Source organism: Pandoraea nosoerga, from assembly GCF_902459585.1.
Taxonomy (GTDB): Bacteria; Pseudomonadota; Gammaproteobacteria; order Burkholderiales; family Burkholderiaceae; genus Pandoraea; species Pandoraea nosoerga.
This window is the reverse complement of the sequence record NZ_CABPSC010000001.1, coordinates 1-55916: the sequence shown is the minus strand read 5'-3', so window position 1 is coordinate 55916 and position 55916 is coordinate 1. Positions and strand designations below refer to the sequence as shown.

Sequence of the window (55916 nt, the reverse complement as noted above, 5' to 3'; positions counted from 1 at the left end):
ATACCTGGACAAGCTCGCGGCGGCGGGCGTCGAGCGCGACACGCCGATGCCCTCGCCGGCCAGCGGCCACGGCTGCCACCACCATTGAGGCCCCGGCGGCGCGCTCCCGGTGGGGCGCACCGCACACATGATCTGGGAGATTGCAATGGGTGAACAGACCCACTTCGGTTACGAAACCGTCGACGAGAAGGAAAAGGCCGGCAAGGTCGCCGAGGTGTTCCATTCGGTCGCGAGCAAGTACGACATCATGAACGACCTGATGTCGGGCGGCCTGCACCGTGTGTGGAAAGCCTTCACGATCGGCCGCGCGGCCGTGCGCCCGGGCTTCAAGGTGCTTGACATCGCGGGCGGCACGGGAGATCTGTCCAAGGCGTTTGCGCGCGCGGCCGGCCCGAGCGGCGAAGTCTGGCTCACCGACATCAACGAGTCGATGCTGCGCGTGGGCCGCGACCGCCTGCTCGACGCCGGCATCGTGACGCCGGCGCTGCTGTGCGACGCCGAGAAGCTGCCGTTCCCGTCCGACTATTTCGACGTGGTGACCGTGGCGTTCGGCCTGCGCAACATGACTCACAAGGACGTGGCGCTCGCGGAAATGCGCCGCGTGATCAAGCCGGGCGGCAAGGTCATGGTGCTGGAGTTCTCGAAGGTCTGGCAGCCGTTGGAAAAGGCTTACGACGCCTACTCGTTCAAGGTGCTGCCGTGGCTGGGATCGCGTATTGCCGGCGACGCCGACAGCTACCGCTACCTGGCCGAGTCGATCCGCATGCACCCGGACCAGGAAACGCTCAAGACGATGATGGAAGACGTGGGTCTGGAGCGCGTGGAGTATCACAACATGACGGCGGGCGTGGTCGCCCTGCACATCGGACGCAAGTTCTGAGCCCATAGCGATTCGCCGCGCGGCACCGCCGCGATGGACCGCGCCCCGGCTGGCGGAAGATCTCCGTGCCGGGGCGTTTCTCTAAGTGCAGCCTAATTTTTCTGTGGAAGAATCGCGCACGTCGGTCGCTTGGTTTCGATACGTGAAATTTCACTGAACCAATCGGGTCGACGTCTGTCAGTAGACAGCAACCTACAACTCCACGGAGAGACCAGAACGATGTTCCAGTTCCTGAAAAACAAGCTGTTGTTGGGCGTTGTGGCCGGCGTAGTGGCGGTCGGCATGACGATCGCGGACGCAGACGCCAAACGCGTTGGCGGCGGCCGGAGCATCGGCAAGCAGTCCAACACCGTGACGCAACGCCAGGCCACGCCGCAGCAACCGGCCCAGACGCCGGGCGCCGCGCCGCAACAGGCCGCCCCGGCCGCTGCCGGCGCAGGCGCCGCAGGTGCGGCCGCCGCTGCCAAGCCCGCCAACCGCTGGCTCGGACCGATCGCCGGTCTGGCTGCCGGTCTGGGGATCGCCGCACTGCTGTCGCACTTCGGTCTGGGCGGGGCGTTCGCGAGCATGATGGCCAACATCATCGTGATTGCGCTGATCGCCTTTGCCGTGATGTGGCTCATCCGCCGCCTGCGCGGCAACAAGTCGCAGACCCCGGCCTACGCCGGCGCCGGCAACGACGCGTCGAACGGCTCGCTGCGCCAGTCGTGGGAGAGCCAGCCGTCGGCCCAGCCGTCGCAGACCGCCGCACCGGCGCAACTGTCGTCGCTGCCGCAAGCCGCGGCGGCGGGCGCCGCCGGTGCCGCCGCTACGGGGCCGTTCGGCGTGCCGGCCGACTTCGATACCGAGGGCTTCCTGCGCAGCGCGAAGGTGTACTTCAACCGCCTGCAGGCCGCCTGGGACAAGGGCGATCAGGCCGACATCAACGAGTTCACCACGCCGCAGATGTTCGCGGAAATCAAGATGGATCTCGAAGAGCGCGGCAAGGCGACCAACCGTACCGACGTCGTGCAACTCGACGCCGAACTGCTCGGCATCGAGCAGTCGGCCACCGAATACATGGCGAGCGTTCGCTTCTCGGGGCTGATCCGCGAAGCCGAGGGTGCGCCGGCCGAGCCGTTCAACGAAGTGTGGAACCTGACCAAGCCGGTGACCGGTAACGGTGGCTGGGTGCTCGCCGGGATTCAGCAACTCAGCTAAGCTGGCGACGTTTTTGCCGTAACCTGCCTTACAATGAGAGCCCGCGCCGCAAGCGCGGGCTCTTTTGTTTCTGCCGTCCGCCTGTGCATGCCGGGCGGCGTCTTTCGGTGCGACCGGCGCCCCGCGCCGGCCGGCCGCCAAGCTCATGACCGTAGCCGCCAAAGCCTTTGCCGCCACCGTGAATCATCTGCTTGCCCGCGAACCGTGGGCTCGCGATCGTTTGCGCCAACACATCGGCGCGTCCGCCCGGCTGGCGATGTCCGCGATCGATCTGCGCCTGCGTGTGGGCGAGGACGGTTTTCTTGCCGCCGCCGACGGGGCCGTCCCCTGCGACGTCAGCATCTCGGTGCCGCCGGCAGCGCTGGCCGACTTCGCGAGCGGCGGGCAGGCCGCCGTCATGCGCCACGTCAAGATCGAGGGCGACGCCGAGTTCGCCAACACGGTGTCGTATCTCGCGCAGCATCTGCGCTGGGAAGTCGCCGAAGACCTGAGCCGGATCATCGGCGACGCCGCCGCGCATCGCGTCACCGAGACGGGCAAGGCGGCGGTGGCCGGCGCGCGCCGCACGGGCGAGACAATGGCCCGTTCGCTGGCCGACTACCTCGTGGAAGAGAACCCGATGCTCGTGGCGCGTGCGCGGCTCGACGCGATGCGCGCCGATATCGGCACGCTGCGCGACGACCTCGCCCGACTGGAGAAGCGCATCGAGAAGCTCGAGCGCACGCGTGGCGTGCGCACCGCGCCGCAGCCGGGCGTGGGTCTCGAGCGCGGCAAGGGAGGCCGCTGACCGATGCGCCTCCTGCGTCTGATCAAGATCTTCTTCGTCTGCTATCGATACGGGCTCGACGAGCTAGTGCTCTCGAGCATTCCCCACCCCTTCACGCGGGCGCTATTGCGCGTGCTGTCGTTCGGCCGCAGCGGGCTGCGCGCGCCGCGCGGCGCGCGCCTGCGACTCGCGCTCGAGTCGCTGGGCCCGATCTTCGTCAAGTTCGGCCAGGTGCTCTCGACGCGCCGCGACCTGATGCCGCCCGACATCGCGCTCGAACTGGCACGCCTGCAGGATCAGGTGCCGCCGTTCGACCCCGAGGTGGCGCGCGCGAGCATCGAGAAGTCGCTGGGGCGTCCGCTCGAGGAAGTCTTCGTGGAGTTCGAGCGCACGCCGGTCGCGAGCGCGTCCATCGCGCAGGTGCACTTCGCACGCATTCGCGACGGCGAGCACGCGGGCAAGGAAGTCGCGGTCAAGGTGCTGCGTCCGAACATGCTCGGCGTGATCGACAGCGATCTGGCGCTCATGCGCGATCTCGCCGGTTGGGTGGAGCGTCTGTGGCCGGACGGCAAGCGCCTGAAGCCGCGCGAAGTCGTCGCGGAGTTCGACAAGTACCTGCACGACGAACTCGACCTGATGCGCGAGGCCGCCAACGCGGCACAACTGCGCCGCAACTTCATCGATTCGGGCATGCTGATGGTGCCGGAGATCTATTGGGAATTCAGTTCCAGCTCCGTGCTCGTGATGGAGCGCATGCGCGGCGTGCCGATCAGTCAGATCGACGTGCTGCGCGAGGCGGGCGTCGACCTGAAGAAGCTCGCGCGCGAAGGCGTGGAGATCTTCTTCACGCAGTTCCTGCGCGACGGATTCTTCCACGCCGACATGCATCCGGGCAACATTCTGGTGAGCCTCGATGCCGACACGTTCGGACGCTACATCGCGCTCGACTGCGGTATCGTCGGGGCGCTCTCCGAGTTCGACAAGAACTATCTCGCGCAGAATTTCCTCGCGTTTTTCCGTCGCGACTATCACCGGGTGGCGTCGCTGCACCTGGAGTCCGGCTGGGTGCCGCCCGATACGCGCGTGGAGGAGCTCGAAGGGGCCATTCGTGCGGTGTGCGAGCCGTACTTCGATCGTCCGCTCAAGGAAATCTCGCTGGGACTGGTGCTCATGCGCCTGTTCCAGACGTCGCGCCGCTTCAATGTGGAAATTCAGCCGCAGCTCGTGCTGCTGCAAAAGACGCTGCTCAACATCGAAGGGCTGGGACGCCAGCTCGATCCGGATCTCGATCTGTGGAAGACGGCCAAGCCGTTCCTCGAGCGCTGGATGGCCGAGCAGATCGGGCCGCGCGGCTGGCTGGAGCGCCTCAAGGCCGAAGTGCCGCAATGGAGCAAGACGATGCCGCAGCTGCCGCGGCTCATCCATCAGGCACTGGCCTCGCATGCCCGCCCGCAGGACGACACGTTGCTGCTTGCGCTGCTCCAGGAGCAACGCCGCACCAACCGCCTGCTCACCGGCGCCTTCTGTCTCGTGGGCGGCATCGCCATCGGCGTGCTGATGGCGTTCGTCTGGTTGTACAGCTGAACCCGCCGCTCGCGTGCGGGCGCTGCGGCCCGTCCGGCTTGCCTGCGACCGGACGGCAATCGAATTTGCAATCATGCGTCGGCCGGCTCTGTCGGCCGATTTTTCGTCGGAAGGTGTCGTCGATGGCTGTCTTGCACAAGTTCCGCACGCCGCTTGCGGCTCCCAGGGACGAGGACCGTCCTGCGGGCGGCGCGTCGGGCGTTCCCGCCGGCTCGGCCAATTCCGCCGCCGGGTCCGCTGGGGCTGCTGGGGCCGCCGGATGCCCGCCAGCGGCTGCCCCTGCTTTTGCGACGCGAGATCCGTCGCGCGCGGAGTTCTGGAACGAGCGCTTCGCCAACGCCTTCATGCCCTGGGACGCCGCCGGCGTGCCGCAGGCATTGCGCGACTTCGTGGCGGGCGAGCCCGCGCCGCGCGCGACGCTGATCCCGGGCTGCGGCGCCGCGTATGAAGCCGCCTGGCTCGACGCCCAGGGCTGGCCGGTTCGCGCCATCGACTTCGCCCCGGCAGCCGTGGCCGCCGCCAGGGCGCAGTTGGGTCCGCGTGCGGCGCTGGTCGAACAGGCGGACTTTTTCACCTACACGCCGCCGTTCGCGCTCGACATGGTCTATGAGCGCGCATTTCTGTGCGCATTGCCGCGCACGATGTGGCAGGACTACGCGGTGCGCATGGCCCGGCTGCTGCCGTCGGGTGCTCGCCTTGCCGGCTTCTTTTTCCTGCGCGAGACGCCGAAAGGTCCGCCGTTCGGGATCGCCCCGCAGGCGCTCGAGACCTTGCTCGGCAAGGACTTCGTCTGCGAGGTCGACCGGCTTGTCACCGATTCGGTGCCGGTCTTCGCCGGCGCCGAGCACTGGATGGTGTGGCGGCGGCGGTGACGCCCGCCTGCGCCTTGGGGACGACTGCAAGGGGCGAGCGCGACGGCGCCGCAGCTTTGCGGCCAACTGCGCGCAACCTCATCAAGCGCCTGGGTATTTCCCGATATTTGCCACGATCTGACATCGGAATTGTGATTTTTTCCCCGCGCGCCGCCCACGCCGCTATAATCGGCCGAAAATTTTTTCGCCAGGTGGCAAAAACGGGCGCCCCCGAGCGCTGAATCGCATCAGCCCCGTCATGCACGACCTGATTTTCTGTTGCCCGGAAGGCTGCGGCCCATGGCTCGGTAACGTTGGCTCGGTTAGCTCGCGCGGCGGCCCTCATGCGGCCGGATCACGCCCTCGCCGTTAGCGTTGCCTCGCCGCGCTCGCCGCCCTGGGGCTTGGCTGGGGCCGCGTTATGCTGATCTGGTTTGTCATTCTGTATTGGGTCATTTCGGTGGCCATCGGGCTGCTGGCCGCCCTCAAGGTCCGCAATACCAAGGATTTCACCGTCGCCGGCCGCCGCTTGCCCTACGGCATGGTCATCGCCGTCGTGTTTGCCACGTGGTTCGGCTCGGAAGCCGTGCTCGGCATTCCGGCCACGTTCATCGGCGAAGGTCTGCGCGGCGTGGTCGCCGATCCGTTCGGCTCGTCGATGTGCCTGGTGCTCGTGGGCATGTTCTTCGCGCGCAAGCTGTATCGCATGAACCTCATGACGATCGGCGACTTCTACAAGCTCAAGTACAACCGCACGGTCGAAGTGGTGACGAGTATTGCGATCGTGATCTCGTACCTCGGTTGGGTCGGCGCGCAGATCAAGGCGCTCGGCCTCGTGTTCCACACGGTGTCGGGCGGCGCGATGTCGGAGCCGACCGGCATGATCATCGGCGCCATCTCGGTGCTCGCCTATACGCTGCTCGGCGGCATGATCTCGGTGGCCGTGACCGACTTCATCCAGATGATCATCATCGTCGTGGGGCTGGTGTACATCGCCGTGGAAGTCTCGGGCATGGTGCCGGGCGGCGCGAGCGCCGTGATCGCCCACGCCTCGGAGGCCGGCAAGTTCGTGTTTCTGCCGGAAATGAACCCGGCCGACGTGCTCGCGTTCATCGCCGCGGGCATTACCATGATGTTCGGCTCGATTCCCCAGCAGGACGTGTTCCAGCGCGTCATGTCGTCCAAGTCCGAGAACGTGGCGGTCGCCGGCTCGGTGACGGGCGGTGTGCTGTACTTCTTCTTCACGTTCATTCCGATCTTCCTGGCGTACTCGGCGCTGCTCATTGTGCCGTCGATGGTGCAGAAGTACATCGGCTCCGATCCGCAGCAGATTCTGCCGCAGTTGGTGCTCACCAGCGTGCCGGTGCTCGCGCAGGTGATGTTCTTCGGGGCACTGCTCTCGGCGATCAAGAGCTGCGCCTCGGCCACGCTGCTCGCGCCGTCGGTGACGTTCGCGGAGAACATCATCCGCCCGATGCTGCCCGGTCGCATCGACGACAAGCACCTGCTGCGCCTGATGCGGATCGTGGTCCTGTGCTTTACCGCGCTGGTGCTCGTCTACGCGCTCAATTCGAAGGCGTCGATCTTCCAGATGGTGGAGAGCGCGTACAAGGTCACGCTCGTGTGCTGCTTCGTCCCGCTCGCGTTCGGCCTGTACTGGAAGCGTTCGAGCTCGCTGGGCGGCACGCTGGCCGTGTTCGCCGGCCTGCTCGTGTGGATCGGCTGTGAAATGTTCGCGCCCGACGCGCTGGTGCCGCCGCAACTGGCCGGCCTGCTGGCCTCGATCACGGGGATGGTCGTCGGCTCCCTCGTGCAGCCGGCGTCGCAGCGTGAGCCGGAGCAGCAGATCTCGACGATTTGAGGTCTTCAGGCGGAAAGTGAGTGCCCGCTAATATGACGGGGTTCGCCAGTCGCACGTCGGCCGTCGGCGGGCATGAAGGCGAAAGGGCGGCCGGCGCCGTCCTTCGCCACATCTTGGGCGGGCCGTCGCGCGGCATTCCCGACGATTGCGGCGATCGCCGCACTGACGCCATCTCTTGATCTCGCCCGCCCGCGCCCCCATATTCTCCGGACAAATCCCGAAAGCCTTGTGAAGCGGTTATAATTCAAGGCTTTGCGTGTCTTTTTCCGTCGGAAAGAAGAAAGAATCATGCCTATCTATGCCTATCGTTGCGAAACATGCGGTTTCGCCAAGGATGTGCTGCAAAAAATGAGCGATGACCCGCTCACCCAATGCCCGGAATGCGGCAAGGACTCGTTTCGCAAGCAGGTGACGGCTGCCGGGTTCCAGCTCAAGGGGTCCGGGTGGTATGTGACCGACTTCCGCGGCGGTTCGGGCGGCGCAAGCGCTACGGCGTCCGGCCCGGCGGCGGCATCGGCCGCGGCGCCTTCGGGCGAGAGCGCGTCGTCGGCCGGCGGCGAGTCGTCGAGTGCCTCGGCGGCCTCGTGCGGCGGCGGTTGTGCCTGTCACTGAGCCTGCCGACAATGGATTGGCCGGCGCGTCCGGCCAGTTGACCCGGCGCGCACGTTCGCGCCGAATTCCCTAGCCCCGCCCACATTCGCGAGTCCTGCCATGAGCGTCAAAAAACCCGCGTTGAAGACGATTTTCCTCACCGGCCTGCTGGTGCTGGTGCCCCTCGCGATCACGCTGTGGGTGTTGGGCCTGATCATCGGCACGATGGACCAGACGCTGCTCCTGCTGCCCGACGAATGGCAGCCGTCGCGCCTCATCGGCATGCGCGTGCCGGGCTTCGGCGTGGTGGTCACGCTGGCCTTCGTGTTCGTCGTCGGTCTTCTGGCGCATAATTTCATTGGCCAGAAGCTGGTCGGCTGGTGGGAGGCCGTGCTCACGCGCATTCCCATCGTCGGACCGCTCTATGGCAGCGTCAAGCAGGTCTCCGATACGCTGCTGTCGAGCAGCGGCAACGCGTTTCGCAAGGCGCTGCTCGTGCGGTACCCGCACGCGGATTCCTGGACCATCGCTTTCCTGACCGGCGCGCCGGGCGGCGACGTGGTCAATCACTTGCAGGGCGAGTACGTAAGCGTCTACGTGCCGACGACGCCCAACCCGACCTCGGGCTTCTTCCTGATGATGCGGGCGAGCGACGTCGTCGAGCTTGACATGAGCGTCGACGCCGCCCTCAAGTACATCGTATCGATGGGCGTGGTGGCGCCCGCCCACAACCCGCGCCAGCAACGTCCCGGCCCGCTCCTGTGAGCCACCGGGATTCACCGGCGTCATTTCTTGAAAATCGGAACAGCAAAATGTCCATGCGTACCTCCTACTGCGGTCTGGTGACCGAGCAACAACTGGGCCAAACGGTCAAGCTTTGTGGCTGGGTCAATCGCCGCCGTGATCACGGCGGGGTCATCTTCATCGACCTGCGCGATCGCGAAGGTCTGGTGCAGGTCGTGTGCGATCCGGATCGCGCGGAGATGTTCAAGGCCGCTGAAGGCCTGCGCAATGAATTCTGCGTGCAGGTCACGGGTCTCGTGCGCGCCCGCCCGGCGGGCACCGAGAACGCCAACCTCACGAGCGGCAAGATCGAAGTGCTGTGCCACGAACTCCAGGTGCTCAACGCCTCGGTGACGCCCCCGTTCCAACTCGACGACGAGAACCTGTCGGAGACCACGCGCCTGACGCATCGTGTGCTGGATCTGCGCCGCCCGCAGATGCAATACAACCTGCGCCTGCGCTACAAGGTGGCGATGGAAGTGCGCAAGTATCTCGACGCGCAAGGCTTCATCGACATCGAGACCCCGATGCTCACCAAGAGCACGCCGGAAGGCGCGCGCGACTACCTGGTGCCCTCGCGTGTGAACGCGGGCCAGTTCTTCGCGCTGCCGCAGTCGCCGCAACTCTTCAAGCAACTGCTGATGGTCGCCGGCTTCGACCGCTACTACCAGATCACCAAGTGCTTCCGCGACGAAGACCTGCGTGCCGACCGTCAGCCGGAGTTCACGCAGATCGACTGCGAAACCTCGTTCCTCTCCGAGCAGGAAATTCGCGATCTGTTCGAGAACATGATCCGTCATGTGTTCAAGGAAGCCATCGGCGTCGAGCTCGACGCCAAGGTGCCGGTCATGGAGTACGCCGAAGCCATGCGCCGCTTCGGCTCGGACAAGCCGGACCTGCGCGTGAAGCTCGAATTCACCGAGTTGACCGACGTGATGGCCGACGTGGACTTCAAGGTGTTCTCCGTGCCGGCCACGACCGAAGGCGGCCGCGTGGTCGCGCTGCGCGTGCCGGGCGGCGCCGAGATCTCGCGCAGCGAGATCGACGCGTACACCGAATTCGTGAAGATCTACGGCGCGAAGGGCCTGGCCTGGATCAAGGTCAATGAAGTGGCCAAGGGCCGCGACGGTCTGCAAAGCCCGATCGTGAAGAACCTGCACGACGCCGCCATCGCCTCGATTCTCGAGCGCACCGGCGCGCAGGACGGCGACATCATCTTCTTCGGCGCGGACAAGGCGAAGATCGTCAACGACGGTATCGGCGCACTGCGCCTGAAGATCGGTCACTCGGAGTTCGGCAAGAGCCACGGCCTGTTCGAAGCGGGCTGGCGTCCGCTGTGGGTCGTCGACTTCCCGATGTTCGAGTACGACGAGGAAGACGCCCGCTGGGTGGCGTGCCACCACCCGTTCACGAGCCCGAAGGACGAGCACATCGATTATCTCGAGTCCGATCCGGGCAAGTGCCTGGCGAAGGCCTACGACATGGTGCTCAACGGCTGGGAAATCGGCGGCGGTTCGGTCCGAATCTTCCAGGAAGACGTGCAGAGCAAGGTGTTCCGTGCGCTCAAGCTCGGCGAGGAAGAAGCCCGTGCGAAGTTCGGCTTCCTGCTCGACGCGCTGCAGTATGGCGCGCCGCCGCATGGCGGCATCGCGTTCGGTCTGGACCGCATCATCACGATGATGGCCGGCGCCGATTCGATCCGCGACGTGATCGCCTTCCCGAAGACGCAACGCGCGCAGGATCTGCTCACGCAGGCGCCGTCGCCCGTGGACGAGCGTCAACTGCGCGAGCTGCACATCCGTCTGCGTCAGCCGGAAGCGCCGAAGGCCTGACGAATGCCCTGGCGCCGGTCTTCCCCAAGGCCGACGCACCGCATTCCCGACCCCCTGTGCCGGAAGGCAAGGGGGTTTTTCTTTTGCCGACGATTCGCCGTGATACCTCGCATCACGGCATCGACGCCGCGCATTTGCCCATTACAATGAGGCACCCAAGCCGATTCCGATCGAGTCATCGCTGCCCGCATGAAGCCGTTCAAGATTCCCGAATCCGTACTCGTCGTGATCTATACGCCGTCGCTCGACGTGCTGCTCATCGAGCGCGCGGATGCGCCGGGCTTCTGGCAGTCCGTGACCGGCAGCAAGGATCGCATCGACGAGCCGCTGGCCGAGACGGCGACGCGTGAAGTGTTCGAGGAGACCGGCATTCGCGTCGGCGCCGGCGGGGCCGTCCCCGCCAGTGCGCTCACCGACTGGCGCCACCAGATTCAATACAACATCTACGAGCGATGGGCGCATCGCTATGCGCCGGGCGTCACGCGCAACACCGAGCACTGGTTCGGGCTGTGCGTGCCCGAGAACACGCCCGTCACGCTCGCGCCGCGCGAGCACGTCGCCTATGCGTGGATGCCCTGGGAGGCGGCCGCCGCCCGGTGCTTCTCGCCATCGAACGGCGACGCCATCCTGCAGTTGCCTTCGCGCGTGCGCTAGCCGCCGCATTGCGCGCCGATGAGCAAATACCTGCCGTTCACGCACGACAATCACCTGACGCTGCTCTATCTCGGTCAGGAATACTTCACCGCGCTCATCGACGCCATCGACAACGCCACGCGCGAGGTCGCGCTCGAGACGTACATCTTCGAAGCGGACGATGCCGGCCAGAATGTCTCGGCTGCCCTGCAGCGCGCCGCGCAACGGGGAGTCGCCGTGCGCGTGATCACCGACGGCATCGGCACGAGCCGGCGTCTTGCGTACTTCAACGACTGGCGCGAAGCCGGCGTGATGCATCGCATCTACAACCCGCATCTGTTTGGCAGGTTCGGTTTTTCGCGCACGCACCGCAAGCTCGCGGTCATCGATCATGCGGTGGCGTTCGTGGGCGGCATCAACATCATCGACGACTACAACGGCGGGGGCGGCGTGCGCATGGACGACCCGCGCTGGGACTTCGCCGTGCAATGCCGCGGCCCGATCGTGGCCGAGATCGCCATCGCGTTCCATATTCAGTGGCTGCGTCTCGCGCCGGGCTATCTGGGCACGCCGTTCCGGCATCGGCACCACGGATTGCGCGGGCGCCTGCACGCGCCCTACGCCGGCCAGGCGGCGTTCGTCGCACGGGATAACCTGCACAATCGCCGCGCCGTCGAAAAGGCCTATCTGATGGCGCTGGGGCGCGCGCGCCACGAGGTCTGGCTCGCGAACCCGTATTTCGTGCCGGGCCGGCGCCTGCGGCGTGCGCTCACGCAAGCCGCGCGCCGCGGCGTGGCGGTGCATCTGCTCATCGGCCGCAAGGAATTCCGGCTGCTCGATACGGCGGTGCCCTGGCTCTACGCCAAGCTGCTCGACGCCGGCGTGCGTATCGGCGAGTACGATATGCGCCAACTGCACGGCAAGGTTGCCGTGGTCGACGACGTCTGGGCGACGGTGGGCTCCTCCAATCTCGACGCGCTGTCGCTCTTCCTCAATCACGAGGCCAACGTGGTCGTGCTCGACGACCCCGTGGTCATCCAGTTGCGGGACCACATCCGGCGGGCGTTCGCCGACGCGCGCCTGATCGATCCCGCCCGCTACGGCGAGCGCTCGCGCTGGCGGCGCTTTCACCAATGGCTGGCCTATCGCCTGTATCGGCTGGCGATGAAAGTCCTCACGCGCTGGAAATACGACTGAATCGGCGTGCCTGCGGCCGCTCGGGCGCAGCGTATCGCCCGAAATCGATTAGGTATTCCGATCTAATAAATTCCTTGTTCGCCCATGGGCGTCCCCCAATAATAGGACGGCCGTTCGATTTTTTGGTTAGCATCGGAGAACGGATAACCAAAGCGATGCCATACACATGCGAAAGGGTGAACAGACACGTGCCGCGATCCTCAATGCCGCGCTCGAATTGGCGGGGCGGGACGGACTCGAAGGGCTGACGATCGGCTTGCTGGCCGATCGCATGCAAATGAGCAAGAGCGGCGTCTTCGCGCATTTCGGTTCGCGCGAGGACTTGCAGATCGAGGTGCTGCGCGAATACCAGCGGCGCTTCGAGCAGGAGGTGTTCGCGCCCAGCATGGAGGCGCCGCGCGGGCTGCCGCGACTCAGGGCGCTGGTGGATCGCTGGATGGACAAGCGCATTCGCGAAGTCACGACGGGCTGCATCTACATCAGCGGCGCCGTCGAATACGACGATCGCGCGGCCAGTCCGGTGCGCGAAGCCCTGGTGAAGAGTGTGCGGCTGTGGCGCTCGGCCCTGCTGCGCGCGATCACGCAGGCGAAGGAGGAGGGGCATCTGCGTGCGGACACCGATCCGCGTCTGATGCTCTTCGAGATGTACAGCCTGACGCTCGGCCTGCATCACGATGCGCGCTTCCTGCGGGAGGCGGGCGCCGTGGAGATGACCCGGGTGGCACTGGAAAAACTGATTTCGTCTTATCAGCGCGGGTAAGGCGCGAGCCGTCCGCGATTCGATTCGATTTGTTCGGAGGAGTAGGTCATGGGACAGTACAACGCGCCGCTGCGCGACATGCAATTCGTTCTGCACGAACTGCTGGGCGTGGAAAACGAATTGAAGGCATTGCCGAAACACGCGGACATCGATGCCGATACCATCAATCAGGTGCTCGAAGAAGCCGGCAAGTTCTGTAGCGAAGTGATCTTCCCGCTCAATCAGGTGGGCGATCGCGAAGGCTGCAAGTACGAAGGCGACGGCGTGGTGAGCACGCCCACGGGCTTCAAGGCCGCCTACCAGCAATACGTCGAAGCCGGCTGGCCCGCCCTTGCGTGCGATCCGGAGTTCGGCGGTCAGGGTCTGCCGCAGGTCGTGAACAACGCCCTGTACGAAATGCTCAACTCGGCCAATCAGGCCTGGACGATGTATCCGGGCCTCTCGCACGGCGCCTACGAGTGCCTGCACGCGCACGGCACGCCGGAGCAACAGGCGACCTATCTGCCGAAGATCGTCTCGGGCGAATGGACCGGCACGATGTGCCTGACCGAACCGCACTGTGGCACCGACCTGGGCATGCTGCGCACGAAGGCCGAGCCGAACGGCGATGGTTCGTACAGCATCTCGGGCACGAAAATCTTCATCTCGGCCGGCGAGCATGACATGGCCGCGAACATCATTCACCTGGTGCTGGCGCGTCTGCCCGATGCGCCGCCGGGAACGAAGGGCATCTCGCTGTTCGTCGTGCCGAAGTTCATCCCGGACGCGAACGGCGCACCGGGCGAGCGCAACGGCATCAAGTGCGGCTCGATCGAGCACAAGATGGGCATTCACGGCAATGCCACCTGCGTGATGAATCTCGACGGCGCGAAGGGCTGGCTCGTGGGCGAGCCGAACAAGGGCCTGAACGCCATGTTCGTGATGATGAACGCCGCACGCCAGGGCGTGGGCATGCAGGGGCTCGGCCTCACCGAAGTCGCTTATCAGAACTCGCTCGCCTATGCGAAGGAGCGCATCCAGATGCGCTCTCTCACCGGCCCCAAGGCGCCGGACAAGCCTGCAGACCCGATCATCGTGCACCCCGACGTGCGCCGCATGCTGCTCACGCAGAAGGCCTATGTCGAAGGCGGCCGCGCGTTCTCGTACTGGACCGCGCTGCACATCGACAAGGAGCTCTCGCATGCCGACGAAGCGCAGCGCAAGGAGGCCGCCGATCTCGTCGCACTGCTCACGCCCATCATCAAGGCGTTCCTGACCGATAACGCGTTTGAGTGCACGAACCACGCGCTGCAGATCTACGGTGGCCACGGCTTCATTTCCGAGTGGGGCATGGAGCAGTACGTGCGCGACGCGCGCATCAACATGATCTACGAAGGCACCAACTCGATCCAGGCGCTCGACCTGCTCGGCCGCAAGGTGCTCGGCGACATGGGCGCGAAGCTCAAGAAGTTCGGCAAGATCGTGCAGGACTTCGTCGAGGCCGAAGGCGTGAAGGAAGAGATGCAGGAGTTCGTCAACCCGCTCGCGGACATCGGCGACAAGGTCCAGAAGCTGACGATGGAAATCGGCATGAAGGCGATGGCCAATCCGGACGAGGTGGGCGCGGCGAGCGTGCCGTATCAGCGCGTGGTCGGCCATCTCGTGTTCGCGTACTTCTGGGCGCGCATGGCCCGCATTGCGCTCGACAAGCAAGGCAGCGGCGACAAGTTCTACGAATCGAAGCTCGCCACGGCGCGCTTTTACTTCGCCAAGCTGCTGCCGGAGACCGCGTCGCAAATCCGCATGGCCCGTGCCGGCGCGAAGACGCTGATGGATATCGACGTCGACCTGTTCTGAGAGCGGAGGAGATTACCGTGAGCCAAACCAACAAACCCCTGGTCGTCCGCAAGGTCGCCGTGCTCGGCGCCGGCGTGATGGGCGCGCAGATCGCCGCGCATCTGGTCAATGCGAAAGTGCCCGTCGTGCTGTTCGATCTGCCGGCCAAGGAAGGCCCGAAGAACGGCATCGTCACGCGCGCCATCGAAGGCCTCAAGAAGCTGAGCCCGGCGCCGTTCGCCGACAAGGCCGATGCGCAGTACATCGAGGCGGCCAACTATGAGGACGACCTCGCCCGGCTGGGCGAATGCGACGTGGTGATCGAAGCCATCGCCGAGCGCATGGACTGGAAGCACGACCTGTACAAGAAGGTCGCGCCGCACCTGGCCGCGCATGCGATCTTCGCCTCGAACACGTCGGGGCTGTCGATCACCGAACTCTCGGAGGGCTTCGACGCCGACCTGAAGGCGCGCTTTTGCGGCGTGCATTTCTTCAACCCGCCGCGCTACATGCATCTGGTCGAACTGATCCCGACGGCGGCCACCGAGCCGGCGATCCTCGATCAGCTCGAAACGTTCCTCACGTCCACGCTCGGCAAAGGCGTGGTGCGCGCAAAGGATACGCCGAACTTCATCGCGAACCGCGTGGGCATCTTCTCGATCCTGGCGGTGTTCGCCGAGGCGCAGAAGTACGGCATTGCGTTCGACGTCGTCGACGACCTGACCGGCAGCAAGCTCGGCCGCGCCAAGTCGGCCACGTTCCGCACGGCCGACGTGGTCGGTCTCGATACGATGGCCCATGTCATCAAGACGATGCAGGACAACCTCAAGGACGACCCGTTCTACCCGACCTACGCCACCCCGCCGGTGCTCAAGGCGCTCGTGGAGAAGGGCGCGCTGGGGCAGAAAACGGGGGCGGGCTTCTACAAGAAGGAAGGCAAGGTCATCAAGGTCCTTGACCCGCAGTCGGGCGAATACGTCGAGTCGGGCAAGAAGGCCGACGAAATGGTGGTACGCATGTTGAAGAAGGCGCCGGCCGAGCGGCTGCGCCTGCTGCGCGAATCGACCCACCCGCAGGCGCAGTTCCTGTGGGCGGTGTTCCGCGACGTGTTTCACTACATCGGCGTGTATCTCGAGCAGATTGCCGAGAGCGCGCGCGACGTGGACTTTGCGATCCGCTGGGGTTTCGGCTGGAGCACGGGGCCGTTCGAGGACTGGCAGGCCGCCGGCTGGAAGGACGTCGCCCAGTGGGTGCAGGAAGACATCGACGCGGGCAAGGCCCTGTCGAGCGCGCCGCTGCCCAAGTGGGTCACCAGCGGCAAGGTCGCCGAAGCCGGTGGTGTGCATACCGCACAGGGCGCTTATGCGCCGGCGAAAGACGCCTTCGTGCCGCGCAGCACGCTGCCGGTGTACCAGCGCCAGGTGTTCCCGGCTTCGCTCGTGGGCGAAGCGGGCAACGATCCGCGCAAGTTCGGCAAGACCATCGAGGAGAACGACGCCGTGCGCGTGTGGGTCGACGACACGCCGGGCCAGGACGACGTGCTCATCGTCTCGTTCAAGTCGAAAATGAACACGATCGGCCCGGACGTCATCGACGGTCTGACGCGCGCCATCGATCTGGCCGAGCAGCAGTACCGCGCGGTGGTGGTGTGGCAGCCGACGTCGCTGCAGCTCGGCGCGCCGGGCGGTCCGTTCTCGGCCGGCGCCGATTTGGCCGCCGCGATGCCGGCGTTCATGATGGGCGGTGCGAAGGGCATCGAGCCCTTCATCAAGAAATTCCAGGACGGCATGATGCGCGTGAAGTATGCGCAGGTGCCGGTCGTCTCGGCGGTGTCCGGTATTGCGCTGGGCGGCGGCTGCGAGTTGTTGCTCCATAGCGCCAAGCGCGTGGCCGCGCTCGAGAGCTACATCGGTCTGGTGGAGGTCGGCGTGGGCCTCGTGCCGGGCGGCGGCGGCCTGAAGGAAGCCGCCATTCGCGCGGCCGAGGCCGCGCAGGCAGCCGGCAGCGTGCAATACCTCCAGTTCGTGACGAAGTCGTTTACCAATGCGGCCATGGCGAAGGTCTCGAGCTCCGCGCTCGACGCACGCGAGATGGGCTACCTCAAGCCGTCGGACACGATCGTCTACAACGTGCACGAACTGTTGTCGGTCGCCCGCAACGAGGCGCGCGCGCTGGCCATGGCCGGCTATCGGCCGCCGCTCAAGCCAGCCGGCATTCCGGTGGCGGGCCGCTCGGGCATCTCGACGATCAAGGCCCAGCTCGTGAACATGCGCGACGGCAACTTCATCTCGGCGCACGACTTCCTGATCGCCTCGCGCATCGCCGAAGCCGTGTGCGGCGGCGACGTCGAAGCGGGCAGCCTCGTGAACGAAGAATGGCTGCTGGCGCTCGAGCGTCGCGCCTTCATCGACCTGCTGGGCACGTCGAAGACCCAGGAACGCATCATGGGCATGCTGCAAACCGGCAAGCCGGTGCGCAACTAAGCCGATCGGAGACTGACATGAGCAAACAACTGCAAGACGCCTACATCGTTGCCGCCACCCGCGCGCCGATCGGCAAGGCACCGAAGGGCAGCTACAAGAACACGCGTCCGGACGACCTGCTCGCGACCATCCTGAAGAGCACGCTCGCGCAGGTGCCCGATCTCGATCCGAAAGTGATCGAGGACGCGATCATTGGCTGCGCCATTCCCGAAGCGCAGCAGGGCCTGAACGTGGCGCGCATCGGCGCGCTGCTCTCCGGGCTGCCCAACACGGTGGGCGGCGTGACCGTCAACCGCTTCTGCGCCTCGGGCCTTACGGCGCTGGCCATGGCCGCCGACCGCATCCGCGTGGGTGAAGCCGACGCGATGATCGCGGGCGGCGTCGAGAGCATGAGCATGGTGCCGATGATGGGCAACACGCCCTCGCTCTCTCCGTCGATCTTCGAGCGCGACGAGAACGTGGGCATTGCCTATGGCATGGGGCTGACCGCCGAGAAGGTCGCGCAGCAGTGGGGCGTGTCGCGCGAAGCGCAGGACGCCTTTGCGCTGGCCTCGCACCAGAAGGCCATCAAGGCGCAGCAGGCCGGCGAGTTCGCGAACGAGATCACGCCCATCGAGATCGTCGAGCGTTTCCCGAACCTCGCGACGGGCGAGGTTGCGGTCAAGACGCGCACACTCTCGCTCGACGAGGGGCCGCGCCCCGATACGTCGATCGAAGGCCTGGCCAAGCTGCGTCCGGTGTTCGCGAACAAGGGTTCGGTCACGGCGGGCAACAGCTCGCAGACGTCGGACGGCGCCGGCGCGCTGCTCGTCGTGAGCGAGAAGATCCTCAAGCAATTCAACCTTACGCCGCTCGCGCGCTTCGTGTCGTTCGCCGTGCGCGGCGTGCCGCCCGAGATCATGGGCATCGGCCCCAAGGAGGCCATTCCGGCCGCGCTGCGCGCCGCGGGGCTGACGCAGGACCAGATGGACTGGATCGAGCTGAACGAAGCGTTTGCCGCACAGGCGCTGGCCGTCATCAAGGATCTCGACCTGGACACGAGCAAGGTCAACCCGATGGGCGGCGCCATTGCGCTGGGTCACCCGCTTGGCGCCACCGGGGCGATTCGCGCGGCGACCGTGGTGCACGCGCTGCGCCGTCATAACCTGAAGTACGGCATGGTCACGATGTGCGTGGGCACCGGCATGGGCGCGGCGGGGATTCTCGAGCGCATGTAAGCCGGTCACCGCTCGGGAGCAAGCGCGATCATGCATCCCACGATGCCGTGGTGCTGTGCTGGCACCCGGCACTGACGATCCGAGGCGCCGGGGTGTGGCCGTGCGAATGCGCAGCCGCCCCCGGCGTTTTTTCATACCGCAGGCGGCGCATGGGCCGGCGGCGGGGCGTTCCCCCAAGGAGACAAACGAGATGGAAGACGTATTGGTGCAGCGCCAGGGCGCGGTGCAGGTGCTGACCTTCAACCGCGCGCACAAGAAAAACGCAATTACCGCCGCGATGTACCAGGCGCTGGCCGACGGCATCAACGAGGCGGAGGCCGACGCCTCGCTGCGCGTGATCCTGATCCAGGGGCAGCCCGAGGCATTCTCCGCGGGCAACGACCTCGAGGACTTCCTCAAGCATCCGCCGAAGGACGAGGACGCCCCCGTGTTCCAGTTCCTGCGCGCCATCAGCCAGGCGAGCAAGCCGATCGTGGCCGCCGTGGCCGGCAACGCCGTGGGCGTGGGCACGACGCTGCTGCTGCACTGCGACGTCGTCTACGCTGCCGAGACGGCGCGGTTCTCGCTGCCGTTCTCGCAACTGGCGCTGTGTCCCGAAGCAGCGTCGAGCTGGTTGCTGCCGCGCGTGGCGGGGTATCAGCGCGCCGCCGAGAAGCTGCTGTTCGGCGAGCCGTTCGACGTGAGTGAGGCGGTGGCCATGGGTTTCGTCAATCGCATCGTGCCGGCCGCCGAGCTCGCCGACTATGCGGCCGGACGGGCCGCACAGCTGGCCGCCATGCCGGCCGCGTCGCTGCACGCGACCAAGCAGTTGATGAAGGGCGACAGCGCGCGCGACGTGCAGGAGCGCATCCGCGAGGAAGCGCTGGAGTTCGGCAAGCGGCTGATCTCGCCCGAGGCGCGCGAGGCGTTCACGGCCTTCTTCGAGAAGCGAAAACCGGATTTCAGCCAGTTCTCGTGAGCCCGCCCGCCGCTCGGCCGGGCCGGCATGCCAGCGCGCTCACGCCGGTGCGTCGAGCTTGGGCAGCGGGCGCGGGCGGCGGTCCTCGTCGGTGGCCACGTAGGTGACCATCGCCTCGGTGACTTTGACGATCTCGTGCGACAGGCGCATGCGCTGCGCATATGCCTCGACGTAGACGGTGATCGACGTGTTTCCCGTCTTCACGATGGTCGCGTAAAAGCTCAGCAGATCGCCGACGAAGACCGGCTCCTTGAACAGGAACGAGTTGACGGCGATGGTGGCTACCCGGCCGTTGGCGCGCTGGGCCGCCGGAATGGAGCCGGCGATGTCGACTTGCGACATGATCCAGCCGCCGAAGACGTCGCCGTGGGCGTTGGCGTCGGCGGGCATCGGCATCACGCGCAACGCCAGTTGTTTTTCTTCGGGCAGGGCCGTGAGGGCAGGGGTCGGGGTACTCATGAGATTCCTTGCGTGAGCCGGGGGAGCCGGAAAAGTCCGGCGGGCCGGGAAACACGGCGAAGCGCGCGTCATACCCGACGGCCGGACTGGCGCGGGCCTCGGAGGGCCGCTGCGCAGCCCGCCGAGGCGGGAGCTCACCCGGCGCCGGCTCAGCATGAGACGCCGGGTTCTGCGAAAATACGCCATCGACGATTTTAGCGGAAAGCCCTCGCGCGAGCCGGACGCCGCCCCCCCACTTCATCATGAGACGTTTCACTGCGGCCGAACCCGCGCCGGCGGCCTCCGGTTCTCGGAACCATGCCCGGCCGGCCCGCGGCGACTGGCAGGTCATCAAGTCGCTGCTGCCGTATCTGCTGGAATTTCGCGCACGCGTCGCGCTCGCGCTGTCGTGCCTCGTGCTCGCCAAGGTGGCTAACCTGGGCGTGCCCATCCTCATGAAGCACATTGTCGACGCCCTCGGGCCGGTGGCGGCGCTCTCGACCGCCGCGCGGGCGTCGGCCGACCCGAGCCTGATCGTGGTGGGCGGCCTTGGCCTGCTGGTGATCGCCTACGGGCTCGTGCGGCTGTCCACGTCGCTTTTCACCGAGCTGCGCGAAATCCTGTTCTCGAAGGTGACCGAAAGCGCCGTGCGGCAGATCGCGCTCAAGGTGTTCCGGCATCTCCACGCGCTCTCGCTGCGCTTTCATCTCGAGCGGCAGACCGGCGGCATGAGCCGCGACATCGAGCGCGGCACGCGAGGCATCCAGTCGATGATCTCGTACTCGCTCTACAGCATCCTGCCCACGGTGATCGAAGTGGCGCTGGTGCTCGGCTTCTTCGTGGCGCGCTACGACGCGTTCTACGCAATTGTCACGCTCGGCGCGCTGGTGCTCTACATCACGTTCACGGTCAAGGTCACGGAGTGGCGCACGCACTTTCGCCGAACGATGAACGAACTCGATTCGAAGGCCAACGCGCGCGCCATCGATTCGCTCATCAATTACGAGACGGTGAAGTACTTTGGCAACGAGGCGTTCGAGACGCAGCGCTACGACGAGAACCTGAAGCGCTACCGCGCGGCGGCCATCCGTTCGCAGAATTCGCTCTCGGTGCTCAACTTCGGCCAGCAGGCGATCATCGCCGCCGGCCTCATCCTGATTCTGTGGCACGCCACGCAGGGCGTGATGAGCGGACGCATGACGCTGGGCGATCTGGTGCTCGTCAACACGTTCATGCTCCAGCTCTATATTCCGCTGAACTTCCTCGGTGTGATCTACCGCGAACTCAAGCAGGCCATGACGGACATGGACCGCATGTTCACGCTGCTCGACGTCAATCGCGAAGTGGCCGACCCGCCCGGCGCCCGCTCGCTCGCATGCAGCGGCGGGACGGTGCGCTTCGAGCATGTGAACTTCGGCTACGAGCCGACACGCCAGATTCTGCACGACGTCGATTTCACGGTTGCGGCGGGCACGACCACGGCCGTCGTGGGCCACAGCGGCTCGGGCAAGTCCACGCTCTCGCGCCTGCTGTTTCGCTTCTACGACGTGGGCTTTCCCGGCGTGCCCGCTGGTCGCATCACGATCGACGGCCAGGACATCCGCGAGGTCACGCAGGACTCGCTGCGCGCGGCCATCGGCATCGTGCCGCAGGACACGGTGCTGTTCAACGACACGATTTACTACAACATCGCCTACGGCAATCCGTCGGCCTCGCGCGACGAGGTGATCGCGGCCGCGCGCGCCGCGCATATCCACGATTTCATCGAAAGCCTGCCCGCGGGGTACGAGTCGATGGTCGGCGAGCGCGGCCTGAAACTCTCCGGCGGCGAGAAGCAGCGCGTGGCGATTGCGCGGACCATCCTCAAGAATCCGCACATTCTGATTTTCGACGAAGCGACCTCGGCGCTCGATTCGCGCTCGGAGCAGGCGATTCAGGCGGAGTTGCGCAACATCGCGCGCGAGCGCACGACGCTGGTCATCGCACACCGCCTCTCGACGGTGGTGCACGCCGCGCAGATCATCGTGCTCGACAAGGGGCGCATCGTGGAGCGCGGCACGCACGACGAACTGCTGCGCGCCGAGGGCCTGTACGCGCAGATGTGGGCGCTGCAGCAGCAACGGCGTGGCGGCGAGGGAGACGCCGAGGCGTCGCACTTCGCCACGGTCGTGTCCTGAGCGGCCTGGCAGCCCCGTGCGCGGGCATCTCCGGGAGCACGTTTGTCATCCGCGCCGCCGATTGAGTAGACTAGCGCGCTGACATCGCCGACGCGGGAGCACCGCATGGAAATCAAGTGGCTCGAGGACTTCGTGTCGCTCGCCAAGACGAACAGTTTCAGCCGTTCGGCCGAGCTGCGCCATGTGACGCAGCCGGCATTCTCGCGCCGCATCCAGGCACTCGAGGCGTGGCTGGGCAGCGAACTGATCGACCGTTCCAGCTACCCCACGCGCCTGACCCCGGCGGGGGACGTCTTCTACGAGCAGGCGCTCGCACTGCTCGCCCAGGCGCAGGAAGCGCGGGCGCTGCTGCGCGAGCAGCGCTCGGCGGACCACTCGGTGCTGGACTTCGCCGTGCCGCACACGCTCTCGATGACCTTCTTCCCGCGCTGGCTCAAGACGCTGGAAAAGCGTCTGGGCCTCTTGCGCAGCCGCTTGCGCGCGTTGAACGTGCATGACGCGGCCATGTCGCTCACGGATGGCGGCTGCGATCTGCTGATGTGCTACTACCACCCGAGCCAGCCGCTGCAGCTCGACGCCTCGCGCTACGAGATGGTGGTGCTCGGCAGCGAGCGCTTCAGCCCGTACAGCGCACCCACGCCGCAAAAGCGCGCCCGCTTCAGGCTGCCGGGCACGCCCGAAGCGCCGGTGCCCTATCTCGCCTATACGTCCAACGCCTACCTCGGACGCATGGCGGATCTGCTCGTGGGCGACACGGCGAACCCGCCACATCTGGACAAGGTCTACGAGACCGACATGGCCGAGGCCCTCAAGGCGATGGTGCTCGCCGGGCATGGCGTGGCATTCCTGCCGCAGAGCGCCGTGGTCGACTCGATTGCGCGCGGCGAACTGGTGGACCTCGCCCCGCCCGGCAAGGCGGGCGCGCCTTGGCATCTGGACATGGAAATCCGCCTGTACCGCGACCGGCTCGCCTACACCGACGCGAGCCACCGGCGCGAGCGCGCCAAGCGCGATGCCGTCGAGGCGTTCTGGCAGGCGGTGCGCGATCAGGTCAAGGGGTGAAAAGGGGGGTGAAAAGGGGGGTGAAAAGGGGAGAAAAGGGGTAATAGGGGGCGAAAGGGGCGAAAGGGGCGAAAGGGGAAGGGGAGGAAAGCCGGGAAAAAAACCGGGAGCGTAGTAGGGGCTCCTCAGGGAATTCCCATTGGTTGACAGACCCCGGTGCCAGCGTTGGCGCGCGTTCGCCGCCATTCGCGTGACGAACCGGTGAAATGAGGAAACTATGCAGGAATTGCATAGTTGCATGTTTTTTCGGCATTGGATTGTTTTCGACGGTTATTTGTAAAGTGCGAGCCATTCGTGTCGTGCCTGCGTGCGGGCACTGATTGAAGCCGGAGAATCCAGAGATGTCTCAAACGTCACATGCCTTGCCTTCCTACCTTCAGGCCGACGACCTCGGCCCGTGGGGCAACTACCTTCAGCAGGTCGATCGCGTCACGCCCTACCTGGGCTCGCTCTCGCGCTGGGTCGAAACCCTCAAGCGCCCGAAGCGCATCCTGATCGTCGATTGCCCGATCGAGCTCGACAACGGCACCATCGCGCACTTCGAGGGCTACCGCGTGCAGCACAACACCTCGCGCGGCCCCGGCAAGGGCGGCGTGCGCTTTCATCAGGACGTCACGCTCTCCGAAGTGATGGCTCTGTCCGCGTGGATGTCGGTCAAAAACGCAGCCGTGAACGTGCCTTACGGCGGCGCCAAGGGCGGTATCCGTGTGGACCCGCGCAAGCTCTCGCGCGGCGAGCTCGAGCGCCTCACGCGCCGCTACACCAGTGAGATCAACATCATCATCGGCCCGACGAAGGACATTCCGGCGCCGGACGTCAACACCAATGAACAGATCATGGCGTGGATGATGGACACCTACTCGATGAACGAGGGTTCCACCGCCACCGGTGTCGTGACCGGCAAGCCGATCTCGCTGGGCGGCTCGCTCGGTCGGCGCGAGGCCACCGGCCGCGGCGTGTTCGTGGTGAGCTGCGAAGCGGCCCGCCGCCTGGGCATGGACGTGCGCGGCGCGCGCGTGATCGTGCAGGGCTTCGGCAACGTGGGCGGTATCGCCGCACGCCTGTTCCATGAGGCCGGCGCACACGTCATCGGCGTGCAAGACCACACCGGCACGATTTACAAGTCGGACGGCCTGGACGTGCCGAACCTGCTCAAGCATGTGGCCGAGACCGGCGGCGTGGGCGGTTTCGCGGCGGCCGAATCGATCAAGGACGAGGAGTTCTGGTCGCTCGACTGCGAGTTCCTGATTCCGGCGGCGCTGGAAAACCAGATCACCGAGAAGAACGCCGACAAGATCCGCGCAAAGGTCGTGGTCGAAGGCGCGAACGGCCCGACGACGACGGCGGCCGACGACATCCTGCGCAGCAAGAACATCCTCGTGGTGCCGGACGTGGTCGCCAACGCCGGCGGCGTGACCGTGTCGTACTTCGAATGGGTGCAGGACTTCTCGAGCTTCTTCTGGACCGAGGAAGAAATCAACCACCGTCTGGAGCGCATCATGCGCGAAGCGTTCGACGGCGTGTGGCACGTGGCCCAGGAGCACAAGGTGTCGCTGCGCACGGCGGCGTTCATCGTGGCGTGCAGCCGGATTCTTCAGGCCCGTGAAATGCGTGGCCTGTACCCCTGATCGTGGGCGCTGCGGCACTAAGTAGTAATACGCATTAATGCGTAAAACCGAATGTTCGGGGCGATTTACGTCAAAAAAGGCGGACGTTCCGAGCATTCGAGAATAAAAAAATAGGCAATTGCAGTGCTAGAATGCATTCGTTTTGTGCCAAGGAGACCAAGGAATGACCCTCTCGAAAATTGCATTGGCGATGTGCTGTGTGGGCCTGATGGCAGGTGCTGCGCAGGCTCAGGAAAGCGGTACGCTCAAGAAGATCAAGGACAGCGGCGTTATTTCGCTGGGTAACCGCGAATCGTCGATCCCGTTCTCGTTCTACGATAACCAGCACAATGTCGTGGGCTATGCCAACGACGTCGCGATGGCCATCGTGGCGGAAGTCAAGAAAGAGCTGAACCTGCCGAAGCTGGACGTCAAGCAGACCCCGATCACGTCGCAAAACCGTATTCCGCTGGTGCAGAACGGCACCATCGACATCGAGTGCGGTTCGACCACGAACAATGCCGAGCGCCAGAAGCAGGCTGCGTTCTCGAACACGTTCTTCATCATCGGCACGCGCTTGCTGACGAAGAACAGCTCGGGCGTGAAGGATTTTGCCGACCTCAAGGGCAAGAACGTCGTGACCACGGCGGGTACGACCTCGGAGCGTCTGCTGCGCGAGATGAACCAGAAGGAAAACATGGGCATGAACATCATCAGCGCCAAGGATCACGGCGAGGCAGCCATTACGCTGCACTCGGGCCGCGCCGTGGCGTTCATGATGGATGACGCCCTGCTCGCCGGCGAGCGCGCCAAGTTCAAGGATGCCAAGGACTACAGCATCGTCGGCAAGCCGCAATCGTATGAAGCCTACGGCTGCATGATGCGCAAGGACGATCCGGCCTTCAAGAAGCTGGTCGACAAGGCGGTCGCGGACTACCAGAAGTCGGGCAAGGCACAGGCCGACTACAAAAAGTGGTTCCAGTCGCCGATCCCGGCGCTGGGCGGCACGAACATGGACTTCCCGCCGTCGGCCGAAATGGCAGCCCTCTGGAAGTCGCCGAACGACAATGCCGACGTTCAGGGCGCCAAGTAAGCCGACATCGGCTTGACGGATCGCTGAACATTATCGGTGCGTAATGCTGAAGCGGAAGGAGTCGATCCTTCCGCTTCTTTTTAAGCAAGACAAGTAGAAAAAGGGGAGATCATGGCTCTCGGTCTCGATTTCAGTTTCTTCTTCCAGCCGGTGGCCACCGGCGAGGACACCACCTACTTCGGGTGGCTGGTCTCGGGCTTCAAGCTCACGCTTGAGGTGGGCCTCGGCGGCTGGATCATCGCGCTCATCGTCGGCTCCGTGCTCGGCGTGATGCGCACCGTCCCCAACAAGTGGATCTCCGGCTTCGCGACGGCTTACGTCGAGCTGTTCCGGAACATCCCGTTGCTGGTGCAGTTGTTCTTCTGGTACTACGTAGCCCCCGACTTTCTGCCCGAAGGCGTGCGCCAGTGGCTGTTCTCGCTCAATCCCTCGAACGTCTCGCTGCTCACCGGTGTGGTCGGCCTGGGGCTCTTCACGGCCGCCCGGGTGTGTGAACAGGTGCGTTCCGGTATCAATTCGCTGCCCAGGGGCCAGAAGAATGCCGGTCTGGCCATGGGACTCACGCTGCCGCAGACGTATCGCTTCGTGCTGCTGCCGGTGGCGTTTCGCGTGGTGATTCCGCCGATCACCTCGGAGTTCGTCAACATCTTCAAGAATTCGGCCGTGATCTCGACGGTGAACCTGCTCGAGCTGACCGGTCAGGGCAAGCAGCTCATCGACTACACGGCGCATAGCTACGAATCGTTCATCGCTGTGACGATCGCGTACATGCTCATCAACATCGTCGTGCTCATGCTCATGCGTTGGCTCGAATCGAAGACCCGCCTGCCGGGCTACATCGGGGGCAAATAATGGGTGAGATTTTCGCTTGGGGCGGCGCGATCGACGCGATGCCGCTGCTCGTCAAGGGCATGGTCACCACGCTGCAGATCACGGTGCTCGCCGTGATCGTCGGCATCATCTGGGGCACGCTGCTCGCAATGATGCGCCTGTCGGGGGTGACGGTCCTGAAGTGGTTCGCGGACCTGTACGTGAACGTATTCCGCTCGATCCCGCTGCTGATGGTGCTGCTGTGGTTCTTCCTGATCGTGCCGCAGGTGCTGCGCTCGCTGCTCGACGTGCCGCCGACCTGGGATATCCGGATGGTCTCGGCACTGGTGGCCTTTTCGCTGTTCGAAGCGGCGTATTATTCGGAGATCATCCGCGCCGGTATCCAGAGCGTGTCGCGCGGCCAGATGTCCGCCGCCTTCGCGCTGGGCATGTCGTACTGGCAGGCGATGGGCCTCGTGGTGCTGCCGCAGGCGTTCCGCAACATGGTGCCGTTGCTGCTCACGCAGGGCATCATTCTGTTCCAGGATACGTCGCTCGTGTACGCGATCGCCTTGGCCGACTTCTTCGGCATGGCGTACCAGGTGGGCCAGCGTGACGGCACTCTGCCTGCGATGATTGTGTTTGCCGGAGCGGTCTACTTCGTGATCTGCTTCACGGTTTCGATGTTGGTTAAACGTCTTCAAAAGAGGTTGGCGAAATGATTACCCTGAAAAACGTCTCCAAGTGGTACGGCCAGTTCCAGGTGCTCACGGACTGCTCCACTGAAGTCAAGAAGGGTGAAGTCGTGGTGGTGTGCGGCCCGTCGGGTTCGGGCAAGTCCACGCTCATCAAGACCGTCAACGGTCTGGAGCCGATCCAGCAAGGCGAGATCATCGTCGACGGCACCTCGGTCGCCGACCCGAAGACGAACCTGGCCAAGCTCCGCTCGCGCGTGGGCATGGTGTTCCAGCACTTCGAGCTGTTCCCGCACCTGTCGATTACCGAGAACCTGACGCTCGCGCAGGTCAAGGTGCTCGGCCGGCGCAAGGACGAGGCCACCGAGAAGGGCCTCAAGCTGCTCGAGCGCGTGGGCCTCAAGGCGCATGCGCACAAGTTCCCGGGACAGCTCTCGGGCGGTCAGCAGCAGCGCGTGGCCATCGCCCGCGCCCTGTGCATGGACCCGATCGCCATGTTGTTCGACGAGCCGACGTCGGCCCTCGATCCGGAAATGATCAACGAAGTGCTCGACGTGATGGTCGAACTGGCTCAGGAAGGCATGACCATGATGGTGGTCACGCACGAAATGGGCTTCGCCAAGAAGGTCGCGAACCGCGTGATCTTCATGGACCAGGGCCTGATCGTCGAAGACGACAAGAAGGAAGAGTTCTTCGCGAACCCGAAGTCGGATCGCGCCAAGGATTTCCTGGCCAAGATCCTGCACTGATCGATGCCGGCGGGCGTGACATCGAACACATCACGCCGCACATCACGCCGCACATCGCGCCGGAACGAAAAAGCGTGCCCTCGGGCACGCTTTTTTTGTGGGCGCCTGCCGGCGCCGCCAGCGCCATCGGTCGCGCGCGGCGGCAGGCGCTTCCTGGCCCTTACTGACAGGCCGTGTTCTGCGCGTTGCGAAGGCGCACGGCCTCAGGGATCGGCACGACGGTGCGCAGCGACGGCGCGCCCTTTTCGAACAGGATCAGCTCGCCCGGCTCGAAGGTCGTCCAGGTTTCGTTGTCGGTAAGCGGCACGGTCGCAATGACGGCCACGCGATCGGCCGGCGTCGTGAACTTCGCGAAATCGATTTCCCAGTCGGCGTCGATCAGATGCGCCTTCGTAAACGGCCACTGCCGCGCGATGAAATGCAGTCGCGTGGAGCAATGGGCGATGAGCGCCTGTCCGTTGGACAGCACGAAATTGAACACGCCGTGGCGCGTGATCGTGCGGGTGATGTCTTCCACCGCGTGGAAAAGCTCGTCGAGCGGCGGCTGTGAACCAGGGAAGCGCTTGCGCAGGCCCTGCATGATGTCGCAGAACGCGCGCTCGCTGTCGGTCGTACCGACCGGTTGGTAGACGCCGGAGAGAAACGGGTCGTAATCGTGCAGATCGCCGTTGTGGGCGAAGATCCAGTGGCGGCCCCACAGTTCGCGCTGGAACGGGTGGCAGTTCTCCAGCTCGACGACGCCCTGCGTCGCCTTGCGGATGTGGGCGATGACGTTCTTCGACTTGATCGGGTACTTCTTCACCAACTCGGCAATGGGCGAGTTCGCCGCCGCCTGGTGATCGATGAAAAGCCGGCAGGCCTTGTCCTCGAAGAACGCGATACCCCAGCCGTCGGCATGGTGATCCGTGCCGCCCCCGCGCGCCGCAAAACCGGTAAATGAAAACGTGATGTCGGTCGGTTCCGCGCAATTCATTCCGAGCAGTTGGCACATGGGACGGGCAAATCGATGATGGGCTGCGCACGTCGTGTCGGAGCGCCGCAACCGTTACAATATGGGGTTGCACAAGCATAGCATCGGCCCCTGTGTACGTACATTCCCGCCCAAAAAGTCCGTCGCGCGCACGCGTCATCTCGCGCCGCCGCGGCCTTCATGGGCCAGCCGTCCCCCAAGCCCCGGAAAACGCCCATGACGACCCAACTGACCATCACCCGCCCCGATGACTGGCATCTGCACGTACGCGATGGCGACGTGCTCAGGAGTGTGCTGCCCGACAGCGCCCGCCAGTTCGGCCGCGCGATCATCATGCCGAACCTCAAGCCGCCGGTCACCACGACCGAGCAGGCCGCCGCCTATCGCGAGCGCATCCTCGCCGCGCGCCCGGCCGGCAACACGTTCGAGCCGTTGATGACGCTATACCTGACCGACAACACGCCGGGCGACGAGATCCGCCGCGCCAAGGCGTCGGGCTTCGTGCACGGCGTGAAGCTCTACCCGGCCGGGGCCACGACGAACTCCGACGCGGGTGTGACCGACCTCGCGAAGTGCCGCGGCGCGCTCGAAGCGATGCAGGAAGTCGGCATGCCGCTGCTGGTGCACGGTGAGGTGACGAGCGCGGACATCGATATCTTCGATCGCGAAAAGGTCTTCATCGACCGCGTCATGACGCCACTGCGCCGCGATTACCCGGCTCTGAAGGTCGTTTTCGAGCACATCACCACGAAGGACGCGGCCGAGTACGTCGCTCAGGCCGACGGTCCGATCGCCGCCACCATCACCGCGCATCACCTGCTGTACAACCGCAACGCGATCTTCACCGGCGGCATTCGCCCGCACTATTACTGCCTGCCCGTGCTCAAGCGCGAGACGCATCGCGAGGCGCTGGTCAAGGCGGCCACCTCGGGCAGCCGCCGGTTCTTCCTGGGCACGGACAGCGCGCCGCACGCCCGTGGCGTGAAGGAAGCCGCCTGCGGCTGCGCCGGTTGCTACACGGCGCTGCACGCGATCGAGCTGTATGCGGAAGCGTTCGACAAGGCCGGCGCGCTCGACAAGCTGGAAGGCTTCGCGAGCTTCCACGGCCCGGACTTCTACGCGCTGCCACGCAACACCGACAAGATCACGCTCGTGCGCGAGGCGTGGGAGTTGCCGGCTGAACTGCCGATGGGTGACGCAACGGTCGTGCCGCTGCGCGGCGGCGAAGTCATCGGCTGGAAGCTCAAGGGCTGAGTGGCGCGCACCAGATTGCCGTATGTCGCGGCAGGCCGCTCAGGCGGCAGGGCAACGAGGCGCCGAGCGCCGGTGGTGTTGCCATGACGGCGGGGTTGCCACAGATCGACTGGGCCGCACCGTGGTTCGCCGCGGTGTCGGCGCTCGGGCAGCACGCGCTCGCCGCGTCCGACTGGCGCGAGGCACTGGCCGCGCAGGCCGCCGCTGCCGGACTCACGAGCGGGCAGGGGTGCCCGCTTCGTTTCGTCGCGCAAGAGGCACTGCCGGCCGGCACCGCCTACGAGGCGTTCATTGCCGCGACGGGAGGCGTGCCGACGCGCCGCAATTTGCACGATTTCTTCAACGCACTCATCTGGCTGACGTATCCGCGCGGCAAAGCGGCGCTCAATGCGCGCCAGGCGGCGGCCCTCGCTGCGCGAGGCGTACAGCCGACTCGCGGGGCCACGCGCGACGCCGCTACGCTTTTCGATGAAAACGCCGTCATCTTCGCATGCAGCGACTCGTCGCTCGGGGCGGCGCTGCGCGCTTTCGACTGGCACACGTTGTTCGTCGAACGCCGCGCCCACTGGGGCCTCGCCTGCGAAGTCCAGCCGTTCGGGCACGCCTTGCTGGAGAAGCTGGTCGCACCGTACAAGTCGATCACCGCGCACGCGTGGATCGTCGACGTGCCAGCCGACTATTTCGGCTGGGCCCCGCCGCAGCGGCGCCGCTGGCTCGACGACCGGATCGCCCCGACGCTCGCGGTCGCGCCGCTCGCCACACGCGACTTCGCGCCGCTGCCGGTGTTGGGCATTCCCGGATGGTGGGCTGCCAACGCCGATCCGGGCTTTTATCTCGATACGACGGTGTTTCGCACCGGGAGGCGCCGGAAGCCGTAGCGGCGGCGGGCGCCGCCGGAGGGCGGGGCGTCAGTGGGGGCGTCAGTGGGGGCGTGAGCGTTGCGGCGTCGACGCCGGCACGCGTGATACACTTCGGCCCGCAGAGTCGGCCAGACAATCGCCGCCTTCCCTCGGGAAGGGGGAGGAAAGTCCGGACTCCACAGGGCAGGGTGATGGCTAACGGCCATCCGTCGTGAGACGCGGAACAGGGCAACAGAGAGCAGACCGCCGATGGCCCCTGGCGCAAGCCAGGCGGATCAGGTAAGGGTGAAACGGTGCGGTAAGAGCGCACCGCGGCGTGCGGCAACGCACACGGCACGGTAACCTCCACCCGGAGCAATTCCAAATAGGCAGGTGAGCGGCATGCGCCTCGTGTGCATGCCGGCAACGGGGCCCCCGGGAGCCTGCGGGTAGGAAGCTTGAGCGGCGCAGTGATGCGTCGCCTAGAGGAATGATTGTCAGGCGCGGCGCAAGTCGCGCTCACAGAATCCGGCTTATCGGCCGGCTCTGCATCCCGATGAATGCAAAAGGCTCCCGCGAGGGAGCCTTTTGCGCATCTGCGGCGCGAGCCGCGATCAGCCTTCGACGATTTCCACGCTGTGCGTGAGCTCCGCCGTCTTCGCGAGCATGATCGACGCCGAGCAGTACTTGTCATGCGACAGGGTCACCGCGCGCTCGACCGTGGCGGGGTTCAGGTTGCGCCCCGTGACGGTGAAATGGAAATGGATCTTGGTGAACACCTTCGGATCTTCGCTGGCGCGCTCGGCCTTGAGCGTCACGCTGCACCCCTTTACCTCGGCACGGCTCTTCTTCAGGATCAGTACCACGTCGTATGCCGTGCAGCCGCCGGTGCCGACCAGCAGCATTTCCATCGGACGTGGCGCCTGATTGTGCCCACCGCCCTCCGGCGCCCCGTCCATCGCGACGATGTGACCGCTGCCCGTCTGCGCGACGAAAGCCATGCCGTCCTGGCCCATCCAGCTAACCTTGCATTCCATATCTCGAAACCCCGATTTCTCGTTCAAGCAAAAATTGTAGCGGCTTCCGCAATCGTGCGTACCGTCCCGCAACCGAGGGCGCCGACGTTTTCGGTGCGGGTTGCTGCGTCGCAATATTGGCGCTTTTTTGATCGGGTTTTCAGGGGGAGAAACCCTAAATTCAGGTCGATCCCGCTAGTTGGAGATCGATGCCGAGACGTTGAATGCTATTAAGTCGTTGAATTTTAACGATTTTTCTGTTCTGGTGATTTTCGTTTTGAATTTCATATTATGGTGTTGTATTTCGCACTATAAATTTTCTTGCATTGCACCATGACGTTTGCTACACTTCAGTCATTGGTTGTTGTGCTTCACAGCAACGCTGCAAGTGTCTCCTCCACCCTCCTCCTTTGGTGGATTTAACCCGGACCCTCGAGGTTCGGGTTTTTTTTTTGTGTTGCCGGAAACGGCGTTTACCGAGCGACAGCTTTTTTCTGTATAATCAACGGCTTTTCCGGAAATGCCCACGGAAAATGCATCAGGGAGAGCCTGCAAGCACAGGACTGCGCCATGCGACCGAAGTGTTGCCAGGACGCGGCCGGCAGACAAGCAGGAAGTTGGTGTCTATGGGGCAAACAGTATTTTTTTTGGATCGATCATGAAGACGTTTTCCGCTAAGCCGGCAGAGGTGACGCGCGAATGGTTTGTGATTGACGCGACGGACAAAGTCCTCGGCCGTGTCGCCAGCGAAGTGGCACGCCGTCTGCGCGGCAAGCACAAGCCTGAATTCACGCCGCACGTTGATACTGGTGACTACATCATCATCGTCAACGCTGCCAAGCTGAAAGTCACGGGCGCAAAGCAAACTGACAAGAAGTACTACCGCCACACCGGTTATCCGGGCGGTATCTACGAAACCACGTTTGGCAAGATGCAGGAGCGTTTCCCGGGCCGTGCGCTCGAGAAGGCCGTGAAGGGCATGCTGCCGAAGGGTCCGCTGGGCTATGCGATGATCAAGAAGCTGAAGGTTTACGCCGACGGCAACCATCCGCACGAAGCGCAGCAACCGAAGTCGCTCGAGATCTAAGGGCCACGCCATGTTCAAAAACGATTGGAATTACGGCACCGGCCGTCGCAAGAGCGCCGTCGCTCGTGTGTTCATCAAGGCTGGCAAGGGCGACATCGTCGTCAATGGCAAGCCGATCAAAGAGTACTTTGCTCGTGAAACGTCGCTGATGATCGTCCGTCAGCCGCTCGAGCTGACCAACCACGCCGAAACGTTCGACATCAAGGTCAACGTCTCGGGCGGCGGTGAAACGGGTCAGGCCGGTGCGGTTCGTCACGGCATCACCCGCGCACTGATCGACTACGACGCGACGCTCAAGCCGACGCTGTCGACCGCTGGCTTCGTCACGCGCGATGCCCGTGAAGTCGAACGTAAGAAGGTTGGTCTGCACAAGGCCCGCCGACGCAAGCAATTCTCGAAGCGTTAATCGCACGAGTGCTTGTTCGCATCTGCCGCAAGCAGATGCAGGAAAGGCCGCCTCGCGCGGCCTTTTTTCATTTACGGCGCCACGCTCACGCGCGCGGCGCCGCCCGACGGCCGGCGTGGCGCCGCGTCACACGTGTCGTGGAAGCTTGATAGAATCGCGGTTCCGATTCAAAGGGGTGGGACATGGTCAAGGTAGGTATCGTAGGCGGCACCGGCTATACGGGTGTGGAGCTCCTCCGTCTGCTCGCGCAGCATCCGGAAGTGAAGTTGACGGCGATTACCTCGCGCAAGGAAGCGGGTACGCCGGTCGCCGACATGTATCCGAACCTGCGAGGCCGTGTCGATCTGGCGTTCGTCACGCCCGACGATGCCCGTCTGACCGACTGCGACGTGGTGTTCTTCGCCACGCCCCACGGCGTGGCCATGTCGCAGGCGCGCGAGCTGCTCGCCGCCGGTGTGCGCGTGATCGATCTGGCGGCCGACTTCCGCCTGAAGGACACGGCCACGTTCGAGAAGTGGTACGGCATGCCGCACGCCTGCCCGGACATTCTCGAAGAAGCCGTCTACGGCCTGCCCGAAATCAATCGCGAGCAGATCAAGAGCGCGCGCGTGATCGGCCTGCCGGGTTGCTATCCGACGTCCGTTCAGCTCGGCTATGCACCGCTGTTCGCGGGGGGGCGCAAGCTCGTCGACCCGAAGCATCTGATCGCCGACGCGAAGTCGGGCGCGAGCGGCGCCGGCCGCAAGGGCGAGACGTCGCTGATCCTCGCGGAGACGGCCGACAACTTCAAGGCATACGGCGTGAAGGGGCACCGTCACCATCCGGAAATCAAGCAGGGGCTCGAGGCGATCGCCGGCTACGAGGTGGGCCTGACGTTCGTGCCGCACCTGTTGCCGACCATCCGCGGCATTCATTCGACGCTCTACGCGACGATCCTTCCCGAGGCCCGCGACACCGACTTCCAGGCGCTGTTCGAGACGTACTACGCCGGCGAGCCGTTCGTGGACGTGCTGCCGGCCGGTTCGATGCCCGAGACGCGCTGGGTGCGCGCCTCGAACTACGTGCGCGTGGCAGTGCATCGTCCGGGCAATGAAGACACGCTGGTCATCCTCGTGGTCGAGGACAACCTGGTCAAGGGCGCGTCCGGTCAGGGCGTGCAGTGTATGAACCTGATGTTCGGCTTGCCGGAGAATACGGGCCTCACCCATATTCCCGTACTGCCGTAACGGTATTTATCGTTTCTAAGCCCTTGATTTTTCGGCACCCGGCACGATTTGGGATTAGGGACTAGAATGGTACCGAAACGATTTTTGGAGATTTGCGATGAACGCACCGCTTGAGGCCGCCGTCACGGAAATGCCCGCGTTCCTGGTCTTTACCGACAGCGCCGCGGACAAGGTCAAGCAACTGATCGACGAGGAAGGCAACCCCGAGCTCAAACTGCGCGTTTTCGTGCAGGGCGGCGGGTGCTCCGGCTTTCAGTACGGTTTCACCTTCGATGAAGACGTCAACGAAGACGACACCGTGCTCGACAAGAACGGCGTGTCGCTGCTGATCGACTCGATGAGCTATCAATACCTCGTCGGCGCCGAGATCGACTACAAGGAAGATATCAACGGCGCCCAGTTCGTGATCAAGAACCCGAACGCGACCACGACGTGTGGCTGCGGCTCGTCGTTCTCGGTCTGAGCGAACAGGACTGACGGGAGGCAATGCCGGGGGCGCATCGGCGACGAGGCGCGCGGGCATGCAGGCAATATCCCGCAATACCCCTCCCCGGAGGGGTATTTTTTTGTCCGTTCAAAAGGTGGCGCGGTGCCGGTCGCGCCACGGTCACGGGATGTCAGCGGGGATAGATGGCGCCCAGAATGCGCGGGCCCTTCGCGCCGGTGACCGACGGAAGATTCCCCGGTTCGCGCGCGAGACAGCGCTCGGCGAGCCAGGCGAACGCCAGTGCCTCGACCTGATGCGGGGGCACGCCAAGCGCTTGCGTCGTCGCGACGCTGACGCCGGGCAGGCGTTCGGCAATCGCCTGCATGAGCGCGGCATTGCGCGTGCCGCCGCCGCAGGCGTAGAAGCTCCTGCAGTCCGAGGCATGACCCAGCACGTCGTTGGCCACGCACTGCGCCGTGAGCGCGACGAGTGTGGCTTGCACGTCAACGGGGGCGACGTTGGGAAATGCGGCTAGCTTGCCGTCGAGCCACGCGGCGTGGAACAGGTCGCGTCCGGTGCTCTTGGGTGGCGTCTGCGTGAAATACGGCTCGCTCAACAGGGCGGCGAGCAGCGCCTCGTCCACGCGTCCGCTTGCGCCCCATGCGCCGCCGTCGTCATAGGGCTTGCCGAGATGGCGCGCGGCCCAGCCGTCGAGCAGGGCATTGCCCGGGCCGCAGTCGAAGCCCGACACCGGTCGGCCCGTGGCGGCTGCCGGCAGGATCGTGACGTTGCTGATGCCGCCGAGGTTGCAGACCACGCGCGTCTCGCCGGCCTCGGCGAAGCGCGCCTGATGGTAGGCCGGCACGAGCGGCGCGCCTTGGCCGCCGGCCGCGACGTCGCGGCTGCGCAAGTCCGCGACAACGTCGATGCCGGTCAGTTCGGCGAGCAGTGCGGGGGCGTTGAGCTGGCGGGTATAGCCCACGCCGTCGAACTCGCCGGGGCGATGACGGATCGTCTGGCCATGCGCGCCGATGGCGGTCACCGCGGACGCCGGCAAGCCAGCCTTGGCGAGCAGCTCGCTCACGCATTCGGCATAGTGTCGAGCCAACGCATTCGCAGCCAGCGCTTCGCGATGAAGCTCATTGTCGGACGGGGCTTGCAGCACCATCAGCGTCTCGCGCAGCGGCTGCGCAAATGCAATGTACGCTTCGGCCAGCACTTGCCCGCCGGGCGAAGCCACGAGCACGCCATCCACGCCATCGAGGCTGGTGCCGGACATCAGGCCGATGTAATGGGACGACGGCGGGGACGGCGGGGAGGGCGCGGTGGCGCCCGAGCGGGCGTCTTGAGCGGAAAGGTCAGTCATGAGCGAAGCGCGGGCGAAGGGATAGCGCGAATAGCGGCGGCGGGGCGACGACACGGCGGCACGGCGACACGGCGGCACGGCGACACGGCGGCACGGCGACACAACAAAACGGCGACACGACGAAGTGCCCCGATCGGCTGCCGCACCGCCCGGGCTCGCGAGCCAATCGCTCGCTGAGCCCGCGCCGTGCGGCCCCTAGCATACCTCAATCGCGCTCGGCGACTTGGACGGTGCGCATCAGGTCGATGCGCTTGAGCAGATTTTCCGCGTACATGTCGAACAGCTTCAGGCGGGCGCCCGAGAGCGGCGCGACGGCGGCGACGTCGGTCGCGAACGGATTGCGCGGCACTCCGTTCAGGCGCAACTCGTAGTGCAGGTGCGGCCCGGTCGCCCAGCCCGTCTGGCCGACGAAGCCGATGACCTGGCCCTGCGTGACGCGCGTGCCCGGCTTCACCCCCGGGCCGAAGCCGGAGAGGTGCGCGTAGCGTGTCTGGTAGTTGCCGGCGTGCTCGATCTCGATCAGGTTGCCGTAGCCGTTCTGCTTGCCAACGAACGTGACGACGCCGTCGCCGGCCGCGAACACGCGCGTGCCGATGGGCGCGGCCAGATCCACGCCCTCGTGCTTCTTCCATTGATGCTGGAACGGATGCTCACGGCCGCCGAACGCCGACGAAATGCGCGAGAACTCGACCGGCGTGCGCAGGAATGCCTGCTTCAGGTTGCGGCCGTCGAAGCCGTAATACGCGCCTTCGGGCGAGCCTTGCGGGTCGGCGTACCAGATGGCCTGATGCGTCTTGCCCTGGTTGATGAACTCGATGGCGAGCACGCGTCCGGTGCGAACCGTGCGGTCCTGCTGCTTGATCACCTCATAGACGAGGCGGAAGCGATCGCCGCGGCGCACGTCGCGCTGGAAGTTGATCACGCCGGAGAAGATGTTGACCATCTGCGCGACGACCGCATCGGGCACGCCGGCGTCGTCCATCGCGGTGAAGAAGTTGCCCGTGATGGCGCCCGAGCGCATGGCCCATTCGGTGTCGTTCGCAAGCTGCTCCATGCGCGCGCGCAGACGCCCGTCGTCGTTGCGGTCGATGACGAGCTGCTGCGCCGTGGCGCTGCCGGTGGACAGGACGGTGGAGAGCGAGACGAGCTTGCCGTCGTCGTCGGTCTCGGCCTGCACGACCTGACCGGCGGGCACGCCGATCAGACGGCGCGCAACGGCATTCTCGCGGATGAAGCGTTCGGCGGTGGGGTCCTGGATCGACAGCCGCGAGAGCATGTCGCCCAGCGTCTCGCCGCGGCGCATTGCCACTTGATGGATATAGGTCTGGGATTGCGCGTCGAGCTGCTGGATCTGTCGGGCCAGGTCGGGAAAGGTGAGCGGCAGCGTCACGCTCGCACCGTTGCGCGCCGATTCCGGCACCATGGGCGCCACGCCGAAAGCGGTCACCATTCCCAACGTCAGCGCCGAGCCGACCGTCGCCACGATTTGCACCTTTCTTCGGCGGTGCTTCGGCTGCGTGGGATCGATCAGGGTCAGCAGTTCACGCGCAAAAAAATCACGGAGTTTGGGCCACATCACGTAAAATTCTGCGCAACTTACAAAAAAGCCCGGGCGGAGCGACACGCTTCGCGATTGCCTGTCGGATTTTCCGGGGCAACCCGGCGTCGCTTCGGCCCGAGCCGAGAATTGAGCGGCGATTATAGCAGACGCATCGCCGTCTCCGCCTTTACTGACTGATTAGGGGGAACCCCCGATCCAGTCCGGACAATGATGTTATGACAAGTGAACACGCACTCACCTCGGATAAGCAGTACCCTGTGACCGACGCCACGCGGGCCGCACTGGCGATCGCCAAGCGCGGTTGCGACGAGTTGCTGGTGGAAGAGGAGTTCCTGCAGAAGCTCGCGCGCAGCGAGGCCACCGGCAAACCGCTTCGCATCAAGCTCGGCCTCGATCCGACCGCGCCCGACATCCACATCGGCCACACCGTGGTGCTCAACAAGATGCGCCAGCTCCAGGACCTGGGCCACACGGTCATTTTCCTGATCGGCGATTTCACCTCGCTGATCGGTGATCCGTCGGGCCGCAACAGCACGCGTCCGCCGCTCACGCGCGAGCAGATCGAAGCAAACGCGAAGACCTATTTCGAGCAGGCCGCGCTGGTGCTCGACCGCAGCAAGACCGAGATCCGCTACAACAGCGAGTGGTCGATGAAGCTTGGCGCGGACGGCATGATCAAGCTCGCCTCGCGCTACACCATGGCGCGCATGCTCGAGCGCGAGGACTTCACCAAGCGCTTCCAGGGCGGTGTGCCCATCGCCATCCACGAGTTTCTGTACCCGCTCATGCAGGGCTACGACTCGGTCGCCCTGGAGTCGGACCTCGAGCTGGGCGGCACCGACCAGAAGTTCAACCTGCTCGTGGGCCGCGAGCTGCAGAAGCAGTACGGTCAGGAGCCGCAGTGCATTCTCACGATGCCGCTGCTCGAAGGGCTCGACGGCGTCGAGAAGATGTCGAAGTCCAAGGGCAACTACGTCGGCATCAGCGAGAAGCCGAGCGAGATGTTCGGCAAGCTCATGAGCATCTCGGACGAGCTGATGTGGCGTTACTACGAGCTGCTGTCGTTCCGCTCGCTCGAACAGATCGCGCAGTTGCGCAAGGACGTCGAGGGCGGGCGCAACCCGCGCGACGTGAAGGTCCTGCTCGCGCAGGAGATCGTGGCGCGCTTCCACTCGCCGGCCGACGCCGAGCGCGCGCTCGAGGACTTCAACGCGCGCGCGCGCGGCGGCGTGCCGGACGACATTCCGGAAGTCTCGCTCGACGGTGCGCCGCTGGGCATTGCCCAGTTGCTCAAGCAAGCCGGTCTGGTGCCGTCGACCTCGGAGGCCAACCGCAACATCGAGCAAGGCGGTGTGCGCGTCGATGGCGAGACGGTGTCCGACAAGGGCGCGAAGATCGAGGCCGGGACTTACGTCGTGCAGGTCGGCAAGCGCCGCTTTGCCCGCGTGACGCTCGCCTGAGCGTGCGCGTCGCGCCGTTCCCGCGCATCACGCCATGATCGCGCTCATTCAACGCGTGCTCGAAGCCGCGGTGACGGTCGATGGCCGCACCGTCGGCGCCATCGGCCCCGGGCTGCTTGCGCTGGTGTGCGCCGAGCGCGGCGACACTGAAGCGAGCGCCGACAAATTGCTCGCGAAACTGCTCGGCTATCGGGTGTTCTCCGACGAGGCGGGCAAGATGAACCGCAGCGTGTCGAACCTCGACGGCAACGGCGCGGCCGGCGGCTTGCTGCTCGTCTCGCAGTTCACACTGGCGGCCGATACCAACAGCGGCACGCGACCGAGCTTTACGCCGGCGGCGAGTCCCGCACACGGCAAGCGTCTTTTCGACCACTTCGTCGCCCAGGCGCGCGAGCGCCACCCGATCGTGGAGACGGGCGAATTCGGCGCGCACATGCGTGTCTCGCTGGTCAACGACGGCCCGGTGACTTTCTGGCTGCAGAGCCGGCCTGAGCACGCCGGGTCCGCCTGAACCCGGGGGATCCGCCTCGAAGCGCCTGAAGGGGCCAGCGGCCTGGAGCGCTCCGGGCCGGCTCAACGCGGCTTCCCCGGAGGATTCGGACGGCTGCGAACTCGCGCGGCGCCACCCATCGTCGCGCATTGCGCCCTCGCCGGTGCACGTCCGGCCGTGCACGCCACGCGCACCCTCTGCGCCATACCCATGCGCTCGTGCGGGACACCGGTCCTGCCGTGCATGGGGCGTCGCGGCGTCGGACCGATGCGATCGATGCGATCGATGCGACCGCGCGGCAGGAGCGGCAGGCGCGGCCCTGGGACGCCCCGGAGGCATCTCGAAAATTGCTCGGAATCGTCTGAAATCGCCGCAATTGGCTGCGGGGCGGCCGCCGGACTGCACGCGATTCGCACCGGTGTGATACCGTCAACGGGTTTCGCAATGACAAGCACGGGAGAAAACGATGAAAGTCTGGAGTGACTCGTTTGCCGACAACGCGGCGATGGATGCACAGTTCGCCTTTGGCAAACCCGATGCGCAGTCGCACGTGGCGCTGTCGCAGAACAAGAACCCGCATCTGGCCTGGTCGGACGTGCCGGCGGGCACGCGCTCGTTCGTCGTGATCTGCACCGACAGCGACGTGCCGAGCCGCGGCGACGACGTCAACAAGGAGGGGCGCGAAGTGCCGGCCGACCTGCCGCGCGTCGACTTCTATCACTGGGTGCTGGTGGACGTGCCGGCGTCGGTCTCGGAAATTCCCGCGGCCAGCCACAGCAATCATGTCACGCCGCGCGGCAAGTTCGGGCCCGACGCGCTCGACGGCATGCGTCACGGCGTGAACGACTACACCGCGTGGTTCGCCGGCGACGAAGCCATGAAGGGCGACTACTACGGCTACGACGGCCCGTGCCCGCCGTGGAACGACACGATCGTCCACCACTATCACTTCACGGTCTATGCGCTCGACATCGCGCGCGTGCCGCTCGAAGGCCGTTTCGGCGGCGACGACGTGCTCGCTGCAATCAAGCCGCACGTGCTGGCCAGCGCCACCGTGACGGGCACCTACACGCTCAATCCAAAGGTGGCCTGACGCCCGGCGCGCCACTCTCAATCGCACACTGCCATTGCATCGATGAACCGCACGACGACCACCTTCACGCTGATTCGCCACGGCGAGACCGACTGGAACCGCGTCAAGCGCATTCAGGGGCATACGGACATTCCGCTGTCGGTCGAAGGGGAGCGTCAGGCGGCGCGGCTGGGCGAGCGCATTGCGCGCGACGTGGCCGCCCATGGGCGCGTGTTCGACCATGTGCTCACGAGCGATCTGCGGCGTGCGGTGCAGACCGCCGAGCCGGTGGCGCGTGCCTGCGGCCTGCCGCTGGTACGCACCGCGAATCTGCGTGAGCGGCATTACGGCGTGTTCGAGACGCGCGTGCCCGACGAGATCGAGGCCGAGTTCCCGCAGGACTACGCGCGCTGGCAGAGCCGCGATCCGGACTTCACGATCCCCGGCGGGGAATCGACGCGCGCCTTCTACACCCGCATCACCGAGTTCGTTTCGCAACTGTTGCGCGACTACGCGGGGCAGCATCTCGCACTCGTTGCGCACGGCGGCGTACTCGACTGCTGCTACCGCTTCGCGACCGGCTTGCCGTTGAGCGAGCCGCGCTCGTATCCGCTGCTCAATGCGAGCGTGAATCGTCTGGCCTGCGACGGCGAGCGCTGGCAAGTTCTGAGCTGGGCAGACGTCTCGCATCTGGATCACGCCGTGCGCGACGAGAGCAACGACAAGCCCCGGGCAGCGGAAGGGGCGGCGCAAGCGAACGCTGCAGCGGTGACGGATCGCGTCGATCCGCGCGTGGTGTAACGCCGGCCGGCTGCGGCGGCAAGCATTGAGCGTTTCACCGCGCGCGGCGCGCCGCCGGTTCAGCGTTCCAGCGACGGCTGCACGTTGGCGGCATCGGGGGTGGCAAGCGCCCGGCGTCGCGCGCGATGCGCCACGCTGTTTCGCATGGCCCAGCGGGCGAGTCGCGCCGTATGCCGCACGGCCGCACGAACCGTCATGCGACGCACGGCCGCACCGTCGGCGAACCCGAGCATGGCCTGCGACCACTCCGGCAGCAGATCGACGCCGGCGCTGAACAACAATCCACTGAACATGCGAGCACCGGCGAACGGCGCGGGCAGATTGCGCAGCACGCGAACGACTTCGTCCGTGCGCTCGCTCGTCTGCAGCGATGAACGCATGGCTGCCAGATACTCGTCGATCTGCGCGACGCTCGTCGGCACGTCGCGCGCGCCGAGCGCGATCGCAATACGCGCGACTTCCGCGTAGTAGCGATCCTGTTCGCCGCGCGCGAACGTCGGGTCCTTGTAGACCAGATAGCTGCGAAGGAAGCTCGACGTCTCGGCGACATGCACCCAGGTGAGCAGGTCGGGGTCATACGCCGCGTATGGACGCCCGTCAGGCGCGGTGCCCTTCACCTGGAGATGGATGCGGCGCACGCGCTCGAGCAGTGCTTCGGCATCGGCGGTGTTGCCGAATGTGGTGCCGCCGATGAACGTGGCGGTGCGGCGCAGCCGGCCGATCACGTCCTGGCGGAAGGTGGAGTGGTCCCAGACGCCGGCCATGGCGAGCGGATGGAGCGACTGCAGCAGCAGGGCGCTGACCCCGCCGATCATCATCGACATGAAGTCGCCATGCACATGCCAGCACGCGGCGCCGGGGCCGAACAGACCGGGGTCGCCCGGCGGCGTGTCGTAGTTCAGGCGCGGGGCGCCTGGACCGGACGTCAGGCTCACGAGCCGCATGGCGATCGCATGGCGTATGCGCCCCGACACGCCCACGACCGGGCCGGCCGGCCGCAGCGGCGTGGCAGGGGGCGGCGTGGGGAGGTCGTCGTGCGAAGACATGCGTCGATCCGTACCGAGTGACGATGGCGAGAGGCGCGAGCGCCGATCCGCGCGGCTTACCCGCCGTTGATGTCGGACGCCCAGAGCGAGCCGCTCTCGGGTGCGTTGCCCGGCGCGGCCAGACCGAAGTGGCGATACGCGGCGAGCGTCGCTACGCGGCCGCGCGGCGTGCGCTGCAGAAAACCTTGCTGAATCAGATACGGCTCGATCACGTCCTCGATGGTGTCGCGCTCCTCGCCGATCGCGGCGGCGAGGTTGTCCACGCCGACCGGGCCGCCGTCGAACTTGTGCAGCACCGCTTCGAGAAGCTTGCGATCCATCACGTCGAAGCCGACCGGGTCGACGTCGAGCATGCGCAGGGCCGCGTCGGCGACCGCCGCCGTGATGCGTCCGTCGGCCTTCACTTCGGCGTAGTCGCGCACGCGCCGCAGCAGGCGGTTGGCGATGCGCGGGGTGCCGCGCGCGCGGCGTGCAATTTCGTGCGCGCCGTCGTCGGCGATCGAGGCATTGAGCAGACCGGCCGAGCGACGCACGATGCCCGCCAGCTCGTCGGCGGAGTAAAACTCCAGGCGTGCCACGATCCCGAAACGGTCGCGCAGCGGATTGGTGAGCATACCCGCGCGCGTGGTCGCGCCAACGAGCGTGAACGGCTGCAGATCGAGCTTGACGCTGCGCGCCGCCGGTCCCTCGCCGATCATGATGTCGATCTGATAGTCCTCGAGCGCCGGGTACAGGATTTCCTCGACGACCGGCGAGAGCCGATGGATTTCGTCGATGAACAGGACGTCGTTGGCTTCAAGATTGGTGAGCAGCGCCGCGAGATCGCCCGGGCGCTCGAGCACCGGGCCCGAGGTCTGGCGCAGGTGCACGCCCATCTCGCGCGCAACGATGTGCGCGAGCGTGGTCTTGCCCAGGCCCGGCGGCCCGAACAGCAGCACGTGGTCGAGCGGCTCCGAGCGCTTGCGGGCCGCCTCGATGAAGATTTCCAGCTGGTCGCGCACCTTGCGCTGGCCGACGTATTCGTCGAGCAGCTTGGGGCGCAGTGCGCGCTCGAAGGCTTCTTCGTTGGGCGAGGCGGGCGTTGGCGCGATAATGCGCTCGGCGGCGAGTTTATCGGTTTCGATCATGGCTGCATTGTAGCGCTTCAGGCGTCGCTTGCCCGGGCGGGCCGGCGGGATTTCGCGGCGCGTCGTGCGGGCCCGCGGCGGCTCGTCAGCCGACCAGGCGTCCGCGCCGCATGCGCAGGCCCTTCGCCGCGAGAGCGGGCGAGCGCACGGGACCGGCCTCGGCCAGCGACACGAGCATCTCGCCGCTGTGCGCGTGGCAAATGGCCACGCCGAGCGCATCGGAGGCGTCCTTGCCGGGCGTGCCGCTCAGCGTGAGCAGGCGGGTGACCATCTCCTGCACCTGCTCCTTGCGGGCGCGTCCGTAGCCGACCACGGCCTGCTTGAGCTGCATCGGCGTGTATTCGAAGACCTCGAGCCCGCCGACCGACAGCGCGGTAATCGCGGCGCCGCGCGCCTGCCCGAGCAGCAGCGTGGACTGCGGGTTGACGTTGACGAACACCTTTTCGATGGCGGCCTGATCGGGACGGTAGGTTTCGACCAGCTCCGCCACGCTCTCGAAGATGATGCGCAGCCGGGCAGGCAGCGTGCCTTCGCCCGTGCGGATGACGCCGCTCGTCACATATTGCAGGCGGCTGCCGTGCTTTTCGAGCACGCCGAAGCCGGTGACGCGCAAGCCGGGGTCGATACCAAGAATTCTCATGCGGAGGCCAGAGGCGCGGCACATGGCGCCGGCGCGGGGCAAGTCAACGGATATGGCCCGTATTCTGGCACAGCCGGACCGGGGCGTCGCTCATGTCGTGTTTTATGCGACGAGACCGGGGCGAGACAGGAGCGGACGGACCGCAAGAGGAGGAATGACGCAGGCAGGGAGGCGCCGCGGCACGCCCCCCGATGGCGGCTCCGGCGCGCCTCGCGTCGATTTGCCGCAGGGGTGCGTCCCGCCGGGGGCGGCGGCGGGCGTCGCGAGGCGGCGGATTGTTGTACATTGTTTGCTGTTCAAAATATTCGACGGTCTGTCGCCGGACCGCCTGCCTGCCGATGCTCTGGATCAAAGCGCTGCACATCGTTTTCGTTGCCTCGTGGTTCGCCGGCCTGTTCTATCTGCCGCGCATCTTCGTCAATCTCGCGATGGAGAGCGACGCCGCCGCCACGCAGCGCCTGCTGCTCATGGCACGCAAGCTGTACCGCTTCATGACGATCCTCGCCGTACCGGCACTCGCTTTCGGACTGATCCTTTGGCTGTATTACGGCATCGGCCGACACGGCGGCTGGCTGCACGCCAAGCTGCTCATCGTCGTGCTGCTGCTCGGCTACCACCATGCGTGCGGCCGCCTGCTGCGCAAGTTCGAAACCGGTCGCAACACCCGTTCGCACCGCTGGTATCGTTACTTCAACGAATTTCCGGTGCTGGGACTACTCGGCGCGGCGATTCTCGCGGTCGTCAAGCCGTTCTGATCGTCCTGAGCCCGTCCTGCGCCTCCCGACCGGGGGCGCCTGCGCGCCTGCGATCGAATGCGTGCCTGAACGGGCGTCATGCCCGTCGTCCAGCATAAGAATCTGCCGCGGCGCGCCGTTGCGCGTCGCGAAACGTCCTGCCCTGAGGAGTATGCCGTGAGTCTGACCTGCGATTACTTTCTGGCGCCGCCGTCGCCCTACGTCTACATGGGGCACGCGCGCTTCGTCGAACTGGCGCGTCGTTTTGACGTACAGATCCAGCTCAAGCCCGTCGATCTCGGGCGCATTTTTTCCAGTTCGGGCGGGCTGCCGCTGGCCAAGCGCGCGCCGCAGCGGCAGGCCTATCGTCTGGTGGAGCTCGCGCGCTGGTCCAGGTATCTGGGCATGCCGCTCAATCTTCAGCCGAAGTTCTTTCCCGTGGCGGGTGACCCGGCCGCGCGCCTGATCATCGCCGCGCAACTCGCGCATGGCACCGGGCGCGCGCTCGATCTGGCCGCCGCGATCTCGAAGGCGCTGTGGGTGGAGGAGCGCAATATTGCCGACGACGCCACCTTGCAGACCATTGCGGACGGCCTGTCGTTCGACGGCAAGTCGCTCGTGGCCGCATCGAGCGGTGCGAGCGTGCAGGCCGCCTACGATGCGAATACCGAAGACGCGATGAACGCCGGCGTGTTCGGCGCGCCGTGGTTCGTGTTCGAGGGCGAGCCGTACTGGGGGCAGGATCGTCTCGACTTTCTCGAACGGGCTTTTGCGCAGGCGCGCGCCGCGCAGCGCTGAGCCCGTTTCTTTCGTTCCCGAAGCGCTCCCGAATCGTTCGTGAAGCGTTCGTGATGCCCGCTGCCGGCGTGGCCGGACGGCGGCAAACCAAGGAGTCTGCAGCAATGAGTCGTCCCCAGGTGGTGTTGTACAAGGGCGTGCCGGCCGAGGTGCGCGCGCGTCTGGCCGAGGCGTTCGAGCTTACCGAGTTCAATGGCGTGAACGACGCCAACCGGGCCGCGTTCTACGCGGCGCTCGGGCGTGCGGACGGGGCCATCGGCGTCGGCGTGAACGTCACGCCCGAGATGCTCGACGCGGCCCCGAAACTGAAGGCATGGGCCACCATCTCGGTCGGCTACGATCAGTTCGACGTGCCCGATCTCACGCGTCGGGGCATCGTGTTGATGAATACGCCCGACGTGCTGACCGAGACCACCGCCGACACCGTGTTCGCGTTGATCCTCGCGAGCGCGCGGCGCGTGGTCGAGCTGGCCGAACTCGTCAAGGCGGGCGGATGGAAGGGCAGCCTCGGTGAGGCGTACTTCGGCACCGACGTGCAAGGCAAGACGCTCGGCATCGTCGGCATGGGGCGCATCGGCGGCGCCGTCGCCCGCCGCGCCGCGCTCGGCTTCGGCATGCAGGTGCTCTACAGCAACCGCACGCGCAACGAGGCGGCCGAGAAGGCCTACGGGGCGCAATACCGCGCGCTGCCGGAGCTGCTCGCGCAGGCCGATTTCGTGGTGACGCTGGTGCCGCTGTCGCCGGCCACCGAGCGCCTGATCGGTGCGAGGGAATTCGCGCAGATGAAGCGCGGGGCGATCTTCATCAACGCGGCGCGCGGCAAGGTGATCGACGAGTCCGCGCTGATCGACGCTCTGGCCTCGGGGCATCTGCGCGCCGCGGGACTCGATGTGTTCGAGCGTGAACCGGTTTCGGTGGATTCGCCGTTGCTGAAGATGCATAACGTGGTGGCGCTGCCGCATATTGGCTCGGCCACCCACGAGACGCGCCATGCGATGGCGGCGTGTGCCGCGGACAATCTGATTGCCGCGCTCACGGGCCAGCCGCTGCGCAACGTGGTGAACCCGCAGGCGCAGCAGCGTTGAGACGCTCAAGCGTGGGGGAAGCGCGCGCGACGGGTTCCCCCGACGTCCAAGGCTTGACGTCTAACGGCCGTCGCTCGCCATACGGCGGCGATTGATGACCTCCTTCGCCCGGGCGAGCTGTTTGGGCAGCCGCTCGCCCAGCCGCAGCGCCATGCCCACGGCCAGCACGTCGCCGATCGCGAGATGCGCGATGCGCGAGGTCAGCGGCGAGTACACGTCGGTGTCCTCGTCGACGTCGGCGAAGAGCGCCACGCTCGCCATGCGCGCGAGCGGGGAGTTGCTGTGTGTAATGGCGATCACGCTCGCGCCCGCGGCGCGCGCGAGCTGCACCGCTTCGAGCAGGTCCTGCGTGCGTCCGGTGTTCGAGATGGCCACGACCACGTCGCCCTCGCGCAGCAGTGCGGACGACATGCCGTAGACGTGCGGATCGTTGTACGCCACGGCTGGAATGCCGAGGCGGAAGAACTTGTGCTGCATATCCTGCGCCGCAATGCCCGACGCCCCCGCGCCATAGAACTCGATGCGCGTGGCGGCGGCAAGCAGTGCGATGGCCTGCCCGATGCTGTCGGGCGACAGATTGTTGCGCACCTGCATGAGGCTGCCGATGGTGCGATCGAGCACCTTGCTCGCGATGCCCGGTACCGGCTCGTCGGGACGCACGTCGCGATGCACGAACGGCACGCCCTGCGCAATGCCTTGCGCGAGCCGGATCTTGAATTCGCGATAGCCGCTGCACCCCACCGCCTGGCAGAACCGGGCGATCGTGGGCTGGCTGACGTTGGCGCGCTCGGCGAGTTCGTTCATCGACAGGTCGACGACTTCGCGCGGGGCGTCCAGCACGTAGGTCGCAAGCTTGCGCTCGGATGGGCGCAATTGGGTCAGCATGGCTTCGATTCGGTTCAGCATGGCAGGCACCAACAAAAACAGGCGCGCGGCCGTCGCTGCCTCGCGCCATTCCCCGTGTTGCCTCGACGCCTTGCCCCATGTTGCCCCGGGGGCGCGGCGAGTCGGCTTGTCAGGCGCCCACTATAGCACCCGGCATCCGCGCCACGGCGCGCTTGGCTTTTCGCCGGGCACGCCTCGGACGACTGGCGAAATGTACAAAAACTACAAAAATACGACATTTCGCATTATGGGCGATTATTTCTCAATGTGGCAAAAATACAGTTAACTGTCGGAAAGTAATCAGTAAAACCCCGGATGCGGCGTACTTCCGATTGATGGGATGTAGAATTTCTACTAAACTCCGCTCCCAATCGTACCCCTCCTGGGTGCGTCGCAATCCGTCTTCCGGCATGACGTCTGACTCCACGAAGCCCCTGCATCCGGCCGTCCGGGCCGTCACCGCGCGCATTGCCGCGCGCAGCCGCGACACGCGCGCCGCCTATCTGGCCCGGATTGCGGCGAGTGCCGGCCGGTTTCCGCAGCGCGGTGCGCTGTCCTGCGCCAATCTGGCGCACGGCTTCGCCGCCATGCCGGCCAACGACAAACTGGTGCTGCGCGAGCAGCGCCGGCCCAACGTCGGCGTGGTGACCGCCTATAACGACATGCTCTCGGCACATCAGCCTTACGAGCAGTACCCCACACGGCTGCGCGAAGCGGCGCGCAAGCTGGGCGCCACGGTGCAGGTGGCCGGCGGCGTGCCGGCCATGTGCGACGGCGTCACGCAAGGCAACGCCGGCATGGAACTGTCGCTGTTCTCGCGCGAGGTCATAGCGATGAGCACGGCCGTGGCGCTCTCGCACAACATGTTCGACGCCGCGCTCATGCTCGGCGTGTGCGACAAGATCGTGCCGGGACTCGTGATCGGCGCGTTGCAGTTCGGCCATCTGCCGACGATCTTCGTCCCCGCGGGCCCCATGTCGAGCGGGCTGTCGAACGACGAAAAGGCGAAGATCCGCCAGCAGTACGCGACCGGCCAGGTCGGGCGCGACGCGCTGCTCGAAGCCGAATCGCAGGCTTACCACGGTGCGGGCACCTGCACGTTCTACGGCACGGCCAACAGCAACCAGCTGCTCATGGAGATCATGGGCCTGCACCTGCCGGGCGCGGCGTTCGTCCATCCGCACATGCCGCTGCGCGACGCCCTCACCGACGCTGCACTCGCGCGAGTGCTCGCCATCGGCGCCGACACGCGCGAATACACCCCTATCGGCCATGTGGTCGACGAGCGCTCGGTGGTCAACGGCATCGTCGGCCTGCTCGCCACGGGCGGCTCGACCAACCACACGCTGCACCTCGTGGCAATGGCCCGCGCGGCGGGCGTGCTCATCGACTGGGACGACTTCGATGCGCTCTCTGCCGTGGTGCCGCTCATGGCGCGCGTCTACCCGAACGGCAAGGCCGACGTGAATCACTTCCACGCCGCCGGCGGCATGGCGTTCCTGATCGGCGAGCTGCTCGACGCCGGCCTGCTGCATGGCGACGTGCAGACCGTGGCCGGCCCGGGACTTGCCCGCTACCGCGAGGAGCCGTGGCTTTCGCCACAGGGGCTGGCGTGGCGCGCCGGGAGCGCCTACAGTGGTGATCGTGACGTCCTGCGCGGCCATGCCGAGCCGTTCGCCCCCGACGGCGGACTGCGGCTCATGCACGGCAATCTGGGACGCGGCGTCATCAAGGTGTCGGCGGTCAAGCCGGAACATCGGCGCGTGGCCGCAACGGCACGCGTATTTACTTCGCAGGAAGCGGTTCAGGCCGCGTTCGATGCAGGCGAGCTGCGTCGCGACGTGGTCGTGGTGCTGCGCGGCCAGGGTCCGCGCGCCAATGGCATGCCCGAGCTGCATCGCCTCACCCCGCTGCTCGGCGTCTTGCAGGACGAAGGCTTTGCCGTGGCGCTCGTGACCGACGGCCGCATGTCGGGCGCATCGGGCAAGGTGCCCGCCGTGATTCACGTGTCGCCCGAGGCGGCCGGCGGCGGCCCGCTCGCCCGCGTGCGCGATGGCGATCTGATCCTGCTCGACGCGAACGCCGGCATGTTGCACGCCGAGGTGGCGCCGCAGGACTGGGCCTCGCGCGAGATCGCGCCGGTGCCGGCCTCCGGCGACGACACCGGGCGGCTGCTCTTCGGCCACATGCGCGCGGCGGTCGGCGCGGCAGAGGCGGGCGCTTCCGTGTTCTTCGGTATCGAGTGACGTGCAGGCCGCATTGGCGCCGCGCTCATGCATTCAAGGAAAACGTAATGGACATCAATGACATCGTTCGTGCCGGCCCCGTGGTCCCGGTGCTTCAGTTCGACAACGTCGAGCAGGGCGAACAAGTCTCGCGCGCCTTGCTCGCCGGCGGCGTGCGGGTGCTCGAGATCACGCTGCGCACGCCGGCGGCCATGGACGTGATCCGTCACGTGGCGGGTCTGTCGGACGAGTTGATCGTCGGCGTGGGCACGCTCACGCGCCCCGAGGAAATGGCGCAGGCCGTGGCCGCCGGCGCGCGCTTCGGCGTCTCGCCCGGCTACACGAGCGCGCTTGGCGCGGCCGCCAGGGCCGCGGGCCTGCCGCTGCTGCCGGGCGTGGTCACGCCCTCGGACATCCTCACGGCGCTGGCCGACGGCTACGACACCGTGAAGTTCTTCCCGGCCGAGCCCTCGGGCGGCGTGCCGATGCTCAAGGCGCTGTACGGACCGTTCCGCCAGGTGCGCTTCTGCCCGACGGGCGGCATCAGCGCAGAGTCGGCGCCGTCGTATCTCGCACAGCCGAACGTGGTCTGCGTGGGCGGTTCGTGGCTCACGCCCAAGGCGCTCGTCGACGCGAAGGACTGGGACGGCATTACGCGTCTGGCGCGCACGGCGAGCGCGTTGCCGCGCGGGTGAGCGAGCGCCGGGAAGCCGTATCGGAGAGGTTCGGGAAAGGTGCAGGCAAGGTGCAGGCAAGGGGCCGCAGAAGCGCGTGCCGCCGACACCACGCAGGATTCATCGAATAACAGGATTTCAATAATCGGGCCCACAAGGCCCATCGGGCATCCGCCCATCTAGCCAAACGAGGAGACCCCCATGGTCGCGGTGCAGGGCAACTTGCTGCTGGTGTACGCGCTTGTCGCGGTAATTGCGCTGATCTTGCTGATCGCGCGCTTCAAACTGAATCCGTTCATCACGCTGATCGTCGTCTCGCTCGTGCTCGGGCTGGCGGTGGGCATGCCGATGGGCGGCATCGTCAAGGCTTTCGAGACGGGCGTGGGCAACACGCTGGGGCACATCGCGCTGGTGGTGGGCCTGGGTACGATGCTCGGCAAGATGATGGCCGAGTCCGGCGGGGCCGAGCGCATCGCGCGAACGCTCATCGGCTTTTTCGGTGAGAAGAACGTGCACTGGGCGATGGTCGTGATTGCGTTCATCGTCGGTCTGCCGGTGTTCTTCGAGGTCGGCTTCGTGCTGCTCATCCCGATCGCGTTCAACGTGGCCAAGCGCACCGGCACGTCGATGGTGCTCGTGGGCATTCCGATGGTCGCCGGCCTGTCGGTCGTGCATGGCCTGATCCCGCCGCACCCGGCGGCGCTGCTGGCCGTGACCGCCTACAACGCCGACATTGGTCACACCATCATGTACGCGCTGATCGTGGGCATTCCCACCGCCGCGATCGCCGGCCCGCTCTTCGCCAAGCTCATGGCGCGCTACGTCGTGCCGAACCCGGACAACCCCCTGCTGGCACAGTTCGTCGAAGCCGATCGCAAGACGGAAGCGCTGCCGGGTTTCGGCATCACGCTGTTCACCATTCTGCTGCCGGTGATCCTGATGCTCGTGGGCAGCTGGGCCGATCTGTTCTTCGCGCCGAAGTCGTTCGCCAACGACTTCCTGCGCCTGATCGGCAACTCGGTGATGGCGCTGCTCATCGCCACGCTCGTGAGCTTCTTCACGTTCGGCAAGCAGCGCGGCTTCAACCGCGATCAGATTCTCAAGTTCACGAACGAATGTCTCGCCCCGATCGCCACGATCACGCTGGTGGTGGGCGCGGGCGGCGGTTTCGGGCGTATCCTGATGGACAGCGGCGTGTCGAAGGCGATCGTCGACGTGGCCACGCATGCGAACCTCTCGCCGCTGCTGCTCGGCTGGCTGGTGGCGGTGCTCATTCGTATCGCGACGGGCTCGGCCACGGTGGCGATGACGACCGCGTGCGGCATCGTCGCGCCGATCGCGGCGGCCGCCGGCGCAACCGTCAAGCCGGAGCTGATGGTGCTCGCCACGGGAGCGGGCTCGCTCATCCTGTCGCACGTGAACGACGGTGGCTTCTGGCTGGTCAAGGAGTACTTCAACATGACCGTGCCGCAGACGTTCAAGACCTGGACGGTTTGCGAGACGATCATTTCCGTGGTGGCGCTGCTGCTGACGCTGGCCCTCGCAACGGTGGTGTGAGGCAGCGATGCAGGGCGTGCAACACCGGCAACACACTGACGCGAGTCAGCAGGTTACAAGGAGACGAGCCATGATCGTCGTGGTAATGGGCGTATCGGGCAGCGGCAAGAGCACGGTCGGGCAGATGCTGGCCGACCGGCTGGGCTGCGGGTTTTCCGACGCGGATTCCTTTCACAGTGCAGCGAACATCGAGAAGATGCGCCGCGGCGAGGCACTCAACGACGAGGACCGCGCCCCGTGGCTGGCCGCCATTCGCGAGGCCATCGTCGCGCGCCGCCTGGCGGGACGTCATCATGTGTTCGCGTGTTCGGCGCTGCGCGCCCGCTATCGCGATGTCCTTGGCGAGCACGACGGCGACGTCGTGTTCGTCTATCTGAAGGGGGCGCCCGAAGTGATCGGCGAGCGCCTTGCCTCGCGCTCGGGTCATTTCTTCGACCCCGCACTGCTGCAGAGCCAGTTCAATACCCTCGAAGAGCCGCAGGACGCGCTGACCATCGACATCCGCGAGACGCCCGAGGCGATCGTGGAGATCCTGCTGCACAAGCTCGCCGCCTGTCCGGGCGGCGCACCCCTGACGTCGGCCACCTCGGCACGCGTACAATAGCGGTTTATTCCCTCTGCCGGCGCGTTGCGCGCCGGCTGTACGCATCGAAATGGCTTCCTTCGAATTCTTCGCGCCGTGCCCCCGTGGGCTGGAAGAGGCGCTCGCCGCCGAGCTGGCAGAGCTGGGCCGCCTTGCCCCGGTGTCGGTCGGCCAGCAGGTTCCGGGCGGCGTGCACTTTGCCGGGCCGTGGGCAGCCGGTATGGCAGCCAACCTGCATTCGCGCATTGCCAGTCGCGTGCTGCTGCGCGTGGCACAGCAGGGCTATCGCACCGAACAGGACATCTACGCCTTCGCGCTCGCCCAGCGCTGGGAAGACTGGTTCTCGTATCAGCAGACGCTGCGCGTGGACGTCACCGGCGTGAAGGCGCCCGTGCGCAGCCTCGAGTTCGTCACGCTGCGCATCAAGGACGCCGTTTGCGATCGTCTGCGCGAGAAGACCGGCGCGCGTCCGAACATCGACACGGCGCAGCCGGACGTGCGCGTGTTCGCTTTCCTGACGGCGACCGACGTCACGCTCTATCTCGACACGTCCGGCGAAGCGCTCTTCAAGCGCGGCTGGCGTCTGGACAAGGGGGCGGCACCGCTGCGCGAGAACCTCGCGGCGGGCGTTCTGCGCCTGGCGGGCTGGCGCGCGGATACGGCCGCCGGCATGGTCCTGTACGACCCGATGTGCGGCAGCGGCACGTTTCTCGCCGAAGCGGCGCAAATCGCGCTGGGCGTGCCCGCCGGCGCCGGGCGGCGCTTCGGTTTCGAAAAGCTCAAGGGCTACGACATCACCGCCTGGCAGAGCCTGAAGGTGCAGGCGATGGACGCCCAGCGCGACGCGCGCGTGCGTGGCGCGCCGCCGACGATCTTCGGCAGCGACATCTCGGGCGACATGCTGGCCAAGGCGCGCGCCAACCTGGAGCGCGCGGGCGTGGGCGACATCGGTCTGAAGCAGGTCGATGCGCGCGATATGTCGCCGCCGGTGGACCGGCCGGGCATCGTCGTGGCGAATCCGCCATACGGCGAGCGCATCGAGGTGCGCGGGCGCCGCGCATCGCGCGATCGTGACGGACGTGACGACGAGCGCGACTCGCCCGACATGCACGGCAACCGCGGCGGCTTCCAGCGCAAGCAGCCGGACGGTGTCGACGCCGAATTCTTCCGCGCCTTCGGCGACGTGCTCAAGCAGCGCTTCACGGGCTGGAGCGCGTATCTGCTCACCGCCGACATGAGCCTGCCGGGGCAGATGCGCCTGCGCGAGTCGCGCCGCACGCCGCTGTACAACGGCGCGCTCGAATGCCGCCTGTTTCGCTTCGATCTGATCGCCGGACCGGTGCGCAGGCGCGCAGACGCCGACGGCAAACCGGCGCACGGCGCGCCTGGGGCATAACGCCTTCGCGAGAAGGGCGCCGCCCGCAGGGCAAGACCGGTCGTTGGCCGGTCCTTGGGGCCTCCGGGGCGCCCTCGTTATCTGGCGTATCTGGTGTATTCGACGTCATCGCCCGCCGTGGCGGGCCATGGCGGCTATCGCGCGCTCAGAAACTGGCGGAGAATGCCGTGCGAGTAGTGGCTCGCGACGTCGCGCAGGAAGCGAGGGAAGTCGACGTGCGCGGTGTCGTCGGCGGCATCCGAGAGCGTGCGCATCACGGCGAACGGCACACCGTACTCGTGGCACACCTGCGCCACCGCCGCGCCTTCCATTTCCACCGCCAGCGCATTCGGCAGGGCCTCGCGCAGACGCGCCACCTCCTGCGCGCTCGACACGAAGCGGTCGCCGCTGGCGATCTGCCCGACATGCACGCGCGCTGCGCCGAGATGCAAGGCGGACAGCCACTCCGGGCGCACCTCGCTCGCCATGTGCTGCGCGAGCCAGTCGCGGGCGGCCTTCGCGAGGGCGTCGCGCAGCGCCACGTCGGCGGAAAACGCGGCGCGTCCGAGCAGCGGGATTTCGTGACGGGGGAAGAGGGGGCTGGCATCCATGTCGTGTTGCACGAGCGAGTCGGCCACGACGACGTCGCCGACATTCAGTCCGTGGGCCAGTCCGCCGGCCACGCCGGTGAAGACGATCTGCTCGACGCCGAAGCGATGAATCAGCGCGGTGGCCGTGGCGGCGGCCGCGACCTTGCCCACGCGCGCGAGCACGATGACGCAGCCCTGGCCGTGCAGCCGGCCCACGTGGTAGTCGCGCATGCCGACATGCTCCACGCGCGCGCCAGGCGCCATCTCGGCGAGCAGGTCGGCAATTTCTTCATGCAGGGCGGCAACGATGCCAAGCGTCATGGCGCGGATTCCGAGGGCAAAGCGAAGCGCGCATTGTAGCGCGCGTGGCAGTGATTGCTGCAGTGAGTGTTGACGTGAGTGTTGGCGTGAGTGTTGGCGTGAGTGTTGCAGTGAGCGCTCGGGCGCGGGGCCCTCGGCGACCCCGCGTCGGCGCGCTCACCGCGAAGACGAACGTCAGTCGACGGCCTTGACCATCTCCTCGACGACCTTCTTCGCGTCGCCGAAGACCATCATCGTCTTGTCGAGATAGAAGAGTTCG

Annotated in this window: 53 protein-coding genes and 1 other RNA gene (1 of these 54 running past the window's edge); 43 read left to right on the top strand and 11 right to left on the bottom strand. The window is 66.0% G+C overall.

Features of this window, described 5'->3' with window-relative positions; genetic code table 11:
• From PNO31109_RS00270 to PNO31109_RS00190, 17 genes are all read left to right on the top strand, one after another.
• Positions 1–88, top strand: the 3' portion of a protein-coding gene (locus PNO31109_RS00270; RefSeq protein WP_150553645.1) for a gamma-butyrobetaine hydroxylase family protein. It extends 329 nt beyond the left edge of the window; 88 of the gene's 417 nt are visible here — the last part of the coding sequence; the start codon falls outside the window, past its left edge; its stop codon occupies positions 86–88.
• A 57-nt stretch (positions 89–145) separates the two neighbouring features.
• Positions 146–880 carry a bifunctional demethylmenaquinone methyltransferase/2-methoxy-6-polyprenyl-1,4-benzoquinol methylase UbiE gene (gene ubiE / locus PNO31109_RS00265; RefSeq protein WP_150553644.1) on the top strand — a complete coding sequence of 245 codons (735 nt, stop codon included), beginning with the start codon at positions 146–148 and terminating at the stop codon, positions 878–880.
• 219 nt (positions 881–1099) lie between these two features.
• Positions 1100–2080, top strand: a complete 981-nt coding sequence (locus PNO31109_RS00260) for a Tim44 domain-containing protein (RefSeq protein WP_150553643.1) — start codon at positions 1100–1102, stop codon at positions 2078–2080.
• 145 nt (positions 2081–2225) lie between these two features.
• Complete coding sequence (locus tag PNO31109_RS00255) at positions 2226–2867, top strand: ubiquinone biosynthesis accessory factor UbiJ (protein ID WP_174966223.1); 642 nt, start codon at positions 2226–2228, stop codon at positions 2865–2867.
• 3 nt (positions 2868–2870) lie between these two features.
• The gene (gene ubiB / locus PNO31109_RS00250) at positions 2871–4430 is read left to right on the top strand and encodes a ubiquinone biosynthesis regulatory protein kinase UbiB (RefSeq protein WP_150553642.1); all 1560 of its coding nucleotides are present in this window, start codon (positions 2871–2873) and stop codon (positions 4428–4430) included.
• Positions 4431–4552: 122 nt separating this feature from the next.
• Positions 4553–5302 carry a methyltransferase domain-containing protein gene (locus PNO31109_RS00245; protein ID WP_150553641.1) on the top strand — a complete coding sequence of 250 codons (750 nt, stop codon included), beginning with the start codon at positions 4553–4555 and terminating at the stop codon, positions 5300–5302.
• Positions 5303–5702: 400 nt separating this feature from the next.
• Positions 5703–7142: a high affinity choline transporter 1 gene (locus tag PNO31109_RS00240; protein WP_150553640.1), complete on the top strand. Its 1440-nt coding sequence runs from the start codon at positions 5703–5705 to the stop codon at positions 7140–7142.
• 288 nt (positions 7143–7430) lie between these two features.
• Positions 7431–7754 (top strand): FmdB family zinc ribbon protein, encoded by a 324-nt coding sequence (locus PNO31109_RS00235; protein ID WP_150553639.1) that lies wholly within the window; start codon positions 7431–7433, stop codon positions 7752–7754.
• A gap of 99 nt (positions 7755–7853) precedes the next feature.
• Positions 7854–8498, top strand: a complete 645-nt coding sequence (locus PNO31109_RS00230) for a DUF502 domain-containing protein (RefSeq protein WP_039408262.1) — start codon at positions 7854–7856, stop codon at positions 8496–8498.
• Positions 8499–8545: 47 nt separating this feature from the next.
• Positions 8546–10348, top strand: a complete 1803-nt coding sequence (aspS, locus tag PNO31109_RS00225; RefSeq protein WP_150553638.1) for an aspartate--tRNA ligase — start codon at positions 8546–8548, stop codon at positions 10346–10348.
• Positions 10349–10537: 189 nt separating this feature from the next.
• The gene (gene nudB, locus PNO31109_RS00220; RefSeq protein ID WP_150553637.1) at positions 10538–11002 is read left to right on the top strand and encodes a dihydroneopterin triphosphate diphosphatase; all 465 of its coding nucleotides are present in this window, start codon (positions 10538–10540) and stop codon (positions 11000–11002) included.
• Between the two features lie 18 nt (positions 11003–11020).
• Complete coding sequence (gene clsB / locus PNO31109_RS00215) at positions 11021–12178, top strand: cardiolipin synthase ClsB (RefSeq protein ID WP_150553636.1); 1158 nt, start codon at positions 11021–11023, stop codon at positions 12176–12178.
• Positions 12179–12344: 166 nt separating this feature from the next.
• Entirely contained in the window at positions 12345–12938 is a 594-nt protein-coding gene (locus PNO31109_RS00210; RefSeq protein ID WP_150553635.1) for a TetR/AcrR family transcriptional regulator, read from the top strand.
• 48 nt (positions 12939–12986) lie between these two features.
• A complete protein-coding gene (locus PNO31109_RS00205; protein ID WP_150553634.1) occupies positions 12987–14774 on the top strand; it encodes an acyl-CoA dehydrogenase C-terminal domain-containing protein in 1788 nt (595 codons plus the stop codon).
• Between the two features lie 17 nt (positions 14775–14791).
• Positions 14792–17236 carry a 3-hydroxyacyl-CoA dehydrogenase/enoyl-CoA hydratase family protein gene (locus PNO31109_RS00200; RefSeq protein WP_150553633.1) on the top strand — a complete coding sequence of 815 codons (2445 nt, stop codon included), beginning with the start codon at positions 14792–14794 and terminating at the stop codon, positions 17234–17236.
• A gap of 17 nt (positions 17237–17253) precedes the next feature.
• Positions 17254–18453 carry an acetyl-CoA C-acyltransferase gene (locus tag PNO31109_RS00195; protein WP_150553632.1) on the top strand — a complete coding sequence of 400 codons (1200 nt, stop codon included), beginning with the start codon at positions 17254–17256 and terminating at the stop codon, positions 18451–18453.
• A gap of 190 nt (positions 18454–18643) precedes the next feature.
• Entirely contained in the window at positions 18644–19411 is a 768-nt protein-coding gene (locus PNO31109_RS00190; RefSeq protein WP_150553631.1) for an enoyl-CoA hydratase, read from the top strand.
• A gap of 39 nt (positions 19412–19450) precedes the next feature.
• On the opposite strand, the gene PNO31109_RS00185 is transcribed toward PNO31109_RS00190, so the two are convergent.
• Positions 19451–19870, bottom strand: a complete 420-nt coding sequence (locus tag PNO31109_RS00185; protein ID WP_150553630.1) for an acyl-CoA thioesterase — start codon at positions 19868–19870, stop codon at positions 19451–19453.
• A 242-nt stretch (positions 19871–20112) separates the two neighbouring features.
• Between PNO31109_RS00185 and PNO31109_RS00180 the strand changes: the two genes are divergently transcribed.
• The 7 genes from PNO31109_RS00180 (at position 20113) to PNO31109_RS00150 (ending at position 28042) form a co-directional block, all read left to right on the top strand.
• Positions 20113–22026, top strand: coding sequence for an ABCB family ABC transporter ATP-binding protein/permease (locus PNO31109_RS00180; RefSeq protein WP_150553629.1), 1914 nt, complete (start codon positions 20113–20115; stop codon positions 22024–22026).
• Positions 22027–22131: 105 nt separating this feature from the next.
• Entirely contained in the window at positions 22132–23088 is a 957-nt protein-coding gene (locus PNO31109_RS00175) for a LysR family transcriptional regulator (protein WP_150553628.1), read from the top strand.
• A 341-nt stretch (positions 23089–23429) separates the two neighbouring features.
• Entirely contained in the window at positions 23430–24716 is a 1287-nt protein-coding gene (locus tag PNO31109_RS00170) for a Glu/Leu/Phe/Val family dehydrogenase (protein ID WP_150553627.1), read from the top strand.
• Between the two features lie 163 nt (positions 24717–24879).
• On the top strand, positions 24880–25788 hold the full coding sequence (locus tag PNO31109_RS00165; protein WP_150553626.1) for a glutamate/aspartate ABC transporter substrate-binding protein: 909 nt from the start codon (positions 24880–24882) through the stop codon (positions 25786–25788).
• A gap of 111 nt (positions 25789–25899) precedes the next feature.
• A complete protein-coding gene (locus PNO31109_RS00160) occupies positions 25900–26640 on the top strand; it encodes an amino acid ABC transporter permease (RefSeq protein ID WP_150553625.1) in 741 nt (246 codons plus the stop codon).
• Positions 26640–27320 carry a glutamate/aspartate ABC transporter permease GltK gene (gltK, locus tag PNO31109_RS00155; RefSeq protein ID WP_150553624.1) on the top strand — a complete coding sequence of 227 codons (681 nt, stop codon included), beginning with the start codon at positions 26640–26642 and terminating at the stop codon, positions 27318–27320. The genes PNO31109_RS00160 and gltK overlap by 1 nt, the downstream gene beginning before the upstream one ends.
• On the top strand, positions 27317–28042 hold the full coding sequence (locus tag PNO31109_RS00150; protein ID WP_150553623.1) for an amino acid ABC transporter ATP-binding protein: 726 nt from the start codon (positions 27317–27319) through the stop codon (positions 28040–28042). The genes gltK and PNO31109_RS00150 overlap by 4 nt, the downstream gene beginning before the upstream one ends.
• Positions 28043–28202: 160 nt before the next feature.
• Here the strand turns inward: PNO31109_RS00150 and PNO31109_RS00145 are convergent, their stop codons facing one another.
• Positions 28203–29033: a class II glutamine amidotransferase gene (locus PNO31109_RS00145; RefSeq protein WP_150553622.1), complete on the bottom strand. Its 831-nt coding sequence runs from the start codon at positions 29031–29033 to the stop codon at positions 28203–28205.
• Positions 29034–29228: 195 nt separating this feature from the next.
• Here PNO31109_RS00145 and pyrC point away from each other — a divergent pair, with 195 nt between their 5' ends.
• The 3 genes from pyrC to rnpB all read left to right on the top strand — a co-directional run bounded on the left by pyrC (position 29229) and on the right by rnpB (position 31657).
• Positions 29229–30266 carry a dihydroorotase gene (pyrC, locus tag PNO31109_RS00140; protein WP_150553621.1) on the top strand — a complete coding sequence of 346 codons (1038 nt, stop codon included), beginning with the start codon at positions 29229–29231 and terminating at the stop codon, positions 30264–30266.
• A gap of 83 nt (positions 30267–30349) precedes the next feature.
• Positions 30350–31144 carry a DUF3025 domain-containing protein gene (locus PNO31109_RS00135; RefSeq protein ID WP_150553620.1) on the top strand — a complete coding sequence of 265 codons (795 nt, stop codon included), beginning with the start codon at positions 30350–30352 and terminating at the stop codon, positions 31142–31144.
• Positions 31145–31246: 102 nt separating this feature from the next.
• An RNA gene (gene rnpB, locus PNO31109_RS00130) (RNase P RNA component class A) lies at positions 31247–31657 on the top strand.
• A gap of 62 nt (positions 31658–31719) precedes the next feature.
• Here rnpB and PNO31109_RS00125 read toward each other — a convergent pair.
• Positions 31720–32142 carry an OsmC family protein gene (locus PNO31109_RS00125; RefSeq protein WP_150553619.1) on the bottom strand — a complete coding sequence of 141 codons (423 nt, stop codon included), beginning with the start codon at positions 32140–32142 and terminating at the stop codon, positions 31720–31722.
• Between the two features lie 637 nt (positions 32143–32779).
• Here PNO31109_RS00125 and rplM point away from each other — a divergent pair.
• The 4 genes from rplM to erpA all read left to right on the top strand — a co-directional run bounded on the left by rplM (position 32780) and on the right by erpA (position 35303).
• Entirely contained in the window at positions 32780–33208 is a 429-nt protein-coding gene (rplM, locus tag PNO31109_RS00120) for a 50S ribosomal protein L13 (protein ID WP_010805091.1), read from the top strand.
• A 10-nt stretch (positions 33209–33218) separates the two neighbouring features.
• A complete protein-coding gene (gene rpsI / locus PNO31109_RS00115; protein ID WP_010805092.1) occupies positions 33219–33614 on the top strand; it encodes a 30S ribosomal protein S9 in 396 nt (131 codons plus the stop codon).
• Between the two features lie 182 nt (positions 33615–33796).
• The gene (gene argC, locus PNO31109_RS00110; RefSeq protein WP_150553618.1) at positions 33797–34840 is read left to right on the top strand and encodes an N-acetyl-gamma-glutamyl-phosphate reductase; all 1044 of its coding nucleotides are present in this window, start codon (positions 33797–33799) and stop codon (positions 34838–34840) included.
• Between the two features lie 97 nt (positions 34841–34937).
• A complete protein-coding gene (gene erpA, locus PNO31109_RS00105; protein WP_023597499.1) occupies positions 34938–35303 on the top strand; it encodes an iron-sulfur cluster insertion protein ErpA in 366 nt (121 codons plus the stop codon).
• A 154-nt stretch (positions 35304–35457) separates the two neighbouring features.
• Here erpA and PNO31109_RS00100 read toward each other — a convergent pair whose 3' ends face one another.
• Positions 35458–36633: an anhydro-N-acetylmuramic acid kinase gene (locus PNO31109_RS00100; protein ID WP_150553617.1), complete on the bottom strand. Its 1176-nt coding sequence runs from the start codon at positions 36631–36633 to the stop codon at positions 35458–35460.
• A 205-nt stretch (positions 36634–36838) separates the two neighbouring features.
• A complete protein-coding gene (locus PNO31109_RS00095; RefSeq protein WP_150553616.1) occupies positions 36839–38209 on the bottom strand; it encodes a M23 family metallopeptidase in 1371 nt (456 codons plus the stop codon).
• Between the two features lie 200 nt (positions 38210–38409).
• Here PNO31109_RS00095 and tyrS point away from each other — a divergent pair, with 200 nt between their 5' ends.
• The 4 genes from tyrS to PNO31109_RS00075 all read left to right on the top strand — a co-directional run bounded on the left by tyrS (position 38410) and on the right by PNO31109_RS00075 (position 42017).
• On the top strand, positions 38410–39654 hold the full coding sequence (gene tyrS / locus PNO31109_RS00090; protein WP_150553615.1) for a tyrosine--tRNA ligase: 1245 nt from the start codon (positions 38410–38412) through the stop codon (positions 39652–39654).
• Positions 39655–39688: 34 nt separating this feature from the next.
• Positions 39689–40165 carry a D-aminoacyl-tRNA deacylase gene (dtd, locus tag PNO31109_RS00085; protein WP_150553614.1) on the top strand — a complete coding sequence of 159 codons (477 nt, stop codon included), beginning with the start codon at positions 39689–39691 and terminating at the stop codon, positions 40163–40165.
• A gap of 445 nt (positions 40166–40610) precedes the next feature.
• Complete coding sequence (locus tag PNO31109_RS00080; RefSeq protein ID WP_150553613.1) at positions 40611–41237, top strand: YbhB/YbcL family Raf kinase inhibitor-like protein; 627 nt, start codon at positions 40611–40613, stop codon at positions 41235–41237.
• 42 nt (positions 41238–41279) lie between these two features.
• Positions 41280–42017: a histidine phosphatase family protein gene (locus PNO31109_RS00075; protein WP_150553612.1), complete on the top strand. Its 738-nt coding sequence runs from the start codon at positions 41280–41282 to the stop codon at positions 42015–42017.
• Between the two features lie 59 nt (positions 42018–42076).
• Here PNO31109_RS00075 and PNO31109_RS00070 read toward each other — a convergent pair whose 3' ends face one another.
• From PNO31109_RS00070 to ruvC, 3 genes are all read right to left on the bottom strand, one after another.
• Positions 42077–43063, bottom strand: coding sequence for an oxygenase MpaB family protein (locus tag PNO31109_RS00070; protein ID WP_150553611.1), 987 nt, complete (start codon positions 43061–43063; stop codon positions 42077–42079).
• 56 nt (positions 43064–43119) lie between these two features.
• Entirely contained in the window at positions 43120–44190 is a 1071-nt protein-coding gene (gene ruvB / locus PNO31109_RS00065) for a Holliday junction branch migration DNA helicase RuvB (protein ID WP_150553610.1), read from the bottom strand.
• An 85-nt stretch (positions 44191–44275) separates the two neighbouring features.
• A complete protein-coding gene (ruvC, locus tag PNO31109_RS00060) occupies positions 44276–44830 on the bottom strand; it encodes a crossover junction endodeoxyribonuclease RuvC (RefSeq protein WP_150553609.1) in 555 nt (184 codons plus the stop codon).
• Positions 44831–45168: 338 nt separating this feature from the next.
• Between ruvC and PNO31109_RS00055 the strand changes: the two genes are divergently transcribed.
• The 3 genes from PNO31109_RS00055 to PNO31109_RS00045 all read left to right on the top strand — a co-directional run bounded on the left by PNO31109_RS00055 (position 45169) and on the right by PNO31109_RS00045 (position 47447).
• A complete protein-coding gene (locus tag PNO31109_RS00055) occupies positions 45169–45585 on the top strand; it encodes a CopD family protein (RefSeq protein ID WP_150553608.1) in 417 nt (138 codons plus the stop codon).
• Between the two features lie 156 nt (positions 45586–45741).
• Positions 45742–46362, top strand: coding sequence for a 2-hydroxychromene-2-carboxylate isomerase (locus PNO31109_RS00050; protein ID WP_150553607.1), 621 nt, complete (start codon positions 45742–45744; stop codon positions 46360–46362).
• Positions 46363–46466: 104 nt separating this feature from the next.
• Positions 46467–47447, top strand: a complete 981-nt coding sequence (locus PNO31109_RS00045) for a 2-hydroxyacid dehydrogenase (RefSeq protein WP_150553606.1) — start codon at positions 46467–46469, stop codon at positions 47445–47447.
• A 60-nt stretch (positions 47448–47507) separates the two neighbouring features.
• Here PNO31109_RS00045 and PNO31109_RS00040 read toward each other — a convergent pair whose 3' ends face one another.
• Entirely contained in the window at positions 47508–48353 is an 846-nt protein-coding gene (locus PNO31109_RS00040) for a MurR/RpiR family transcriptional regulator (RefSeq protein WP_150553605.1), read from the bottom strand.
• A gap of 389 nt (positions 48354–48742) precedes the next feature.
• On the opposite strand from PNO31109_RS00040, the gene edd reads away from it, so the two are divergent.
• The 5 genes from edd to PNO31109_RS00015 all read left to right on the top strand — a co-directional run bounded on the left by edd (position 48743) and on the right by PNO31109_RS00015 (position 54767).
• On the top strand, positions 48743–50578 hold the full coding sequence (gene edd, locus PNO31109_RS00035; protein ID WP_150553604.1) for a phosphogluconate dehydratase: 1836 nt from the start codon (positions 48743–48745) through the stop codon (positions 50576–50578).
• A 47-nt stretch (positions 50579–50625) separates the two neighbouring features.
• Positions 50626–51252, top strand: coding sequence for a bifunctional 4-hydroxy-2-oxoglutarate aldolase/2-dehydro-3-deoxy-phosphogluconate aldolase (gene eda / locus PNO31109_RS00030; RefSeq protein WP_150553603.1), 627 nt, complete (start codon positions 50626–50628; stop codon positions 51250–51252).
• Between the two features lie 180 nt (positions 51253–51432).
• Positions 51433–52788 (top strand): GntP family permease, encoded by a 1356-nt coding sequence (locus tag PNO31109_RS00025; protein WP_150553602.1) that lies wholly within the window; start codon positions 51433–51435, stop codon positions 52786–52788.
• Positions 52789–52858: 70 nt separating this feature from the next.
• Positions 52859–53392, top strand: a complete 534-nt coding sequence (locus PNO31109_RS00020; protein WP_150553601.1) for a gluconokinase — start codon at positions 52859–52861, stop codon at positions 53390–53392.
• A gap of 49 nt (positions 53393–53441) precedes the next feature.
• The gene (locus PNO31109_RS00015; RefSeq protein WP_150553600.1) at positions 53442–54767 is read left to right on the top strand and encodes a THUMP domain-containing class I SAM-dependent RNA methyltransferase; all 1326 of its coding nucleotides are present in this window, start codon (positions 53442–53444) and stop codon (positions 54765–54767) included.
• Positions 54768–54901: 134 nt separating this feature from the next.
• Here PNO31109_RS00015 and PNO31109_RS00010 read toward each other — a convergent pair whose 3' ends face one another.
• Together PNO31109_RS00010 and PNO31109_RS00005 are read right to left on the bottom strand one after the other, a co-directional pair.
• Positions 54902–55657, bottom strand: a complete 756-nt coding sequence (locus PNO31109_RS00010) for a 5'-methylthioadenosine/adenosylhomocysteine nucleosidase (RefSeq protein ID WP_150553599.1) — start codon at positions 55655–55657, stop codon at positions 54902–54904.
• 174 nt (positions 55658–55831) lie between these two features.
• Positions 55832–55916, bottom strand: an 85-nt coding sequence (locus PNO31109_RS00005) for an NAD(P)(+) transhydrogenase (Re/Si-specific) subunit beta (RefSeq protein ID WP_150554131.1), incomplete at its 5' end; no start/stop codon positions are given.

Excerpts from the sequence above, each read along its gene's own strand:
- ubiE (WP_150553644.1), top strand. The coding sequence starts at position 146 with ATGGGTGAACAGACCCACTTCGGTTACGAAACCGTCGACGAGAAGGAA.
- PNO31109_RS00125 (WP_150553619.1), bottom strand. The coding sequence starts at position 32,142 with ATGGAATGCAAGGTTAGCTGGATGGGCCAGGACGGCATGGCTTTCGTC.
- PNO31109_RS00055 (WP_150553608.1), top strand. The coding sequence starts at position 45,169 with ATGCTCTGGATCAAAGCGCTGCACATCGTTTTCGTTGCCTCGTGGTTC.
- PNO31109_RS00240 (WP_150553640.1), top strand. The coding sequence starts at position 5,703 with ATGCTGATCTGGTTTGTCATTCTGTATTGGGTCATTTCGGTGGCCATC.
- pyrC (WP_150553621.1), top strand. The coding sequence starts at position 29,229 with ATGACGACCCAACTGACCATCACCCGCCCCGATGACTGGCATCTGCAC.
- PNO31109_RS00080 (WP_150553613.1), top strand. The coding sequence starts at position 40,611 with ATGAAAGTCTGGAGTGACTCGTTTGCCGACAACGCGGCGATGGATGCA.
- tyrS (WP_150553615.1), top strand. The coding sequence starts at position 38,410 with ATGACAAGTGAACACGCACTCACCTCGGATAAGCAGTACCCTGTGACC.
- ruvC (WP_150553609.1), bottom strand. The coding sequence starts at position 44,830 with ATGAGAATTCTTGGTATCGACCCCGGCTTGCGCGTCACCGGCTTCGGC.
- PNO31109_RS00260 (WP_150553643.1), top strand. The coding sequence starts at position 1,100 with ATGTTCCAGTTCCTGAAAAACAAGCTGTTGTTGGGCGTTGTGGCCGGC.
- PNO31109_RS00135 (WP_150553620.1), top strand. The coding sequence starts at position 30,350 with ATGACGGCGGGGTTGCCACAGATCGACTGGGCCGCACCGTGGTTCGCC.
- PNO31109_RS00075 (WP_150553612.1), top strand. The coding sequence starts at position 41,280 with ATGAACCGCACGACGACCACCTTCACGCTGATTCGCCACGGCGAGACC.
- clsB (WP_150553636.1), top strand. The coding sequence starts at position 11,021 with ATGAGCAAATACCTGCCGTTCACGCACGACAATCACCTGACGCTGCTC.
- nudB (WP_150553637.1), top strand. The coding sequence starts at position 10,538 with ATGAAGCCGTTCAAGATTCCCGAATCCGTACTCGTCGTGATCTATACG.
- PNO31109_RS00150 (WP_150553623.1), top strand. The coding sequence starts at position 27,317 with ATGATTACCCTGAAAAACGTCTCCAAGTGGTACGGCCAGTTCCAGGTG.
- PNO31109_RS00020 (WP_150553601.1), top strand. The coding sequence starts at position 52,859 with ATGATCGTCGTGGTAATGGGCGTATCGGGCAGCGGCAAGAGCACGGTC.
- argC (WP_150553618.1), top strand. The coding sequence starts at position 33,797 with ATGGTCAAGGTAGGTATCGTAGGCGGCACCGGCTATACGGGTGTGGAG.
- ruvB (WP_150553610.1), bottom strand. The coding sequence starts at position 44,190 with ATGATCGAAACCGATAAACTCGCCGCCGAGCGCATTATCGCGCCAACG.
- PNO31109_RS00100 (WP_150553617.1), bottom strand. The coding sequence starts at position 36,633 with ATGACTGACCTTTCCGCTCAAGACGCCCGCTCGGGCGCCACCGCGCCC.
- PNO31109_RS00025 (WP_150553602.1), top strand. The coding sequence starts at position 51,433 with ATGGTCGCGGTGCAGGGCAACTTGCTGCTGGTGTACGCGCTTGTCGCG.
- edd (WP_150553604.1), top strand. The coding sequence starts at position 48,743 with ATGACGTCTGACTCCACGAAGCCCCTGCATCCGGCCGTCCGGGCCGTC.
- rpsI (WP_010805092.1), top strand. The coding sequence starts at position 33,219 with ATGTTCAAAAACGATTGGAATTACGGCACCGGCCGTCGCAAGAGCGCC.
- PNO31109_RS00175 (WP_150553628.1), top strand. The coding sequence starts at position 22,132 with ATGGAAATCAAGTGGCTCGAGGACTTCGTGTCGCTCGCCAAGACGAAC.
- PNO31109_RS00195 (WP_150553632.1), top strand. The coding sequence starts at position 17,254 with ATGAGCAAACAACTGCAAGACGCCTACATCGTTGCCGCCACCCGCGCG.
- eda (WP_150553603.1), top strand. The coding sequence starts at position 50,626 with ATGGACATCAATGACATCGTTCGTGCCGGCCCCGTGGTCCCGGTGCTT.
- PNO31109_RS00185 (WP_150553630.1), bottom strand. The coding sequence starts at position 19,870 with ATGAGTACCCCGACCCCTGCCCTCACGGCCCTGCCCGAAGAAAAACAA.
- PNO31109_RS00180 (WP_150553629.1), top strand. The coding sequence starts at position 20,113 with ATGAGACGTTTCACTGCGGCCGAACCCGCGCCGGCGGCCTCCGGTTCT.
- PNO31109_RS00245 (WP_150553641.1), top strand. The coding sequence starts at position 4,553 with ATGGCTGTCTTGCACAAGTTCCGCACGCCGCTTGCGGCTCCCAGGGAC.
- PNO31109_RS00045 (WP_150553606.1), top strand. The coding sequence starts at position 46,467 with ATGAGTCGTCCCCAGGTGGTGTTGTACAAGGGCGTGCCGGCCGAGGTG.
- rplM (WP_010805091.1), top strand. The coding sequence starts at position 32,780 with ATGAAGACGTTTTCCGCTAAGCCGGCAGAGGTGACGCGCGAATGGTTT.
- erpA (WP_023597499.1), top strand. The coding sequence starts at position 34,938 with ATGAACGCACCGCTTGAGGCCGCCGTCACGGAAATGCCCGCGTTCCTG.
- PNO31109_RS00230 (WP_039408262.1), top strand. The coding sequence starts at position 7,854 with ATGAGCGTCAAAAAACCCGCGTTGAAGACGATTTTCCTCACCGGCCTG.
- PNO31109_RS00070 (WP_150553611.1), bottom strand. The coding sequence starts at position 43,063 with ATGTCTTCGCACGACGACCTCCCCACGCCGCCCCCTGCCACGCCGCTG.
- PNO31109_RS00165 (WP_150553626.1), top strand. The coding sequence starts at position 24,880 with ATGACCCTCTCGAAAATTGCATTGGCGATGTGCTGTGTGGGCCTGATG.
- PNO31109_RS00210 (WP_150553635.1), top strand. The coding sequence starts at position 12,345 with ATGCGAAAGGGTGAACAGACACGTGCCGCGATCCTCAATGCCGCGCTC.
- PNO31109_RS00205 (WP_150553634.1), top strand. The coding sequence starts at position 12,987 with ATGGGACAGTACAACGCGCCGCTGCGCGACATGCAATTCGTTCTGCAC.
- PNO31109_RS00160 (WP_150553625.1), top strand. The coding sequence starts at position 25,900 with ATGGCTCTCGGTCTCGATTTCAGTTTCTTCTTCCAGCCGGTGGCCACC.
- dtd (WP_150553614.1), top strand. The coding sequence starts at position 39,689 with ATGATCGCGCTCATTCAACGCGTGCTCGAAGCCGCGGTGACGGTCGAT.
- PNO31109_RS00015 (WP_150553600.1), top strand. The coding sequence starts at position 53,442 with ATGGCTTCCTTCGAATTCTTCGCGCCGTGCCCCCGTGGGCTGGAAGAG.
- PNO31109_RS00170 (WP_150553627.1), top strand. The coding sequence starts at position 23,430 with ATGTCTCAAACGTCACATGCCTTGCCTTCCTACCTTCAGGCCGACGAC.
- PNO31109_RS00040 (WP_150553605.1), bottom strand. The coding sequence starts at position 48,353 with ATGCTGAACCGAATCGAAGCCATGCTGACCCAATTGCGCCCATCCGAG.
- PNO31109_RS00235 (WP_150553639.1), top strand. The coding sequence starts at position 7,431 with ATGCCTATCTATGCCTATCGTTGCGAAACATGCGGTTTCGCCAAGGAT.
- gltK (WP_150553624.1), top strand. The coding sequence starts at position 26,640 with ATGGGTGAGATTTTCGCTTGGGGCGGCGCGATCGACGCGATGCCGCTG.
- PNO31109_RS00145 (WP_150553622.1), bottom strand. The coding sequence starts at position 29,033 with ATGTGCCAACTGCTCGGAATGAATTGCGCGGAACCGACCGACATCACG.
- PNO31109_RS00190 (WP_150553631.1), top strand. The coding sequence starts at position 18,644 with ATGGAAGACGTATTGGTGCAGCGCCAGGGCGCGGTGCAGGTGCTGACC.
- PNO31109_RS00010 (WP_150553599.1), bottom strand. The coding sequence starts at position 55,657 with ATGACGCTTGGCATCGTTGCCGCCCTGCATGAAGAAATTGCCGACCTG.
- ubiB (WP_150553642.1), top strand. The coding sequence starts at position 2,871 with ATGCGCCTCCTGCGTCTGATCAAGATCTTCTTCGTCTGCTATCGATAC.
- aspS (WP_150553638.1), top strand. The coding sequence starts at position 8,546 with ATGTCCATGCGTACCTCCTACTGCGGTCTGGTGACCGAGCAACAACTG.
- PNO31109_RS00255 (WP_174966223.1), top strand. The coding sequence starts at position 2,226 with ATGACCGTAGCCGCCAAAGCCTTTGCCGCCACCGTGAATCATCTGCTT.
- PNO31109_RS00095 (WP_150553616.1), bottom strand. The coding sequence starts at position 38,209 with ATGTGGCCCAAACTCCGTGATTTTTTTGCGCGTGAACTGCTGACCCTG.